The sequence below is a fragment of the Parabacteroides sp. AF14-59 genome, assembly GCF_003479515.1.
In the GTDB taxonomy this organism is placed as follows: Bacteria; Bacteroidota; Bacteroidia; order Bacteroidales; family Tannerellaceae; genus Parabacteroides; species Parabacteroides faecis.
This window is the reverse complement of record NZ_QUHH01000005.1, coordinates 173,248-230,918: the sequence shown is the minus strand read 5'-3', so window position 1 is coordinate 230,918 and position 57,671 is coordinate 173,248. Positions and strand designations below refer to the sequence as shown.

Sequence of the window (57,671 nt, the reverse complement as noted above, 5' to 3'; positions counted from 1 at the left end):
TTTGAACGCGCTCCCAACAGAAATACAGGTTCAAAACCGGCATTCTTCAGGGCAGATCCCAAACATAACATCGGAGCCGTACCGACACCACCGCCAATAAGCAGGAATTTCTGATTTTTATCTCCGGCAGCAGGAATTGTGAAACTGTTCCCAAGCGGCAACATAATATTTACAATATCTCCGGGACGGTATTCTGCCATACGACGTGTTCCGTCGCCAATCAACTGGATAAGCAACCACAATTCATTGGTTGTTCTATCTACAAAGTTAATTGAAATAGGTCGGCGTAGAAATGTTGTAGGAGAGTTATCCACCAGCACCTGAACGAACTGTCCGGGAAGCATTTCCGGTAAAGTATCGTCGCTGGTTAACTTCAGCAGGCAATAATTTTTATGAAGGCGGTTGTTTTCTGTGACCTTCATATCTAACATGTACTTCTTCATATAATATGATTACTCAATTTCTATACAAAGATACATGAATAAGATGTATATAACAATGTTGGCCTAGTCTTTCTTGTTTTTTTCAGACGTAAAAGTCTCAAATGTATTATCAGAATAAAATATCATTATTTTGCTCACATTTCTGACAGGTTGTTCCGGAAGCACAATTTGTTCAATTACAGGCTGTTTAGGTGTGTTTACAGGTGTCTCAACCCTAATTTCCTTGCGATATTCGGGAGAATCCGATAGGTTGGGCGGATTTATCGTTGTATTTGTAAACAAATTGGGTTCAGTTAACACATGTTCGCGCATCATATTGCCTTTACCGAATAAAAGCCAGTCGGAATCTACATATGTGAATCGTTCCAGAATTTTTATCAGCACATCCAGGCTGGGATTATTCCTGCCGGATATAATATGCGACATAGCCGAACGCTGGATACCGATTGCTTCAGCAAATTTAGAAGGAGTCAGTCCTTCATGTTCCATTACTGCTAAAATACGATCTTTCATACTAAAATACGATTTATATATCAAAAATCACTGCCAATATGACTGTTTACAAGCATATGATACAAAAATAAATACAGGCACAAAGATAAATCATTATTTCCAATTGTGCAATTTATAGTTATAACAATAAACCAAAACATTTGTAACCGTCGTTGCACTTTTGTGTAGAACACTTTTGTAAACCGATATCCAGGACCATAAAACAGGCTTAAAGTAGTGTTAACGATTTTATATAATAAATATCTGTTACATAATACATTAGGCTATTATTATTTGCATAGATTCAAGCATATTTCACATTTATATACGGAATAATAGGAGAAAATTAATGTATACAATTAATATATTTAGATAATGTGCTGGTTTTTGATCTTTTATCATATACATTTACAATAACAGTATTTAAACCTATTTTTATTGATTTATATTAGTAATGTATATTGTTACTTTTGTATCACGGATGACGTCTTTACAAAAGTGACATTTGTTCTGATTCGTCAGTACACAAGTGTATCCGATTACAAAAGTAACATTCATTTTAAATCACACTTTTGTAAACTAGCCTTCTTTAATTGAAAAGAGCTACTGCCAATATGTCCTATTTTGTATTCCTGGTCTTCTATTATCTGATATACTTTTGTATCCAAGACTCTAAAACCTGATTTTTCAGTGATATTTGTAAACAACTATACGGGCGGAAATAAATATTGAATTCTCAGAGGGGTAAAATATAGTCTTAATCATTGAAAAACAAAACGAACACCTACTTTTTTGTCGTTCTGCATTTAGACTGTTCTAGAAAAAGAAGAGTAAAAAAACGATTGAAAGAGCTCCAACCGGTAGTTTCATAAAAAAACTGCATATGTCGATAATTTAGATTTATCACACATGCAGTTTTCACTACTGATCCAATTTTTAATGAAGTATTTTATATAATAATTCTTTGAGTAAATCTGCATCCGATACAGAAGAATTGTCTACTCCTTTTGACCGCGCATCAGTTGTCCGGATATCACTGATCAGATTAAAAACTTTCATGGCCGGATAGTTTCTTAGTCCGGTCATATAATCTTTTACCTGAAAAGTTCCTCTTAAACCTAATGCCGTCATTAATCCAGTCTCCGACCTGTCCTTTGTATAATAGCAGATCAGCAGGTTTGAGAAATAATTAAAAATTACAGGAAGGGTCATCTGTATCGGGTTACTTTTCGGATTCTTTTCAAAATACTGAATGATCCGGTTTGCTTTTAATACATCCTTTACCGCAATGGCTTTTATCAATTCGAAGTTATTGTATTCTTTACTTATTCCGATATTCTGTTCTATCAATTCCGGTGTGACGCGTTTTGGGGCTTTTTCAGGCAAGATCAATGTCAACTTGTCCAATTCCTTACTAAGACGGCTTAAATCGTTTCCCAGGAAGTCTGAGAGCATCTGAGCGGCCTTTGGATCGATCCCGATAGAACGCTGTTGCATGAACGAAACGATAAACCCCGGCATTTTATAATCCGGAATCTTTTTCGATTCGAACAGAACGCCTGTTTTTTCAGTAGCTGCAGCCAAAGACTTCCTTCTATCCAGATTCTTATACTTGTAATTGACAACCAGCACTGTCGATTTAAGCGGATTCTTGACATAATTGGTCAACAATTCTATGTCACGGACCAGTTGGGCCTCACGTACCACGACCAGTTGATATTCAGACATCATTGGGAACCGCCAGGCTGCATTGATGATCATGGCTGCATCCGTATCTGCACCATACATGATCATCTGGTTAAAATCCCGTTCGGATTCTGACAGCACGTTCTCAATAAGCAGATCGGTTATCTTGTCCATGAAAAAGGGCTCTTCGCCCATTAAAATATAAACGGGTTGAAATTTCTTTGCTACGATATCCCGGCATATTTCCTCAAACGTATTTTCTTTTTTTGCCATAATATAGCTTTAATTATTACCAACTGAACCGGATATGGCGAACTGTTTTTTTATCGTCTATAATTTGACGAAGGGCTTCGATCCCCAGTTTTACATGCTCCGGAGCAAAGTTACGGGTAACCACCCGGTCACTCGCTTCTGTTTTAACTCCATCTTCTTCCAAAGGCTTATCCGAGATCATCAGCAAGGCTCCTGTTGGAATTTTATTGGCAAAGCCCGCAGTAAGCAACGTCGCGGTTTCCATATCGATACCGGTAGCATGAGTGCGTTTCAGATACTCCTTGAAAGATGTATCATACTCCCAAACACGGCGGTTCGTAGTATAAATCGTTCCGGTCCAATAATCTTTTCCCTGGTCACGAACGGCAGAAGAAATAGCGCGCAACATCGAAAATGCCGGGAGAGACGGAACTTCGGCAGGCAGATATTCGTTAGAAGTTCCTTCACCACGGATTGCAGCAATCGGCAAAACATAATCGCCCAGATTATTGGCTTTCTTTAATCCGCCGCATTTACCTAGAAACAGGACGGCGGTCGGACTGACAGCCGACAACAAATCCATGATCGTTGCAGCATTTGCACTTCCCATACCGAAGTTGATGATGGTGATGCCTTCTGCCGAAGCGTTCGGCATGGAACTTTTCAGTCCGAGTATCGGAACATTAAATTTTTCAGCAAACAGCTCGACGTATTTGGTAAAGTTCGTGAGTAATATATACTTATCAAAATCTTCCAACTTGCGATCGGTATAACGAGGCAGCCAATTTTCAACGATTTCTTGTTTTGTTTTCATAAATCATTACCTTTGAGGGTACAATTATAGTGTATAATATAAACGACAAATATAATAAATGCTGTCATTAAACTTACCAACATTCGCTGCGAAAGTAAAGGAAAAAGATGGGAAGCACATCATATTCGATCCGGTACGCCGCAAATTTGTTGCCCTGACTCCTGAAGAATGGGTTCGCCAACATTTTGTGAATTATCTGATCACGAATAAAGGATACCCTAAAGAACTTCTGGCAAATGAAGTTCCTTTAAAACTGAACGGCACCTCCAAACGATGCGACACGGTTGCGTATAACCGCTTTTTAACCCCTTTAATGATCGTAGAATATAAAGCTCCCCACATCGAGATCACAAGCTCGGTATTTGACCAGATAGTACGCTATAACATGGTATTACACGTTCGTTATCTCGCCGTCAGCAACGGCATCAGCCATTTCTGCTGCAAAATAGACTATGAAAATCTGACTTATTCTTTTTTGGAAGGAATCCCGGAATATAATGTGCTGGAGTAGATAAAACCGATAAGAAAAGACAACAACTTCGTTCTTATTTATCTGAAAACAGTACAGATAATAAGTATTAGATTTTTTACACAAAGCCTCTCCCCTTATCCTTCAACGCTTAGTTGCCGGATAAGGGTTCGTCAGCCCAACCGGTGACGGTTATTCCTTATCTGTGATTTATCCGGGATCGTATGATGCATGAAACCCTTCTTGGATTCAGTTATTCTATCCTGTTCCCCCGCAAAAACAGAATCAGAGATAACCGGAATTAATCGGGTTACATTATTTATAATAAAAGACTTGCTTACTTCTATGAAAAAAACAGGCAGACACATAAAAAACAACACTCCAAAGAGCATTGTCATCAAAAATTCAGAAGTATATATAGTAATAAACTGGTGTAGCATTTCCGCATATTCATAATTATACGGAACAAACATAGCAATATTTATTTAATAAACAAACATTTACAGAATAAATATTGCTATTTGGAGTATTTTTTATAAAACAGATGCTGTTCTGTTATAATAAATGGCAACAGAATCGACCCTCGGTGTATCGGATTTATGGATATACACAGAATTATCAATCACATGAATCGGCTGACTGATTTCTTCTTTTTCATTAAAAAGAAGAGAATAACCTAGTATAACTGCGAAAAAAGATAAAATCAACGGCTTCATAATCTTGCTCAATTTTTATGTCTCTATTAGCTAAGATGTAATAAGAACGAAAAATGCTGCATGATATTACATGAAAAGTACATTTTATGTATTTTTCTTTAGAAATTTACTTGAAATTCAGGATTTAAGAGCATATAATAAATTATACTTATATATCTTATACGGCTTTTTATAAATAAAACAGAAAAGAAAAAGGGAAGAAAAATTCAATTTTTCTTCCCTTTCGTTATTTGGATCTGAATATGGATCACTCCATTTTATGCACCGAAGTCATCGAAATGTAACATTTCACGAGGTACACCCAGATTGTCAAGCATATTTTCTACTGCTTTCGACATCGGGCCCGGACCACACATGTAATATTCGATATCTTCCGGAGCTTCGTGATCCTTCAGATAAGTATCGTAAATTACCTGGTGTACAAAACCCGGGGTATACTTCACGCCGGCTGCATCAGCTGCAGGATCCGGACGGTCAAGTGCCAGACGGAATTCAAAATTCGGGAATTCTTTTTCTATTGCGAGGAAGTCTTCCAGATAGAATACTTCATTCAATGCACGAGCACCATAGAAATAAGTCATCTTACGATCTGTTGTCTTCAATGTCTTAGTCATGTGCATGATCTGAGCACGCAACGGAGCCATACCGGCACCACCGCCGACCCACATCATTTCTCTCTTAGAGTCGAAGATCGGATGGAAATCACCGTAAGGACCGCTCATGATTACCTTATCACCCGGTTTCAGGGTAAAGATATAAGAAGAAGCGATACCCGGCATCACATCCTGGAATCCCGGACCCTGTTCTTTCGGTTTGAAAGGAGGAGTTGCGATACGTACAGTCAACATGATACGGTCTCCTTCTGCAGGATAGTTGGCCATTGAGTAAGCACGGATAGTCGGTTCAGTGTTCTGACATTTCAGACTGAACAAACCGAAGTTCTTCCATGCCGGCAGATAACCTTCACCGATCAGGTCTTTATCGATATCCTTGTCATAATCCATAGTGTATGCAGGGATCTTGATCTGTGCATAAGAACCCGGAACGAAGTCCATGTGTTCACCCTTAGGCAGCGCAACGATAAATTCTTTGATAAAGGTAGCCACGTTCTTGTTGCTGATCACTTCGCATTCCCATTCTTTTACACCGAACACTTCATCAGGAACTTTGATCTTGATATCTTCTTTTATCTTGGTCTGGCAACCCAGTCTCCAATGATCTTTAATTTGTTTACGAGAGAAGAAACCAACTTCCGTAGGAAGAATGTTTCCGCCACCTTCCGGCACCTGACAACGGCACTGTCCACAGCTACCGCTACCACCACAAGCAGACGACAGGAAAATACCTTCACTCTGAAGCGTATTCAATACTGTTCCACCAATGGGAACATCGTATTCCTTTTCTCCGTTAACAACCATCCTCACATTGCCCGATGGTATTAATTTTGCTTTCGCAAATAAAAGCGCACCTACAAGGATCAGTGTAATCACAAGGAAAACGACTGCTCCGACTGCAATGGTAAGTCCGCCCGACATTAATATAATCATCTTTATTCTTGTTTAATGCGTTAATACTTAGATCTTAAGTCCTGAGAAGCACATAAATGCCATACCCATCAGACCGGTAATGATAAAGGTAATACCCAGACCTTTCAAAGGCTTCGGTATATCCGAATAAGCCAGTTTTTCACGGATAGCAGCCATACCAACGATAGCCAGCATCCAACCGATACCAGAACCTAAGCCGTATACAGTAGCAACTCCTACATTAGGAAATGCCTTTTGTTGCATAAACAGAGAACCACCCAGGATCGCACAGTTCACAGCGATAAGCGGCAAAAAGATACCCAGAGATGCATACAGTGCCGGAGCAAATTTTTCTACGATCATTTCAACCAACTGCGTAAATGAAGCAATGATGGCGATGAAGATGATCAGAGAAAGGAAACTCAGGTTTACACCTGCATATTCAGCGCCTAACCAGCTCATGGCGCCTTCTTTCAATATATAATTTTCGAGCATATAGTTGATCGGCAACGTACATACCAGGATGAACGTTACAGCCATACCCAATCCTAAAGCAGTCTTTACGTTCTTGGAAACAGCCAGGAAAGAACACATACCCAGATAGTATGCGAAAATCATGTTGTCTACGAAGATCGAGCGGACAAACGTGCTTAAATATTCTTCCATTCTATTATTCGTTTAATAGTTTGTATTAATTTTCTTGAAGCTCTTTGTTCTTAGAACGGTGAACCCATATAATCACGGCAATCACGATCAATGCCATCGGAGGCAGAATCATCAAACCGTTGTTTACATAGCCGAAGTCGTAGAATGCCTGCGGAATCACCTGGAATCCAAGTAATGTGCCAGAACCCAGCAATTCACGGAAGAAACCTACGATCACCAGAATCAAACCATATCCCAGACCATTACCGATACCGTCCAGGAAAGATTCCCACGGACCGTTACCCAGAGCGAACGCCTCCAGACGTCCCATCAGGATACAGTTGGTAATGATCAGACCAACGAACACAGAAAGCTGCTTATTTACGTCATAGGCAAATGCTTTCAATACTTCACTTACAATAGTTACCAATGCGGCAACAACTACCAACTGTACGATAATACGGATACGGTTAGGAATTGTATTACGCAGTAACGAAATAATCACGTTAGCAAAAGCCACAACAGCCGTTACGGAAATTCCCATTACGATAGACGGCTCAAGCTTGGATGTTACAGCCAGTGCAGAGCAAATACCCAACATCTGTACGATGACAGGGTTGTTTGTACTCAACGGGCCTAACAGTACTTCTTTATTTTTACTTGACATTAATCCCATCTCTTACTGATTTTGTGAGGTTAAAAACTTAACATAACCGTTCAGGCTATTAAATAACATGTGATCTACCCCCTGGCTGGTAATTGTACCACCGGAAATACCGTCTACATAATCCTGACCGGCAACACTCTTACCCGGCTTAACAATCGCTACGGATTTGAATTCGCCGTTTACAAACAATTTCTTACCCTTAAATTCATTACTGAAAGCAGGTTTTGCAATTTCAGCACCCAGACCCGGAGTTTCACCGGCATGGCTGAAGTCTGCACCAAAAATTGTATTTTTGTCATCATCAACGGAAAGATATCCCCACAGAGGTCCCCACAAACCAGCACCTGACAAAGCCATGATGTATTTGTTTTTACCATCTACACTGGCTACGAATACCGGATGTTGTTCAGGTGTTGCAGTAAATGCGTCACCTTCTACCTTTTCTCCATTTTCATTCACAAGGAAAGATTCTTTGATCAATTCGTTGTATTTTGCTTCAGCTTCATTAGCTTGAACAGCAACGTTGATTGAACGTAGGATCTGTTGTCTCTTGTCGTTATCTTCATTCTTTTTCTGGAAACTTCTCAGCGACTGCGAAGTGAAAGCTAACACAACAGCAACCAGAAGAACCATTACAGAAGCGTATACTACGGTATATACATTACTATCTCTATTCATAATTCTACTTCTTATTATAATGTTACTTCACTGCTCTTTTCAAACGACGTGTGATGTTGCTTTCTACCACATAGTAGTCGATCAGCGGAGCAAATACATTCATTAACAGGATAGCAAGCATCATACCTTCAGGATAACCCGGGTTCAATGCACGGATAATGATAGCCATTGCTCCTACCAGGAAGCCATAGATATATTTACCTGTTTCAGTACGTGCAGATGTCACAGGGTCGGTTGCCATAAATACGGCACCAAAAGCAAAACCACCCAGGAACAAATGATCGATCGGAGATACACACATAGCCACCGTTGTGCCGATCATATTGAAGATAGCTGCCATTAAAGCACCACCTACAAATACAGACAGCATGGTCTTCCAGCTTGCGATCTGAGTATACAGAAGGATAACAGCACCGATCAGGATAGCCAATACGGATGTTTCACCGATTGAACCCGGAATCAATCCCAGGAACATATCCCAGGTAGTCATCGGGTTACCCAGAACGTCGACTGTCTGGAATGAACCGATCATATCTTTACCGGCAATAGCAACCTGTCCCAGCGGAGTAGCTCCGGAGAAACCATCTACTACTGTTCCTGCACCCAGTCCGAATGTATCGGCTGTGCGAACGAATACCTGATCGCCAGACATGGCAGCCGGATAAGCAAAGAACAGGAATGCACGTGTTACCAATGCTACGTTAAATACGTTATAACCTGTACCACCGAATACTTCCTTGGCAAAAACGACTGCAAAAGCAGTAGCTACAGCGATCATCCACAGCGGAGTATCGATAGGAACGATCATCGGGATCAATATACCGGAAACCAGGAAACCTTCCTGAATTTCTTCTTTCTTCACCTGGGCAACAGCAAATTCGATACCCAGACCTACTACATACGAAACAATAATTTTAGGCAGTACAGCCAGGAAACCGAAGATGAAGGTCATCAAAAATCCGGGATCAGCACCAACAGCCAGATTGTGTTGATAGCCGACATTGTACATACCAAAAAGCAAAGCAGGCAACAAAGCGATAATAACCACTGTCATGGTACGCTTAGAATCGATATAGTCGTGAATATGCACGCCTGATTTCGAAGTGGTGCTCGGAACAAATAAGAATGTTTCAACACCTTCGAATACAGAACGGAACATCGCCAGCTTTCCGCCTTCCTCAAAGTTAGGCTTAATCTTGTCGAGGTAATTCCTTAACGCTTTCAATGTATTCTAATTTTTTATGTTATTAATTCATTTCCTTGTATAACAGATCCAATCCCTGACGTACGATCTTTTGGATCTCGATCTTGGAAGTGTCAACAAATTCGCAAAGTGCAAAATCTTCCGGAGCAACTTCATAGATACCCAGATTTTCCATTTTATCGATATCGAAAGCGATAATGGCTTTCAGCAGGTATTCGGGATAGATGCTCATCGGGAATACTTTTTCGTATTCGTTCGACATGATCATGGCACGTTTACCTCCTTTGATACGTGCATCGATTACATATTCTTTGCTCTTCGGAGCCAACCAGGTAAAGAAAGAGTGGCTTACGCTGTATTTTCCGAATCCCGGAGTCGCCCAGCCGAAGAAATCATACGTTTTGTCTCCTTCCGGAATCACAGTGATCTGATTGTCATAAGCACCCAGATAATCATCTTTACGAACTTTCGTTCCGGTCAGTACATTGCCGCTGATGATACGAAGATCTTCCTTGCCTTCCAGTATCTTTCCGGCAACCAAGCTGTTGATCGTACAACCTGAAATTGTTTTGATATATCCTCTTTCTGTTGTTTCTGAACCCGTGATGGCTACCAGGCGACTGAAATCAGCGACACCTTTATTGAACAGACGACCGATAACGATCACGTCTGCCGGATTTACCACCCAAACAACTTCCAGTTTGTTAACCGGTTTGATATGGTTGATCTGCACACCCACATTACCTGCAGGATGCGGTCCTTCAAACTCAACGGTTTCAACTCCCTTCACATTCACGGAAGAACCTTTTCTGACGCCGACATAAACTTTACCTTTCGTAAGTTTTGCCAGTGCATCCAACCCGGTCTGGAAATCAGCTTCCTGTCCTTTCAGGATGAAATCGAAATTCGGAGCTAACGGTGCAGAATAGAATGCTGACACAAAAATGTCACGCGGTTCATCTGTCGGCGTTGCTACGATGTCGTACGGACGCTGTTTGATAAAAGGCCACATACCACCATTGAGCAGGGCTTCCTTTATCTCTTCACTCTTCAGCGAAGACACATTTTTCTTACCGAAATCCTCATACTCGATCTGCGTGTCCGGCTTAACAACGATGCTAAGCACTTTACGCTTCTCTCCTCGGTTTACGGCAGTTACTTCACCGCTAACGGGTGAAACGAACTTGATCTCCGGGCGGTTCTTATCGATCATCAATACAGAACCGGCTTTGACTTTTTCTCCTACTTTGGCAACAACTTTGGGGGTAATACCGTTATAATAATCGGGGACGATAGCATAACTGTCGCTTTTCCCGGTGTTTAACAGTACGTCCGAAGCTTTACCCTTCAGATTAATGTCTAAACCCTTTTTAATCTTAATCACATTTGCCATGATACAACTAAAATTGTTTATATGTAATTTTCCCGCAAAAGTACATAAATTTTTATGCTTTAAAGCAGGATTAAAGAAATAATTAGAGAAATAATTCCATAATTTTGTACCGTCAAAGAAAGATACATGAAAATGAGAGTACATTGTTTACTATTTTTGTTGTTTTGTGCCGCTATAATGCCGGCCAATGCTCAGCAAACGTACTTTACCGACGTTAACAGCAAGCTGATAAAAACCCTTCAGGTGAAGGTGGCCGGAGAGTTTATTTCCGAGCCTTATATCGAGTTGAACGGCGATCAACAGATCCAGATCAACTTCGATGCGTTGGAACAAGGCGGCGTCCGCTATTCTTATTCCATCATCCATTGTGATGCAAACTGGCAGAAGTCTATCCTCTCTCCCATTCAATATATGAGTGGTTTTCAAGGATTAACGATAGATGACTTCGCGAATTCCATTAACACCACAACACAGTACACAAACTACAATCTGCTGTTGCCGAATGAAGACATACAATTCAAAGTTTCGGGAAATTATGCCGTACAGATTTATAATGAAGACATTCCTGACCAGATAGTTCTTACCGCCTGCTTCTCTGTTGTGGAGCCGATGGTCGGCATTTCTGCTTCCGTTAGCGGAAATACGGACATCGATACAAACCAGACTCACCAGCAGGTTAGTTTCACGATCAATAATAAAAACTTTCCGATACCTTATCCGCAAACAGACCTGAAAATACATGTCTATCAGGATAACCGACGCGATAATGCCGTATCAGGACTTCAACCGACAACCATTCTTGAGAATCAGATCGGCTACACAAACAACCGTAGTCTGATCTTCTCGGCCGGAAATGAATACCGCCGTATGGAATTCCTGAGTACCAAATATAATGGAATGCACATAGAAAATATTTCGTACCACAATCCTTATTATAATGTGGAACTAATGACCGACCATAAACGCAGCGACCAGACCTATCAGTACGATCAGGATCAGGACGGCCGTTTCTTTATTCGTTGCAGCAGCTGCAACGATCCGGATACGGAGGCGGATTACTGCATTGTTCATTTCGCTTTGGCCTGCGACCCGTTACTTGACGGCAATGTTTATCTGAACGGCGAACTCTTCCACAATGTACTCGATGAAAAGAGCAAGATGGGTTACAATTTTGAAACTCACCAGTATGAAAAAGCAGTGCTTTTAAAACAAGGAAGTTATAATTATCAATATCTGTTTGTACCCAACGGTAACACGGTCGGAGAAACTGGTCCGATAGAAGGCAATTATTATCAGGCAGAAAACGAATATACCATTTACGTCTATTACCGCCCGATGGGCATACAATACGACCGATTAATCGGAGTCACAAGCGTTAAGAACGCAATGCAGGTATTTTAACCTGCATTGCGTTTTATAGATTCTTCTTCCGTTCATAATTTATCCCAGCTTTCCTTGCCTGTGAGTGTTGAAACTGACGGGCAATTTTATATTCGCAACCTTCTTTCAGCAGATAAGAACCGGTTTGCTTAAACCAGAAACCGACATCCGCCTCCATGCATTGCCGACGGATATCCAGCACCCAGTCATAATTGCATCTACGGGCCTCCTTGCCGGATTCCCCTCCGGCTACCACCTGTTCCACCCAATCGCCCAGTTCACCTCTGAAGTCTATCGGTCCGAGAAGCGGTTCGCAAATAATAATTTTATGCTTTATCGGAGCAGCTTTATAGATAGGCAGGCGATAATCTATCCGGTCCTGATTTTCCATTGTGCAACAGATGGTTACATGATCATATCCATCTCCCCAGTCAGCCGGAAGACATTCATGCAACCGGTCGATCCGTTTGGTAATGAACAGAAAATCAAGATCCTGCCGCGTCCGTATCATTTTCCATGCTTCGGCACGCCATTCATCCGCATCTTCAACCAGGAAGTCGGAAGTAAAGCAGGTATAAACAAGGTTTCCCGAAGGTATTTTATAAGTCTTATTCTTTTTCAGCTGCAAAGGCAGATCAAACTTTTCCGTTTTTGCAACAACAGAACTGTCTTTGCCATATTTACCGTCCGTACGATAAACATAGCAATGCCGGCATCCCTCACTTAACTTATGACAGCCATGCCAGGGATTCCATATAGATGCTTTTTGCCCCATTCTATTCTTTTTATAGCGGTAGAACTTCAGTAAAATCAGCACGAAAGTACAATAATTTTATTCCTTTTACCTACAGGAAAGAAATAATCCGGTGAACTTCTGATATATCTCTCCCTTCTTTCCTTGTTTTTCCTCCTATCTTTCAATATATTTGTTCCTTTACTCTTGTATTTTCGACCTGGGTGACAAACGTTTTCGACCTAGGTACTAAACGTTTTTGACCAAGGTAGTAAACGTTTGCGACCTGGGTCAAAAATATAGAAGATACGGACGTTTGAATTTGAAAGTAGTAACCTTATAATTAAAAAACACTGGTATTATGACTGCACAGTACGGACTTTTCAAAAATCCTCCGCATAAAGGAGAGAAAGAAAGTGATATTCTTCATGCCCGCATCATTCCGGGAAGAACGATACGGATCGACCGGATTACACGAGAGATATCCGAATGCACATCTTTTAGCCCGGGAGATGTGAAAGGACTATTGCAGGCTTTTGCAGATGTGCTCGTATCATATTTGGAAGACGGCGATGAAGTCGAACTGGAAGGTCTCGGGCATTTTTCCATCTCACTGAAATGTCCTAAAATAACAAATCCCCGGCAAGTGCGTGCCGAAGACATCAGTTTCAAGTCGGTAAACTTCCGTTGTTCGAAAGAAATAACAGACCGCCTTTGCTGTATGAAAGTGGAAAGAAAGCCGGGATCATCGAAACCTGTAAAATACAGCAGTAAGGAACGAAAGGCAAGGATCATGCAATACCTTGAAAAACAAGAAACTATTATGAGCTCCGATTGTATGGGGATAAACGAGTGTACGCGTTATCTGGCATTGAAGGATATCAAGGAACTTCTCGCAGAAAAGAAAATAACCCAACAGGGATACCGGAAAGTCGTCGTCTATACTCTGTCAAAAGCCGGACAGGTTTAATTTTCCGGAGAAGACTCCGCCACCCGGATGGATATAAAACAACAGTGGCCGCCAAAATCACTTTTGGACGGCCACTTTCATTGTTTACCAAACGCCTACTTATTAAAACCACCAATAATAAGTTTCCAAATCTTCTTCGTCTTTCCATCGGCTGCAACAACTTCATATTGCATATCACTTTTGGAGAAATCCCCTATTTTACCTAATACAGGAGTATCGCCGACAGGTGTAATTGTAGCCGCAGTAGAGATCGTGCAATATGCATTCAGATTGCTCAATGCTACTTTATCGCGTACTTCCCGGGTAAAAGCTCCGTTCACAGCCGGTACCGTAATAGTACAGGTAACAGTCATATTGTCTACGTCGATCTTTACATCCGTATCCATTTTCTGGACTCTCAGTTTCTCACTTTCGCCCTCTTTGATCATCCAGCGATATTCAAAAGTAAACGCTTTAACGTCAGCATCTTCATAGCTGGGCAGATCTTCCAAACCTGATGTCAGGCAGGAAGAGAATGACAAGCAAACGAAGAACAGCAATATATATTTCAGATATTTCATATTCATTCTATTTATAGTTATTGTTCATACTATTTTGTTGTTACCACCCGGGATTCTGGTCGTTAGCCAGATTCGGATTCTCATTGCGTTCACTTCTCGGAACAGGAAGCAGATATCGGCGCTTAGTAAAGACACGCGCATTGGCAGCTTCAACAGCCTGGACAGTTCCAATGGAGAAAGACCTACCGTCTTCAGAAATCGTAATAGCGGTCGGAGTTGAATTTAATTCGGGGATCACATCGAGTCCCTCTTCTTTTCCCCAGCGAAGTAGAGACCAGTAACGATCGTTTTCCTGTACCAGTTCGACACGGCGTTCTATCTTGTAATATTTCCAGGTATCTTCCAGGCTGGTGCCTGCCGGTAATTCAGGTAAGCCACCGTGAACACTTCTCGTCTTGTTTATATATTCGATCGCCGTATTCTTGTCACCTAAACGAAGCATAGCTTCTGCATAATTCAGGTAAGAACGCCCCAGGCGGAGTACTACATAATGATAGTCGGTCGGGTCGGAATACCATACCCATTTACTTTCATAAACGTTTTTGCGATAGATATATCCGCTCTTCGATACATGGCGTGTCTGTTCCTTATTAGACAGATAATGAATATTTCCTTTCAGGCGGGTAGAAACAATCGAAGTGAAATAATGACAGGAATCATAGACGATAGTCGCATCGAAACGTTTGTCACGATGTCCGTAAAGGGCATCACGCACCCACAGTTTTCCTTGTTTGAAATCTTCCGTATAATAAGATGCTTCATCCCAACGTTTGGCTTTTCCATCCTTGTCGATCACCAGGAAGGCATCGGTCACTTCCTGGGAAGGAGTCCGTTCCATCCAACCTTCCATATTGGCATCCAACGGCCATTTTTCCCATACACCGTCGATCGCCTTATCCATATTCATATTAGGAACCAATTCCTGCATCCAGGTACCCTGAAATGTTGTATTCTCGGAAATCTTATATACTCCGAGAATTATTTCGCTGGAATTTGTTCCGACCGAATAGTCGTTAAACAACCCCTTAAAGTCAGAATCGAGCGAATACTTATTCAAATTGAACAATTCTTCGCTTGCCTGTTTGGCTTGTGTATAGTAATCTTTCTTTTCTGAGGCATTATCCATATAAGCAGCTCCTTGCAGACAGACTTCAGCTTTCAGCGCATAAGCCGCTCCACGGCTGATACGTCCGGATTTCACATCTACAGGAAGGCGTTTGGCCGCTTCATCCAGGTCTTTGAGAATGAAATCGTAGGTTTCCTTGATAGTTTTAGTTCTCGATAACTCCATATCATCATCGGGCGTCAGCACCTTATCCACGATCATCAACCGGCCAAATTTACGGGCCATATTGAAATAAACCGAGGCGCGGAGGAAATACCCTTCTCCCATCAACAGGTCCTGATCAGCCTGTGTGAAGTTGGTAGCGGCTGCCACTTTTTCAAGGATAATGTTACAACGGCGGATATCGCCATATTTATACCAGCCGTAATCATTGTCTTCGGTTATCTGTTCCCGAATCAGGGCATCCGCTTTCTCTGCATTGATGACCGTATTATCGCTCCAGTCATCGTTCCCCACCAGAAAATCATTGATAATATAATAAGTCCCGTTGACAAATAGCTGTGCCGACGCAGGTTCGCTCCAAACAGTTTCTTCAGGAAACTTATCCAAAGGGAGATTATCCAGATAGTCATTACAGGAAGTCATTCCTGTCAATGCCGTAATGCAGATGAATAATTTATAAATTTTATCTCGTTTCATATTTCTGTACTTTTTAGAATCCGACATTTAATACAATAGAATAAGTCTTTTGTGTCGGGTATGCATACCCGTTATTAGCATTCAGTTCCGGGTCATAGAAGTCTTTCACATCTGAGATGGTGAATATATTCGTTCCCAATAAAGACAGCCGCAAAGAAGATATCAGCTTATAATCTTTCAAGATAACCTTTTTGAAGTCGTATCCGACCTGCAAGCTTTTCAGGCGGAAATAAGCCGCATTATGGTACCAGAAGTCAGAACTTACTCCATAATTGTTATTTCCGTTCAGACCTGTCATAGTTGACAAACGCGGAAACATTGCATCTGTATTATCGGGACGCCAGTAATCGAGCTGGAATTTATACGTTAAAGCCTCCGCATAGGTTCCCCTCATAAATTCATCCAGAGCACGGTAACGTTCTCCTGTTCCCTGGAATAAACCGTTGACAAAGAAACCTTTATAATCCAGACTAAAATCAATACCGTAGCTTACTGCCGGGAAGGTCGGCTTACCGATACGTACCTGATCTTCACCATCTATTTTACCGTCACCATTGATATCCTGATAAGCTATATCTCCAGGTTTCAGTTCGTTGGAGGCTTCACGACGAGGGCTGTTCAGGATTTGTTCTCCGCTCTGATACAATCCGTTACTCTGATAAGCCGTACCATAAAAGTTCTTTATATGAGTCACACGCTTTTTAGGGTTCATCAGACTGGATAAAGACTCGTCTTCTTTCTTTTCCCATAACTCATTGTAACCGGTGACATTGAAGCCGACTTCATAATGGAAATCATTATAGGAATCTTTCCAGCGCAAATTCAACTCAAAACCGGCACGGCGATGCACGCTTTCCGATTTTACCTGCGGCAAGTCTTTACCCAGAGGTGTTGTATATCTGTTCTGAGGAGAGATCAGATATCCCTTGGTACGATAGTAGAAATAGTCGAATGAAGCCGACAGCCGATTCTGCAAGGTAGACAAGTCGACACCAATATCCCACACATCTTTAGTATACCAACTTAAATCGTTTGAAACCAACGGTCCTTCCGAGAAACTGGAGACAAACTTACCATCGACAACATATCCTTTTGAGTTAAAACTATAAGCAGGAACATACCTGAAACGCATGTTCCGGTAATCGTCACCGGACAATCCTTCCAGTCCTTCCAAACCTACCTGACCAAAAGAAGCCCTGATCTTAAAGAAATTAAGTATATTCCTCTCATTCAGTTCCTTCATAAACCCTTCTTCTGAAACAACCCAGGCCAATGCGGCTGACGGGAAAAATCCGTAACGGGAACCTTTGGCGAAATTGTCGGAACCGTCTACACGGAAATTACCTTCAAACAGGTATTTACCCGCATAATCATATTTCACACGGCCAACATAACCGACACGGGCACTCTTTTCTGCAAAGCCTGAGTTTTGCTGGGTAGAGGCATCACCGGCGAATAACTGGTCAAAGTCAGAAGAAATAAAGCCTTCACGGTATCCCCAGAAGTTCTCATCGAATGTTTGCTGGAAAGAATAAACACCCTGTACCTCAAAGTTATGTTTACCGAATGTTTTACCGTATTGCACATTCACATCAAACGAGTTACGCCATCCCCATGAATTAGACATCTGAAGCGAGCGGAAATCTTTAGGGACCAGCGTTCCGTCACTGGTATATTGGGGTGCATTGGCATTGAACGATTTCGAGTTATAATCCGATATACGGAAGTTACCAATGAATCCGGCCTTTAATCCTTTTACGAACGGAACCGCCCAATTGGCATAAACTTGTACGTTTGCATATTTATCATCATTATTATTGTAACCCGAACGTTTATCGAGGTAAGCCAGCGGATGTAATGACAAAGCACTTAAAGTACCATCAGGATTGTAAGCCTCAATAGTCGGTTTTGCCGCATTGATATCACGCCATACAGCATAACTTCCTTTGATGGTCGGATGCTTTCTTTCCCAGGCACCATCGATATTCACTCCAACCTCCAACCCGATCGGATCGAATGTCGTCGATACGTTACTGCGCAGATTATAGCGGGTATAAGTATCATTATGACTTTCTCTGAACAAGGAACCCTGATCCAGGATACCCATAGCCGTATAATAGTTGACGCCATTCTTCACTCCAGAGAAGGATAAGGTATGACGTTGCTGGATCGCATTGTTTTTCAATGCCAGTTTTTGCCAATCGGTATCCGGTAGGGTCGCAATAACATCTGCCGGATATACCGGATCAATGCCATCGTAAGCCGCAGCCTGGTTGGTAGCCCCTGTATATTCCGCTGTATTTACCCTCGACGGCAAAACGGTAGGTGAACTGAAGTCTATACCTCCCGTATATTCGATCTTAGTTTGTCCTTCTTTACCTCTTTTAGTTTGTACCATGATGATACCATTACCGGCACGGGCCCCATATACAGCTGTTGCACTAGCATCTTTCAATATACTGATCTTTTCAATATCAGAAGAGTTTAAACTGTTAAAATCCTGTGCTTCACGTATTACACCGTCAATAACATAGAGAGGCGTGCCACCGCCACGGATAGAAATAGTCGGAGTAGATCCGGGTTCGGCTCCTCCCTGCTGAACGATCACACCAGGCGTACGCCCCTGCAATGCTGAAGCTGTATTAGTGAAAGGTAACTGGTCGATTTTATCTGTCTTCATAGCTGTAACAGCTCCTACCATTTTGCGGGTAGAGGTCGTACCATAACCAACGACAATCACTTCATCCAATGCCTGTGAGTCTTCTTTCAATTTCAGTTTGACCGGTGCTTCTCCTACAGTGACTATTTGGGTTTTATAGCCTATGTAGGAAATTTCCAATTGACTGCCCACAGGGGCATTAATAGTAAATTTACCATCGGCATCGGTTATTGTCCCAACTGTAGAATCTTTGATCTTCACATTCACTCCGATAAGAGGTTCACCCACATCATCTGTAATCGTACCTGTTACAAGATGTTCTTTTTGTTGGGTGATAGTTACAGCTGCATTGTCATTGGCTTCAGCCATGATGAATTGCGGCGACATACATAATAGCAGGGCACTGACTCCTCCTACTTTCAGATAATTCATTTCATGAGGCTTTATCAGACCCCGAAATAGGTTAATTCTGTTTGTCATACTTTTAATTTTTCTGTTAAACACCGTAAAACTCATCTCTATTCACTTAGAATAAGGTTACATTCACTCTTTGTTTTTTGTTCTTTCTCCATGATTTTTCTTGCGTATTAACGTGATTAATAATATTTTGTAAACTCTCACCAATGCTTTTTGAACATTGTGTATAAAATCAGAATGACTAGAAAAAACGATCGTTTTTTCTAGTCATTCTGGCCTTATAAGATGTTTTTAGATATATTCAACCTTAAAGTATGAAATATAAGCCCTAAATAATATTCATAAAATTTGTTTATATAAGAAAAATAGTCTAGTTTTGTAGACTAAAATAAACGATCGTTTTTTCTAGTCATATTAATATTCAAAGACTCTTACAATCAATAATTTAGAATAGAACAAGTTACATAAATGATGATTTTCTGATACAGTCATTCATAATTCAGAATCTACTTATCTATTATTACATTCTTACAATATGTATTTAGAGGATAAAAAAGTATCTTTGTGGAAATAGTAATACATAACTCAATATTATGGAAACGATTATTTGATCAACGACAAATAATAATTTTCAGACCAGCACTGCTACAAAGTACGTTAAGAGATGAATAAACAGTTTCTCTATATTTCAGCTATAACGGCAATACTAATTGCTGTTATATTGACGATTGTTCAGGTCGTTCCAAACAAACCATTACTGCTATTGGATAGATTTGTGCCATCCGCAGGATGGATACAGGTCGGCATTGCTGTCATTTACGGGGCACTGCTCAGTTATAAAATGCAGGACCGGAAAGAACGTCCCAAATGGCGACTCCGGGCCTGGTTACTTTTTTCCATTGTTTTTTTCGGTCAGTTACTCTTAGGCATAACTGTCGATTCCGTCTTCCTGATGACCGGAAAGCTGCATTTACCCGTCCCGGCAATTATACTGGCCGGTCCGCTTTTCCGGTTGGAAGGTTTGTTTATGCCTATACTTTTCCTGAGTACATTGCTGCTTTCGGGACCAGCCTGGTGCAGCCAGCTTTGTTATTTCGGGGCATTTGATGCGTGGAACGCAAAAGGGAAGACAGAAAAGAATGTTTTCCATTATCATAAGCAATTGCGCTACAGTGTATTTTTTATAGTAATAGCAGGGGCTATTGCATTACGGTTATTCGGGGCAACTGGATGGCTGGCTACGATTGCCGGACTGATTGTCGGGATCATCGGATTGGGAATCATGCTGACACTTTCACGGAAGAAGAAAAAAATGATCCATTGCAGCAGCTATTGTCCGATAGGAACATTGGTTTCTTTTATGAAGAAGCTCTCTCCTTTCCGGGTCAGGCTCAATATGAACTGTACACATTGCATGGCTTGCCTGAAAGCCTGTAAATATGATGCATTACATAAAGAAAATATCGAAAAGGGAAAGATAGGCTACACCTGTACTTATTGCGGCGATTGTCTTTCAGCCTGTAAGCACGGTGGGTTGGAATATCGTTTTTTAAGATTGCGTCCGGCTACAGCCGAACGCCTCTGGATTGTCATTACAGTTGTTTTACATACCTGTTTCCTGATGATTGCCCGAATCTGACAGGTAAACCCTATTTCCCGCCACATAAGTGGCCAGAATATTGCGGTCATCTCCCAAAGTCTGGATACCGAACAGTTTGTTTTCCAGGTCCCACTTGCCATTACGTTCCAGATATTCTTTTCGTATTTGCTGAGAAGGTGTAACCGCATAGTCTACAACAATAAAATCGGCCTCTCTTCCTTGCTCAAAACTACCGATCTTATCATCCAGTTTCAATGCTTTAGCCGTACCGCGCGTACATTTATATAATGATTCGAAAACGGGCATGGAATAACCATTCAGTTGTTGTACTTTATAGGCTTCCCCCATAGTGCGGAATAGGGAGAAAGAAGTACCGCCACCTACATCTGTAGCCAATGTTGTCCGGATATTGATCCGGTTAGCCTGTTGCATATCAAACAAACCGCTTCCCAGAAACAAGTTTGAGGTCGGACAATGAGCTATTATCGCTCCGGCTTCAGCCATCCGCCGGCATTCCGAATCGGAAAGATGGATGCAATGACCGAACACAGTACGTTCGGTTACCAGTCCGGCACGTTCATACACCTCTAAATAATCAGTACATTCCGGAGATAAAGAAAGTGTCGAATCTATCTCATTCTTATTTTCAGAAAGATGGGTCTGGACATAAGTATCCGGATATTCTTCATGTAAACGGGCGGCACTGATCAATTGACCATGAGTAGAAGTAATAGAAAAACGGGGAGTGATCACGTACAAATTACGTCCTCTCTTATGCCAGGCCTCGATTAGTTTCCGGCTATCCGATTCTCCGCTTTCTTCCGTATCCATCAATTCCTGAGGTGCATTGCGGTTCATCAATACTTTACCGGTTAGCATTTGCATATTATAACCGGAAGCCACGGAAAAAAGTGCATCGACAGACTCTTTATGTACAGTAGCATAAGCCATACAAGTAGTCGTACCATTGCGGAAAAGTTCATTTACAAAAAAACGAGCGACTCGTTCTGCATATTCAGGATTGCTGAAAGCCTCTTCCGTAGGATAAGTATATTCGTTCAGCCAGTCGAGCAACTGCCTGCCATACATGCCAATCATTTCCGACTGCGGATAATGGACATGCGAATCAATCAGCCCCGGCATCAATAGTTTACCGGAATAATCCGTAATAGAGGTTTCCGGATAACGGTCTTTTATATCTTGATATGTACCAGTCTCTATGATCTTTCCCTGAGAAACTACCAGAAGTCCATCGGGAAAATAACAATAAAAATCATCTGTATCCAAAGGAGAAGCCTTAAAGTAAAAGACTTCTCCCCTATATAAATATACCGGATCGTTCATTCTCTTTCCTTATTTATTGGTTCAACAGACCAAAGGTAAGAAAATTCACCTATAATTGACCAACAGTGCTGCAGCAACCTCCTGGGCAATTTCTTCGTCACGAAGCTCCCGGAGAATAGTCAAACCAAAATCAAACACAAATCCCGGACCTTTGCAGGTAATGATATTTCCATCTTGCTCCACTCCGTTCTCTGTAGGGATTGCTCCGATCATTGTCGGTTCAAAATAAGGGAAACAGGTTGCTTTACGTCCTTTCAATAACCCAAGTCCCCCGAGAACCATAGGACCGGCACATATTGCTGCCAGTATTTTATCCTCTTTATACTTCTCCATTACCAATTCTTTCAATCGGGTACAAGTATTCAGATGGTTACTTCCCGGTATTCCCCCCGGAAGGATCAAGGCATCCGCCGTACTGTAATCGGCATCTTCAAACACATAATCGGCAATTACCGGAATATTATGTGCTCCCATAACTCGCATATTTCCATCGATAGAGACAGTAGTAGTCCTGACACCACCTCTGCGTAATATATCGGCTGTGCCTAGTGCCTCAATTTCTTCAAATCCTGTTGCCAGGAATATAAATGCTTCTTTCATAACGCTTATTTTTTATTTTTATTCAGATAATATTTGATCTTATACTTCAATAATGGAATATCGACCGGTTTTACAAGATAGTCATTGAAATGACATTCTTTCGCTTTCTCTTTTTCCTTATCATAGGCAAAAGCAGAAAGAGCCATTACGGGGACATCCGAAGATAGTTCCCTGATCTCACGAGTCGCTGCAAACCCATCCATGACAGGCATTTTTATATCCATTAAAATCAAATCCGGTTCATACTTTTTAAACATTTGTACAGCTTGTCGTCCATTCGTAGCATAGATCAAACGATATTGTTGCTTTAAAACGGCTTGTAACAAAAGGTAATTTTCCAATACATCTTCTGCAACCAACAGTGTATATTGCCCGGGTAATGCTTCCGGAATATTATCGGATATATTATCATCTTCTTCATTCGGAAATACCAACGGAACACTCAACGGCAGGGTAAACCAAAAACAAGAACCTTTCCCTTGTTCTGATTCCACTCCTATTTCTCCTCCTAACTTTTCTATGATCATTTTACAAATAGATAATCCCAAGCCTGTTCCTTGCCTGAATTCATCCAGTTTCACAAAACGGTCAAAAATAGCATTTTGCTTTTCTCTGGCGATACCTATTCCGGTATCTGTCACAGAAACACGTACAAAGCCGTCTTCCAATTTATAAGACAATGAGATAAAACCCTGATTCGTACATTTTATCGCATTCGACAGAAGATTCAGAAGCACCTGTTCGACACGCTGTGCATCAGTCTGCAACCGAACCGAAGGTAACATATCTCCATTATACAGCAGAGCGACATCTGAAGTCATCTTCAGCGACTGGGATACATATACCTCATGGCAAATATCTTTCAGGTCGACATACGAAATATTATAATTCAATGTTCCTGATTCTATTTTCGCAAAATCCAGAATATCATTGATCAACTGGAGTAACAGACTGCTGTTGTTATCAATAATAGTAAGATATTCCTGCTGTTCACTGTCATTATCGGTTTCTGTGATCAATCTGGAGAAGCCAACGATCGCATTCAACGGGGTACGTATCTCATGGCTCATATTAGCAATGAAAGCATTTTTCATTTTGTCGGCTTCACGTGCTTTAATCAGGTCGAGTTCATTCTGGCGTTGTTCGGTAACGTCCCATAACATCACTAACAGCAACGGAGAAGCCCCCGGGTCCGGATTGGTTATCAACAAACGAATTGTATTTACAATCCGGATGTCGCCATTCGGTTTCTCATATTCTACCATTATCTTATGAGTTCTTCCATTTTTTATCGTGGAATAATCCTCCGTCCTGATTTCATGGGCTCTCCGCGGGTCCGGATAAAGTTCAAAATCCGTTTTACCTAACACGTCAGAAGCATTTACCCCGGTAAAATCCTCTGCTGCCTGGTTAAAATAGATGTATTTGAATCCATCGAAAATATCTTTTACACTAATCGCAACAAAAACATTCGACAGAATTGTATTCATTAATATATTCAGGAAATTAATCTTACGCTGATTGGCAAGATTTTCACTCATTTCTTCCATATCCGCATTATTCATTGCAGATTGAGATAGATTTGTTTCGAGTTCCTTTATTCGTTGAATCAATTCTTCCCTTGAAAAATTTTCATATACATCCATTTCTTAGATTTTAAGGCTTGTGTATAAATTTGATTTGATTGTATCGAATAGCAAATGTAAATATATTTTTCAATGATCCTTGAAAAACATCTATTTAATTACTCTATCCTTATAATTTTAATATAAAATGCTGCTCTAATCCAAAATAAAAGATACATTTGCAGTCTAATTTCATGAATTAAACACAATATAATACGAAAAAGCTATGATGTATTGGCAGAAAGATATTGAGACGATGAGTCGTGACGAACTGAATAAACTACAGTTAGAGCGACTGAAACAAACAATAGAATTAGCCGGACACTCCCCTTTCTACAGTAAAGTACTCAAAGACAACGGTATAACGGCAGACAGTATCCAGTCATTGGATGACCTGCAAAAAATTCCTTTCACAACGAAAGATGACTTGCGTAATAATTACCCGTTTGGAATGGCAGCCATTCCCCTCAAGGATTGTGTAAGAGTGCATTCCTCGAGCGGTACAACCGGTAATCCTACCGTTGTTTTACATTCGGCAAAAGACCTGGACCAATGGGCCAATCAGGTAGCACGCTGCATGTACATGGTCGGTTTACGCGATACGGATGTTTTTCAGAACACTTCCGGATACGGTATGTTCACCGGTGGTCTGGGATTTCAATACGGTGCTGAAAGACTTGGGGCATTGACCGTTCCCGCTGCTGCCGGTAATTCGAAACGACAGATCAAATTCATTACCGACTTCGGAACAACCTGCCTGCATATTATACCGAGCTATGCAACCCGTTTAGCTGAAGTTATGTATGAGATCGGGCTTGATCCGCGAAAAGACACCAAACTACATACCGTTTGCATCGGTGCCGAACCTCACTCTGAAGAACAGCGCAAACGCATCGAACAATTGTTAGGCGTAAAGGCATATAACTGTTTCGGTATGTCAGAAATGAATGGTCCCGGAGTTGCATTTGAATGTACGGAACAAAATGGTCTGCACATTTGGGAAGATTATACGATTGTCGAAATAGTCGATCCCCAGACATTGCAACCTGTACCCGAAGGAGAAGTCGGCGAACTGGTATTGACAACGATCAATCGTGAAGCCATGCCATTGCTGCGCTATCGTACCCGTGACCTGACCTGCATTATACCCGGTGAATGTGCCTGCGGAAGAACTCATAAACGTCTGGCTCGTTTCAAAGGACGCAGCGACGATATGATCATCCTGAAAGGTGTCAACCTCTTCCCGATCCAGATCGAAAAGATATTGATGCAGTTCAAAGAATTAGGTAGTAATTACTTGATCACCCTTGAGACTGTAAATAATAGCGACGAAATGTTGATCGAAGTGGAATTAAGCGACCTGTTCACAGACGATTACAGCGTACTTCAACGTCTTGCAAAAGATATCACAAGACAGTTGAAAGATGAGTTGCTATTGACCCCCCGTCTGAAGCTGGTAGCCAAAGGCTCATTACCGACACAGGAAGGTAAGGCCGTAAGGGTAAAAGACTTACGTAAGTTCTGTTAAAACGATTGTTCAACAAATAAAAAGATACAGCTATGACAGTAAATCAAATTTCTATTTTCCTGGAGAATAAATACGGAAAACTTAGTGAAATCCTGGCTTTGCTCGCTGAAGAAAAGATACGGATCATTGCTGCTACAGTTGCGGATACGTCTGAATATGGTATTCTACGCATTATTGTAAGCGATCCGCAAAAAGCATATAAGATACTGAAAAATAATAATGTAAGTGCAAATCTTACAGATGTACTGGCAATTGTCACAAACTCCTGTGCCGGAAGTTTTGCTGAGACACTGACACACTTTACAAAAGCCGGTTTAAGTATCGAATATATGTATTGCTTCTCTATAAACGACAAATCCATCCTGATTCTGCGAACAAATAACCGGGAAGCAGCCCGTGAAGTGATCCGCCGTCAGAATCTGGAATATATTTGCGAAAGTGACTTGATGAAACTATAATATTATTTATCGTGGAGAGGCCTATACAGCCTCTCTACCCTAAAACAAATAACAAATGTTCGGAATAGAAGACCCCGGTATCTGGTTAGCCTACCTGTTAGCCTTCGTGTGTTTAATTTTTTCTTTATGGTTCGGAATTGCCTATTGGAATAAAGGAGATAAAGAAAGTGATAACCCTAAACAATCTGATAAATGAGTACCCTTACCCTTGGAATTATTGTTATCGTTTACATGTTCGTTATTGCCTGGTTAGGCTATATAGGATATAAACAGACAAAAAATGCCAGTGATTACTTATTAGGGGGAAGAAAAGTCAACCCCATCGTCATGGCTCTCTCTTATGGGGCTACATTTATTTCCGCTTCCGCCATTGTTGGTTTTGGCGGTGTTGCTGCTACTTTCGGTATGGGTATTCAATGGTTATGCCTGTTGAATATGTTTATGGGAGTAGTCGTAGCCTTCATATTCTTTGGCAGAAAAACACGAAAGCTGGGAGAAGAACATAATGCACGTACATTTCCGCAATTATTAGGGATGCATTATAATTCACGTAGTATTCAGATATTTATTGCTACGGTCATATTTATCGGAATGCCATTATATGCAGCTGTCGTAATGAAAGGTGGAGCTGTCTTTATTGAGCAGATGTTTCATATCGACCTGCATCTGGCACTATTAATATTCACACTGATCGTTGCGGCTTATGTAATTACCGGAGGTATCAAAGGTGTTTTGTATACAGATGCTTTACAAGCAGTTATCATGTTCGGTTGCATGTTATTCCTTTTATTTTGGTTTTACCATGTAATGGATATTGGATTCATCGAAGCAAATCATAAACTGACAGAGATTGCACCTCTCGTTCCCGACCGATTCAAGGAACTGGGACATCAGGGATGGACGGCTATGCCCGTTACCGGTTCTCCCCAATGGTATACCTTGGTCACTTCACTTATTTTAGGGGTTGGGATCGGTTGTTTGGCACAGCCTCAATTGGTTGTACGTTTTATGATGGTGGAAAGCACCAAACAACTGAATCGCGGGGTGCTTATCGGCTGTGTATTCTTGATCGTGACTGTAGGAGCAATCTACCATGTCGGAGCATTATCCAATTTATTTTTTATGAAGACTGAGGGCGTCGTTGCTTCCGAAGCTATAAAGGATATGGATAAAATTATTCCATTATTTATAGACCGTGCAATGCCGGAATGGTTCGGGGCAGTTTTCATGTTGTGCATCTTGTCAGCCAGTATGTCTACATTAAGTGCACAATTCCATACCATGGGAGCTGCGTTCGGAGCAGATGCATTTCCGAACCTGGGACGTCGTAAAAATACAAATTCAACATTAGGAGTCCGTATCGGTGTATTATGTTCCATATTGTTGAGTTATATCATTTGTTATACATTGAGTGCAGGTATAATCGCCAGAGGTACGGCCTTATTTATGGGAGTTTGTGCAGTCACATTCCTTCCTGCCTATTTCTGTGCTTTGTATTGGAAAAAAGCGACTAAACAAGGAGCTATAGCAAGTCTATGGACTGGAGCATTGGCAAGTATGTTTGCTATGTTGTTCCTCCATAAAGCTGAAGCAGGTGCTGTTGGTTTGTGCAAAACATTGACAGGAAAAGATGTACTGATCGATGTGTACCCTTGGTTTGCAATAGACCCTATTCTGTTTGCGCTTCCGTTATCGGTTATGGCTATTGTTATAGTCAGTTTGATGACACAGGAGAAAGCTAATAACATATAATATGGAATAGATTAGTATTTATTACATGTTAGAAAACACATATTAGCATTTTAACTATTGCTACTTATGGAAAGATCCGTACATTTGTACCGTGGTTTTTTCATAATAGTATTAGATTTAAGGTTAACAAAGTTGGTTAGGGCTTGTCGTGAGACAGGCTTTAATTTTTTATAGACCGCCAGGATGGAATAGTTCAGATATTTATCTATCCAAAGAAGTTTATTCATATCTTTGTTTCTCTAAAACAAACTATATGAGAAAGTATTTGATTACCGGCTTCTCTCTGCTGGCATTGTTATTTCAAGCATGTGACAAAAATGAAGAATCCATTACAGAAGAATATGAAACAGTCGGATTGACTACAGAGATCAATATATCCGATGTCGATAACGCGCCTTATAAAGAGGCTATTTCGGAGGTGGCTTTCGTAGCGAGATTCCATGGTTTCGGCGGAATCGGTTCCCCTATCGATCCTCAGGGTAATGACACGCGTATCATGCTGAAAGTACCGTTCGATGAAAACGGAACAAAACTGATCCTGCCAGAAAATCCTCCCCAAGAACTTATGAGCAACATCGCATCCGACATTCCGTCAGGATTCGTGATAAGTGACACTAATGCAAAGACTATTTCGTTCGTTGAGATCGCCACTGACATGCCCGATTCGACGCGTGTTTTCGGATTTCTGTATATGAGTTATGAGGCAGCAAATATCGAGTACCAGCTGCAATATATATATTGTGACCGCGCAGTAACAATAACAGGGTCAGGCAAAGACTGGTGGGATCATGCCATGACATATGACCTTAACCTAAAGAAAGGATGGAATATGGTGGTTGAAAAGACCATATATGAAAAGGATCTACAGATCAGAAGCACAACTCATTTAATGCCGGTCGATATGAAATGGAAACGCAGCAGATGGATAGGCGGCAAATGAAAAAGATGATCAAATACTTTTGTCTGTTCCTGCTGATATTATGCAGTTGTAATAGAGGAAAAAAGGAGAATAATGTATTCCATGTAGCTGTTCTTCGAGGTCCCTCTGTTATAGCATTTGCAAAGATGATTGAAGATTCTCCGGAGATAGATAGTAAACGGTTATCAGTCGATATAGTGGATTCTCCGGAACAAATGCAGGCTTTATTGATAAAGGGTGAAGCGGATCTGGCTGCACTTCCCATGATAAATGCAGCAAACCTGTATAATAAAGGTTTGAAGTATTCCCTGCTTGGATGTCCGGTTTGGGGTAACTTGTATATTGTCGAAAAGAAAGGATATAATGCTCCATCCCAGGGAACAAACACTTTGCATATTTTTGGTGCAGGTACTACTCCTGATATATTAACCCGTTATTATCTCGAACAAAAAGGACTCACTTATTCTTTGAACTATTCTTTTTCCACTCCCCAGGAAATAAGCCAGGGATTACTTAGCGGACAAATCCGAACAGCTGTAATGGCCGAACCATTTTTAAGTTTGATTCTCCGCAAAGACAGTACATTATATATAAAATCAAGCCTGAACAATCCGGATAGAACTTCTCCCGGATTCGCTCAAACCGCCATTGTATATGCTCCTTCTTTGCAAGGGAAAAGTACAATACTTGACAGTTTACTAGATGAATCCTGCCAGTTTGCTGTCAACCAACCGGAGCAGGCAATAAAGATTCTTGAAAACCGGAATATATTTGTGCCTGGATCACTGACCCCGGAAAGCATAGAGAGATGCCAGATTAAATATCTATCGACAAAAGAAGCTAAAAGAAGTATTCTCGATTTTCTTCGTCTGATAGAAAAATATGAACCGAAAGCCATAGGCGGAAAAGTTCCGAATGATGGTTTCATGCCTGAAAAACAATGAAAAAAGGACTTATCTCATTTATATCCATATGTTTGTTATTGCTACTCTGGCAACTGACTGCTTCCTACATGAATCAGCCGGAATTGATACCGTCCGTTCCTGATCTTATAAAAGCCTTATTTCAGTTGTTTGCCACCGATACTTTTTATAAAAGTATCTTTGCGACGGTTTTACGTGGAATATCCGGTATATTGCTGTCGTTAGCTGCTGCAATACTAGCTGCATTTTTGTTTGCCCGCTACGAATTACTTTATGAATTATTCCGGCCGCTACTGACGATCATGAGGTCTGTTCCTGTTATTTCATTCATATTATTAGCTTTGATCTTTCTTGATCCGGAAGGAATCCCATTGATGATCGCTTTTTTGACTATGTTTCCTCTGTTGGCGGAAAACCTGACAAAAGGTATTATCAATCTGAAGCCCGGACTTTCCTTAATGGCAAGTCAATTCAGGATTAGTCGCAAAAACAAACTGATACATATTTATTATCCCCAACTCAAACCATTCCTATTCAGCGGACTTGTCTCTGCTATCGGATTCGGTTGGCGTGCAATCATTATGGGTGAAGTCCTTTCTCAATGTGCCTTCGGTATCGGCGGCGAAATGAAACGTGCCCAGCTATTTATATCGGTTCCGGAATTGATTGCCTGGACTATTATAGCCATTCTGATAAGCTTCCTTTTCGATAGGGGGATCAACCGGTTATCACATATTAAATGGAATATACGATTTAGTAATACAACGTCAGAGAAAAATTATACCTCCGTCATTTATCCGATAAAAATGACAGACGTTACTTTTCAATATACCGATATAAAAGTATTATCCCATTTCTCATATACTTTTGAACCCGGTATCATTTATGGAATAAAAGCTCCTTCCGGCAGTGGCAAGACTACTTTACTGAATCTACTGGACGGTTCATTGAAACCGACCAAGGGAGAAATATCATCCAATAAAGAGCAAATATTCTCCGTTGTTTTCCAGGAACCTGAACTTTTATCCCATTTGACAGTGATGCAAAATATATGTCTACCGTTAGCTTCTGCCTACAACCATTCCTATTCAGAAGAGAAAGCCCGGAAAACATTAGAAATCGTTGAAATGGAAGCATTTCGCGACCGTTATCCAAATGAACTCAGTTACGGACAACAACAACGTGTCGCTCTTGCCCGCGCCCTGGCATATCCTTCTGCAATCATGCTTCTCGATGAGCCATTTAAAGGATTGGATAAAGCCCTAACTATTCGTATTATCGATCGGATGATCGCACGACAAACAGATCAAAAGCAGACCATTATTTTCACCTCCCATGATCAGGAAGAAATAGACCGCCTTGCTTCCGTAATTATCCGGTTACAAACTGTCAATTGATCTTTGCAGGGTCGCAGGGTATTGTAAACCAGAATGTAGCTCCGGCATCTTCCTCCGAATCTACTCCGATCTCACCATTCAACATCGTTATAATAGTTTTGCAGATAGACAAACCGAGACCTGTCCCTTGCTTAAAACGATCCAGTTTAACAAACCGATCGAAAATAGTGTCTTGGTCTTCCTTTTTTATTCCTGTTCCCGTATCACTGACATAACCATAAATACCATTATCCGTCAGACGATAACCGAATCTGATAGTACCTGTCGATGTAAATTTTATGGCATTAGACAAAAAATTCGTCAGAACTTGTGTCAGTCTTGTCTTTTCAGAAATAATACTATAATTGGTTCCGTCATTTTCAAAAATAACCTCTACTCCAGGATTCACCCGGCGCAAAAAAGCCTGTTCCTGTGGCTTAAAGATCTCATTCAGGCTAAAGCCTGTATAAATGAACTCCAGTTTTCCCGATTCGATTTTGGAAATATCCAGAATATCATCGATCAACTGTAACAGAAATTCATTACTCGTTTCGATGATCTTAAGGTATTCCTGTTTGTCTTCTTCTGTTTCCGCCTGTGCCATCAAGGTCGAAAAACCTACGATTGCATTTAAAGGTGTCCGTATTTCATGGCTCATGTTGGCTATGAAAGCCGATTTCATCCGGTTGCTTTCTTCTGCCAATCGTTTAGCCTGTATATCTGCTTCATGGCGTTTATCTATCGTAATATCCCTCAAAATACCGATCGCTTTCAATGGTTTTCCGTCTTTTCCATATTCGTAAACTTCTCCGATCTTTTCCAGCCAAATATATTCTTCGGAAAAATACCGGCAACGAAAGCTTAGGCGCAAAGACTCTATTTTCCCCTGGGCAAATGCATTTACAACATCCCGGTACATTTGTTGATCGTCCGGATGTATCTTTTCCGTAAAACTTTCATGGGATATATAGGCATGAATCATTTCTCCGTTCTCCACATGAGACAACTCGGCCGTTTCATTCACCACATCCCATATCCAGGGATAAATACGACCGGCCATGCAAGACAAAGCCAATCTTTTATTATTTTCATGTAATTCTTCTTCTATTTGCCGCTGTTTGGTGATATCCCACGACATACCTAATAAATAAGGAGATTTGCCTTCGCGGGGAACAAGTAGTTTCATAGTATCCAAAGACCGCAATACACCTCTCGGATCGAGTATTTGTTCTACAAAACGTTGCATTTCACCTGTCTGAAGGACTTTCTCGTCCATATCCCTGAAAGACTGTGCAGCTACAGGATCCATAAACAGATCAAAGTCCGTTTTTCCAACAACATCATTGTGAAAACGGCCATATATCTGATTCATCATCGGGCTGGAATAAACATAACGGAAATCATCACCGGTATCCTTGACAAAGAAATACATTGGCACTGAATTCACTATATTCGATAATAACCCGGATAAATCCTTATATTTCTGCTCCAATGCATTTTCATCCAAATAAGAAAGTTCCATAGCCACTAATTTATTATTCCACAAAAGTGTTGAAAATAAACGAGAGTGACAAATAATAAAAGAAAGAACTTCCCGCAAAAAGTAAAATAGACAGCAAAAGATTATCTTTGTAGAATAGAAATTGAAATGAAAGAAATATGATGACATTATTCCATTCACTTATCTCCCGTTCCCTAAATATTTCGGCCGGGCAGGTTGAAAGAACGATAGGTTTACTTAACGAAGGGGCTACAATACCGTTTATCAGCCGTTACAGAAAGGAAGTTACCGGAGGGCTGGACGAAGTTCAGATCGGGAACATCAAAGATCAACTGGATAAATTAACAGAGATCCAAAAGAGAAAAAATTCCATATTAAGCTCTATAGAAGAACAGGGAAAGTTAACTCCCGAACTTAAAAAACGTATCGAAGAATCCTGGGATAGTACAGAAATAGAAGATCTTTACCTGCCTTACAAACCGAAGCGAGTGACTAAAGCAGAGATTGCACGCAAGAAAGGTTTAGAGCCTCTTGCCAAGATTATCATGATACAAAATGAGTCTAACCTATTGGATCGGGTTAAAAACTTTATCAAGGGAGAAGTTAAAAATGCGGCTGAAGCCTTACAGGGTGCACGTGATATTATCGCCGAATGGGTGAATGAGAATGAAGGGGCACGTAATGCCGTACGTAATTCTTTTGCCCATACAGGGATCATTTCTTCCAAAGTAATCAAAGGGAAAGAGGAAGAAGGAGCTAAATACCGGGATTATTTCGATTTCAGCGAACCGTTGAATCGATGTAGTTCCCACCGCTTGCTGGCTCTCCGCCGCGGAGAAGCCGAAGGTATTCTCAGAGTCAGCATCTCTCCGGACGTCGATACGACCCTCGACCGGTTAAAAAGACGGTTCGTAAAAGGGAACAACGAAGTCTCAGACCAGGTTGCCAATGCTGTCGATGATTCTTTCAAACGTCTTTTGAAACCTTCCATTGAAACGGAATATGCTAATTTGAGTAAAACAAAAGCGGATGAAGAAGCTATCCGTGTTTTTGCAGAAAATCTACGCCAACTGTTATTAGCTCCACCATTAGGGCAAAAGCGAGTACTGGGAGTCGATCCGGGATATCGCACCGGATGTAAGTTAGTATGCCTGGATGCGCAAGGTAATTTATTACATAACGAAGCGATCTATCCCCACCCGCCACAGAATGAAAAAAGCAAAGCTGCAGCCAAGGTATCTCAATTGGTATCAACCTATGCAATCGATGCTATTGCTATCGGTAACGGGACAGCCAGCCGTGAAACAGAACAATTCATTACAAATATTCGCTATGAGCGAAAAGTACAGGTGTTTGTTGTCAGCGAAAACGGAGCATCCATCTATTCTGCATCGAAAGTTGCCCGGGACGAGTTCCCTGAATACGATGTAACGGTCCGGGGAGCAGTCAGCATCGGACGCCGGCTGATGGATCCGTTGGCCGAACTGGTAAAGATCGATCCTAAGAGTATCGGTGTCGGCCAGTATCAACACGATGTGGATCAGACAGCTCTAAAGAAAAGTCTGGATCAAACGGTAGAAAGTTGCGTGAATATGGTTGGTGTCAATGTAAATACAGCCAGTAAGCATTTGCTTACCTATATTTCCGGTCTGGGTCCGACACTGGCACAGAACATTGTCGATTACCGGGCAGAACACGGTCCTTTCCAATCCAGACGTGAATTACTGAAAGTTCCCCGTATGGGTGAAAAAGCATTCGAACAAAGTGCCGGATTTCTCCGTATACAGGGAGGAAAAACTCCACTCGACAATTCGGCCGTGCATCCGGAAAGCTATCCGATTGTAGAAAAAATGGCCAAGGATTTGAAATGTACAGTAGAGGAACTAATCACAAATAAAGAATTAAAGAAAAAGCTGGATCTGAAACTGTATATCACGGATAAAGTCGGTATGCCGACCCTGCTCGATATTATGGAGGAGTTGGATAAGCCAGGCCGTGACCCGCGTCAGGCCATTCAGGTATTTTCTTTCGATCCGACAGTGAAAACAATAGAGGACCTGAAAGAAGGACTTGTCTTACCGGGAATCGTAACCAATATTACGAACTTTGGATGTTTTGTCGATGTCGGTATAAAAGAAAACGGATTAGTTCATATCTCAGAACTGGCAGACCGGTTTATCAGTGATCCGACACAGGTCGTATCTATTCACCAACATGTTAAGGTAAAGGTTCTGAGCGTAGATTTAGTTCGCAAACGGGTTCAGTTATCTATGAAAGGATTATGATATGAAAGTAAATAAAACGAATGTAGCCAGACTGTTGGATAAAGTCAAAATATCTTATCAGTTGGTTCCTTATGAAGTGGATGAGAATGATTTAAGCGCTATCCATGTGGCAGAGCAATTAGGTGAGAATGTTGAACAGGTATTCAAAACTCTGATCCTTCATGGAGATAAAAGCGGATATTTTGTCTGTGTAATTCCCGGGGCTGATGAAGTAGATCTGAAAAAGGCGGCAAAAGTCTCCGGAAATAAGAAATGCGAAATGATTCCGGTAAAAGAACTGTTACCTTTGACAGGTTACATCCGGGGAGGATGCTCTCCTATCGGAATGAAGAAACATTTTCCTACTTATATTCATCAAACGGCAGAAGAATATGACAATATATATATTAGTGCCGGACAGCGGGGATTACAGGTTCAAATCGCACCAAAAGATCTAATTCGCGAAGTGAAAGCTGAAATATCCGATCTGATTATTGATAAATAAGATTCTAATAATAGCATAAAAAAACAGGACTGCTTATTTCTACATTGTGTATAGAATAATAAATAGTCCTGTTTTTTTATGCTATTATTAGAATTTCCTGAATATATATCTTTTACCTTCACTATTCAAAATCAACTGCTTTCCACTTAACTTTTCAATAGTAAATGTACGTATTTTTGAACTCCAATCGGTACGAGGCAAATAATTTACTGCTGGTCCTGGATCATCCGCCAACTCCAACGTCAACGTTGTCTCATCTTCCAGTTTATTAAAACCATATTGACCATAAACGGAGTCAATATCAGCAAGATATACCTGATACATAAACAATATATTCTGAAAATTATAAAATACCGTATCAGCCTGTATCACCTCTCCATTCGCTTCCACTTGCTGTAATTGCCATTTGCCTTCCAACTTATGTTCCGTATCATTACTACATGCTGCCAGTATGATTACGACAGCGGCTATCATCCAGTATTTCATTCCCTTCATTTTATAACAATCCTTTTGTGCTTGGTAGCTCATATTTATAAATATCACGGCGTATCGCCATTTTTACAGATCGCGCCAAAGCTTTGAAAATGCCTTCTATCTTATGATGTTCATTCGCTCCTTCCGCTTTAATGTTCAGATTCATGCGAGCCGCATCACTCAAGCTCTTAAAGAAATGAAGGAACATTTCCGTAGGCATATCCCCCACCTTTTCACGATGGAACTCAGCATCCCAGACTAACCACGGACGGCCACCGAAATCAAGAGCCACACTGCATAAGCAATCATCCATAGGTAGGCAGTAACCGTAACGTTCGATGCCACGCTTGTCACCAAGGGCTTTAAGCAAGGCTTCACCAAGGGCAATCGCCGTATCTTCTATTGTATGATGCTCATCAACATTCAGATCGCCCTTTACACGTATAACCAAATCCATCCCGGAATGTTTTCCTATCTGATCCAACATGTGGTCAAAAAATCCTAATCCGGTCGAAATTTCGGTCTTGCCAGTGCCGTCAAGATTAACTTCTACATAAATATCCGTCTCTTTAGTAGTGCGCTGTACAATGGCACGACGCTCACCGGCAAAAAGATATTCAGTCACCTTGTCCCAGTCTTCCGTTATCAGGACCGGCGATATGGAAGGATTCTCTGCCAGTAACCGGGAAGCTTCTTCATCGGAAGGACGTAACCAAATACCTTTGGCTCCCAGATTTACAGCCAGTTGCATATCCGTCAGACGATCCCCGATCACATAACTGTTTGCCAAATCGTATTCACCACCGAGATAGTTACCCAGCATTCCGGTCCGCGGTTTGCGGTTGGGAGAATTATCTTCCGGAAAAGAACGATCGATCAGAATATCATCAAAGACAATCCCCTCGCCTTCCAGGGCTTTCAACATCTTGTTATGAGCTGGCCAGAAAGTGTCTTCCGGAAAAGAGGACGTACCCAATCCATCCTGGTTGGTCACCATGACCAATTCAAAGTCCAATTGTTTACGTATGAAATATAAGTTACGGAATACTTTTGGGTAGAACTCCAGTTTTTCCAGGCTATCCAGCTGGTAATCAACAGGAGGCTCTATCACTAATGTCCCGTCTCTATCGATAAAGAGCGCTCTTTTCATGTTTACATATTTTTTAAAGCCTTCAATAATGCATCGTTTTCTTCCGGTGTACCGACAGTGATACGCAGACAACCGTTACACAAAGTTACATTATTCCGGTTACGTACAATAACGCCTTTCTTTACCAATTTATTATATACTGAATCAGCTTTACCGACATTTACCAGGATAAAGTTGGCATCGGTCGGATACATTTTCTGCACAATCGGCAGCTCCGGCAAAGCAGCCTGCAAACGGATACGCTCAGACATGATACGGCGCAATTGCTCCAGCATCTGTCCCTCATTGTTCAATAATTCCAGAGCCTGCTTCTGTGTCAGCATATTGACATTGTAAGGATATTTGATTTTGTTCAATATCGCTATAATTTCAGGTGAGGCAAATGCCATTCCCAAACGGAGACCAGCCGCTCCCCACGCTTTGGAAAGTGTCTGTAGCACGATTAGATTCGGGAATTTCTTTAATTCCGGGAGAAAAGAAGGCTCTGCCGAGAAATCAATGTAAGCTTCATCCAGTACAACGATTCCTTCAAAATCAGTCAATATCTTATAAATTTCATCCCGGTTCAAGCTATTTCCCGTCGGATTGTTCGGCGAACAAAGGAAAATTACTTTCACCCACTCGTCCACTTCTTCCAGTAACTTGTCTGCATCCAGTTCAAAGTCAGCCGTTAATTCGACTTTTCTAAATTCCACATTATTTACATTTGCTGCCACTTCATACATACCGTAAGAAGGAGCTATGCTAACGATGGTATCGATTCCCGGATCACAAAATGCACGGATCACGAGATCGATCGGTTCATCACTGCCATTTCCCAGGAAGATAGAATTACGGTCCACATCTTTTAATTCGGCAATCCGGTCTTTCAACTCCCACTGCAACGGGTCCGGATAACGGTTATACGGTTCGTTATAAGGATTCTCATTCGCATCCAGAAAAACAGACGCACTGCCGTGAAACTCGTCCCTTGCAGAAGAATATGGCTTCAAGTCCCAGATATTAGGTCTTACAAGTTTTTTTAAATCCATCATATTGTTTTTAATCTTATTGTTACTGCATTGCGGTGAGCATCCAGCTGTTCGTTTCCGGCCATGACCTGAATGGTTCCACCTAAACTCTTAATACCTTCGGCAGTGATCTCCTGGAAGGTTATTTTTTTGATAAAACTATCCAGGTTCACACCGCTGTATGCTTTAGCATATCCATTGGTAGGAAGTGTATGGTTCGTACCAGAAGCATAATCACCGGCACTTTCGGGTGTATAAGGGCCCATAAACACACTTCCTGCATTTTCAATCTGTTCTGCAATATAGGCATAATTTCCGGTCTGTATGATCAGATGTTCCGGAGCATACATATTTGTGAAATCGATCACTTCCTGTTCATCCTTCAATACGATTATACGGCTGTGTTCTAATGCCTTCTCCGTAATTTCCTGACGGGATAGTGCAGACAATTGACGACGGATGGCTTCGGCAACAGGAGAAACCATGTTTTCGGCCGATGTAACCAGAATGGCCTGGCTATCCGCTCCATGTTCAGCCTGTGAGAGAAAATCAGCAGCAATAAAGTCCGGATTAGCTGTTTCATCTGCAATTACTTCCACTTCAGAAGGGCCAGCCGGCATATCGATAGCTACATCTTTCAGGCTGACAAGCTGTTTGGCAGCCGTTACATACTGGTTGCCGGGACCAAAGATCTTATATACTTTAGGTATGGACTCCGTTCCGTAAGCCATCGCAGCAATAGCCTGTATTCCACCGGCTTTAAATATTTTGCTGACACCAGCTGTACGGGCGGCGAAAAGAATTGCCGGATGTACCTTGCCTTCCCGGTTCGGAGGAGTACATAAAACGATCTCTTTACAACCTGCGATGTGTGCCGGTACAGCCAACATTAAAACAGTAGAAAACAGAGGTGCCGTTCCTCCCGGAATATACAGGCCGACTTTCTCTATTGCAACTGCTTTTTGCCAGCAGGTTACACCGGGAGTCGTTTCTACCTTATGTCCGGTGAAACGTTGGGAAGCATGAAACTTCTCTATATTGTCTTTAGCTGTACGAATAGCCTGCTTCAATTCTTCGGAGACAAGTTCACAAGCTTCTTCTATCTCGGCTTCCGATACCTGAAGATCCGTTAATGTTACTTTGTCGAACTTTTCTTCATATCGCTTTACGGCAACATCACCTTCCTGGCGCACTTCATCCAATACGGTACGGACCGTGTCAAACAAAGTCGTCACATCCAAAGCAGGCCGTTTGACCAACGAAACCCACTCTTCTTTTGACGGATATTTTATTATTTCCATAATTGCACTCTATATCTATATTCTAAAAACTCCTATCATAATTTATCATATCTATTACTTAATTCCCCGCACTATTTGCACCCCCATCTCAACGATGCTGACACCGGGTGTAAAGGGCATTGAGCCCCGGGTGTCACCGGACGTATGATAGTTGTTTACATTTTATTAAAGTATCATCTTCTCAATAGGAATGACCAAAATACCTTCTGCTCCCAACGATTTAAGCTTTCCGATAATTTCCCAGAAATGTTTCTCTGCAATAACAGACTGAACAGAAACCCAGTCGCCATTTGCCAGCGGCGTCACCGTCGGACTTTTCATACCCGGCAACACTTCTATGATCTCATCCAATTTGTCTTTCGGAGCATTCAGCAATACATATTTCTTTCCTTCGGCTACCTGGATTGCTTCAAAGCGGAACAACAATTCATCCAGGATCGCCAGCTTTTCTTCCGACAGATTATTATTGGCGATCAAAAGCGCTTCGCTTTGCATGATCACTTCAACCTCCTTCAATTGGTTGCTGACCAATGTACTGCCTGAGCTGACAATATCAAAAATGGCATCAGCCAAACCGATACCCGGAGCAATCTCTACTGAACCGCTGATTACATGCAAATCGGCCTTTACGCCTTTTTCTTTCAGATAAGCCTTCAGGATCTCCGGATATGAAGTAGCGATAGTCTTTCCTTCAAACCATTCTATTCCCTGATAATCTTCATCTTTAGGAATAGCCAAAGATACACGGCATTTACTGAATCCCAGTCGTTTAACCAAGCGGGCTTCCCCTCCTTTTTCTACATATTCGTTCTCTCCAACAATACCTATGTCAGAGACTCCATTCGCTACCGATTGAGGTATATCATCATCACGCAGGAACAACACTTCCACCGGAAAACCTTTTGCCGATAAAAGCAAAATACGCTTTCCCCTGTTCAGTTTGATACCTGCTTCTTCCAACAATAGCATTGTTTCATCGTATAAACGACCTTTTGATTGTACTGCAATTCGTAACATGTTTGTTTTTATTTTAATAATTATATTCTTTCCAAAAACAAAATAAGGCTTACCGAATAACGGCAAGCCTTACTTAATTATATTATGCGTATCTACACACCTCACAGCCCACCGAACTATTGCCCGTTGTAATGATGATGATGGTGATGTGATACTTTTCTTCTCATTTGTTATTTTATTGATGCCACAAAGTTACAATAATAATTGAAAATGCAAATAAAACTATCAAAAGATTAGCGATCAGGCTCACTTTTTTTCTAGGATGCCAGTTTTATGCCGATAATTCCGCATATGACCAGCATAGCGGAAAGGATACGCCATATGCCTGCCGAATCACCGAAAATAAAGATGCCGATCAATAAAGTTCCGACAGCTCCTATGCCGGTCCATACCACATAAGCCGTTCCGATCGGGATTGTCCGTTGTGCCAGATATAAAAAGTATCCGCTCAAAGCCATTGAGATAACAGCAACCGAAAGATAAAGAAAACGTGATCCCGTCGTTTGTGCCAGTTTCATACCGACAGGCCAGCCTATCTCAAAAAGGCCGCCTAACAATAAATAAATCCATCCCATAATTTCATCTGTGTTTTAATCTATATAAATGATCGGCTTGCTGCCGTATTTTATTAGCCAGCATTGGCGGATAATCCGGATGATCGGTAAAAAAAGCATCGACCTCTGCCCTCGCCTCCGGAGATGTATGTCCGGACAACAACGCTCGTACCCAGGCTGTCGGGAAGAATATATCGCCGGTCCGCTGCACCTCCTGCATCGCCTCCAAAGCCGGACGAATATATTTTATCGCCTCTTCTTGCCTCAACCGGTGATTCAGATTTGCTAATGCGGCAGACGCCCAGGGTTCTATCCGACGGTTCTCTGCAACCAGCAAAGAAGCGAAGACACTGTCACGCACCTCTTTATGGGGAGAAACAGACGGCGAGATAAACTGATACTCCCGTTTCCGGTCCGGATTTGTTATACGCGAAAGTTGGGTGTTAATAATTTCGTCTGCCTGTTCCGGCAGATAGAGGGCCAATGTATAAGATAATCCGATATAATCATTCTCACTTAACGAACACCCGGCAGGAGCCTGCTCTTTCTTCCACAAATCATATAATGAAGCGACCGCTTCAGGTGACTGAACGATTGAACGATACGAACGGAAAGCCTGCAAACGGTGTTGTGGGACAGAAGAAGCCGTAACGATCTGCCATAACGTTTTTTCCAATAAAGCAGTATCTGCCGGATAGAGACGTTGACTATTGCCTATATATCCCAAAGCGGCAGAGAACAACAATGAATTATTCTCCTTCGGCAAATAATCCAGCATAGCCTCCATATAAGAAGTCGGTGAAATAGTTCCGTTCAGCAGATTTTCATATAAAGTAACCAGCATGGAACCTCTCAGCAACTCATCTTTACAGGCCGGAAGATATGACGCACAAGCCTCGGCATCCGCTTTATTCAACCGGAAAAAGCCATATCCTTTTCCATCTGTATTCGGAATAATGAAACACTCCTCTTTCGGAAGCTTTTTTAATTCCTTTCGGATGGAATTTGAATTTCTCCCGAGAGAAACTGAAATTTCTTCCGGATCCCCGTTTTTAGGAACTATCAGAAAAGATAAATCCTGCGGCCAGTTCAGTCCCCGGTTGAAAGGATCGTTTTGTGAGACAACCAAGCTATCTCCGACAACGGAGGCTGTGATTTCCGGCATCCCTTTTTCATTCACCCAGATATGGCTCCAGGTTGCCAGATCATCATCCGTATATTTATCCAAAATAGTGATCAATCCTTCCCAGGTTGCATTTCCGTAAGCATATGTTTTCAAATATTCCTGTATCCCCTTTCTAAATGCCTCTTTTCCCATCTTCTTGATCAACATTTCCAATACGACAGGAGACTTATCATAGATAATATTACCATAAACCAAACCGGCATTACGCAAATTATCCAGATCCTGTTTGATCGGATTGGCACCGGCTGTACGATCTTCCGAATAAGCAGGCGGAATATAATCCTGCATAAAATTCAAGGCATGATTGATATTCGGGTATAATGGCTCGACAATCTGGGAAGCAAAATAGTTGGCAAATACTTCTTTTGTCCAGACATCGTCAAACCATTTCATCGTCACATAATCGCCAAACCACATATGTGCCGTTTCATGGGCAATCAGGGCACTCCGACTCAGCTGTTCGTTCAGTGTCGGATTTTCATTCAGGAACATCCGTCGGTCTGTATAGAATGTGGCTCCGGTATGTTCCATTCCACCAAACTGAAAACCGGGAAGGATGATCAGATCGTATTTAGCAAAAGGATACGGTACAGCCGTATAATCTTCCAACCAGGCCAATGCGTCAAAAACTTCGGATGCGATATCCGGACATTGGGCTATTTTCTTAGGCTCTGTCTCCCGGTGATATATAGAGATTTCTCTGCCATCCCGAGTATAGGTCTCACGAATAAACTTTCCGGCAGTAAATGCAAACAGATAAGTACTCAATGGCTCCGTTTCCTTAAAAGATATGATTTTCCGTTCGGGAACAGAGATCGTGTCGGTCTTTCCGATCGCACCATTCGTAACTGCCTGCCATTCAACCGGCACTTCCAACGTCAATGTAAACAGTGACTTCATATCCGGTTGGTCAAAACAAGGGAATGCGGTACGCGCCCTGTCAGGCACCAACAATGTATAAAGAAACTCATCCCGCCTGTTCAGAGACTGGTCAGCCGGGGTGAAAGCTATATTGACTTCATTCTCTCCTACTTTACTCCGATCTGCCGGAATAATAATATGTTCATTCCTGACTTCATATGGAACTTGCTCCCCATTCAGTGCAACAGAAGCAATCTGCGAGGCTTCTCCCCTGAAGTCAATAATGACCGGAAGCTTCTCTTTCAGGGATAACCGGATTGCCGCCCTACCCTTTACCGGTTCCTGTTTAGATTCCGGAATAGAGAAAAACAGATCATATTTTACCTGCCCGAAATGTTCTTTTCTGAACTGAGCCAGTTCGTGACAGACTCCCGCTTCCTGCAAAACAATATCTTTCTGCTGTGTTGCACAAGCAGAAAGCAGACCTACAGTTACTGCTCCTGCCACCTGAAAAATAATATGATTTGTATGTGTCATTCTTTTTTACTCTCTCAAATATTCAGCGATTGACATAAAGTTACGCTCCAGTAAATACATTTGCGACGCCATAAAAGTAAAAAATTCTCCCCAATCTTGTTTGCGGTGAAAATCTATTCCCTCTTTGGCAATGTAAATACGTGCAACTTCTTTTCCGGTTTCCCGGACAAAACAAATATCCCAGATCAACCCTTCGGGAAAATCCATTTCCAACGTTTCCTTATACCAGGTGAGACGTTCATACATCTCCAAACGAAGTTCTTCACTCCGGTGATTCACTTCCAGGATCACATAAGCTCCGTTACGGCTGACGTCAAATTTCAATTCGACACCTTTCACTTTGGTATCGTATAAAGTCCATATTTTCTTTCGGCCCCGCAGATAAGGCTGTACTTCACAATAAGCGGCGAAACTTTCCCAAAATTCCAGTTTCAGGTTCTTTAATTCGTCTTTACTATACATCTTTTTTAGTTGACAATTGACAGTTAACAGATGACAGTTAAAAAGAGGGGACTAAAACCTCCTGTCAACCGTCATCTGTCAACTGTCAACTATTTATAAATATCTTTCTTCCTTAATCTGATAACTTCTCCATACCCAGCCAGTTCCTTCATGTCGATACGTCTTGAATCACCAACTACCACATAAACAAACGGTTTCAAACGGACATTATGCCGGTAAAAACGGACAATATCTTTCATATCCATCTCTGAAATACCTGACAACAATGCTTCATTCGGGTCGTTATCGAAACCTGCCCTTCTGAAAGATGCCACTTTCTCTGATAAGTCCCTGAAAGGAGGAAAATCATTATTCACCTGATTTACGATAGATTGCTTGACTGTAGAAACCCGCTCCGGCTTCTCCGGCATTTCGCGGATCAGCGAACACATAACCTCCATCGCATCCAACGTCTTGTCACTCTGTGTAGAAAGCATTGTAACAAACTCTCCGGCTTTCCCCGATAATTGGTGGGGAGGTAATATATAACGCCCACTCACCCGATAAGCCAAAGAACGGAACTCTCTGATCTCCTGAAACATCAAAGAAGACATATCTCCGCCGAAATAAACCGAGAATAACCGGGAAGCATGACGTGACCAGGCATCATCGGTAGCCTCTCCTTTTGTATAAGCGTAAATGATACTTTGCGATGCCGTTGGCATATCCATAAAGTAAACGAGCGGTTTATCATATAATTTTGCATCCCGGTAATAAGGTTCTTTTACAGCAACAGTCATTTCCTGCAACGGAAGTGTCGCCTTTATTTGCCCCGTAACCTGATCGGCAGACAACGTCCCGCAATAATGCAAATCACATTCCATCCGGCGAACATCGGCAAAGACATCCAGTAAATCCCTCCCTTTCAACTTCTTGACCTCTGAAAGCGACAATTTATTCAGAAATCTCGATTGTTCCCCATATTTCACCTTCTCCAACATGGCACCCGCAATATTATCACTCGATTCAAAGAAGGCTTTCTCCATTATTTTGGCATCATTTATAACCTGCCGTATTTGTTTATCATCAGCTTTGACATGCGTGATAAAATCACCGGCCAACTGAACGGTCTCCTCAAAATGATTATCAAAACCGGTAACACGGACAATGAACTGCTTATCGTTCGCATCGAAAGACATCGTGCTGCCCAACACCTGCAACCGTGTCCGGAATTCCTGGAACGATAAAGAATCTGTGCCCAGGAACTGGAGATAATTTGCCAGATACTTCAATTTGGGTTGCTCCAACGTACCTATCTGATACACCATATTCAGTGTAAACACATCCGTAACCGGATTTATCGTTGTATATAAGGTTGCCAAAGGCGTTAGTTGAGTGATCTGAACATCTTTACTGAAATTGATAAAACGCGGTGATACTGTTTGTACAGGTAATCGTTCCAGCTGTTTGGCATACTCGGATGATGCTTCCGAGTTTTTAGGAACAACCGGATTGAAGTCTGGTTTTGGCAGATTGTCCTTTGGGTATTTCCCCGTCGTTTTAGTGACACACAGATAGTTTTCACTAAAATACTTGCGGGCAACGCGGATAACATCCTCCCGCGTTAACGCCTCGATCTTGGATACATCCTGCAAATAATCCTCCCAGCTTTTACCCTGCGAATAGATTGTCATCATAATGCGGGTACGCGAATCAATACTTTCCAGATCGGTAGCATACTGGCGACGTTGTTCCTCTTTCAGGCTATTGAATATCTCATCACTGAAATCTCCCTCTTTTATCCGGTTTATTTCTTTCCAAACCAACTTTTCCGCCCCACTGTATGTCTGGAACATCAGTTTCGGAATAACAGCCACTGCCAATATCCCGGATTCATTCAAATTCTCATTCATTGCCATCGAGGCCATTATTTTCCGGTCGACCATCAGTTTATCCAGAAAACCTGTTCCATTGGCATTGTTCAGCATATTAACAGCAACGGCAAGTGCGACCTGGTCTTCATGGTTGGCGGGAAGTCCACGGAATCCCAATCCCATCGCTTTTACTAAAGGAACAGGAAATTTTACCTTCATTCTCTCTTTACCTTTAAAAGGAGGCAAAGCGACAGTCTCTTTTTTAGGTGCTTCACCCGGACGAATACGTGAGAAAGTCCTTTCGAGGATGGGTAATACAGTCTCCGTATCAAAATCGCCGCTCAACATCAAAGCCATATTGGACGCTACATAATATTCCTCAAAGAACTTCCGCATCTCTGTCAAGCGCGGATTCTTCAGGTTCTTTGTACTCCCGATAATCGGATAGGCATAAGGATGCGGTGCAAAATAGCGCTCAAGCAAACGATCCATAACCTGGCCGCCAATAAAATCACCATACATATTCTTTTCTTCATACACAGTCTCCAGTTCGCTTTGGAACATACGAAAAACCGGATTCAACAGGCGTTCGCTGTTTATTTCGGCCCATTGCTCCATGTATTGCGGAGAAAAAGTATTGAAATAGAACGTAACATCATAAGATGTCGCAGCGTTCAATCCCGAACCGCCATATTTGGAGATCAGGCGATTGAACTCATTCGGAATAACATAATCGGAAGAGCGGATGCTCAACTCATTGATATCTTTCTGGATTTCTGCACGGGCAAGTTCATCTTCTGTCGCGGCAAGTTCGTCATATTTCATAGCTATAGAATCCAGCAGGACCCTCTCCGCTTCATAATCCACCGTACCAATTTTATCGGTTCCCTTGAACATCATATGTTCAAAATAATGAGCGATCCCTGTATCCGGACAGTCTTTCGATCCTGCCTTCACAACTACGGCTCCGAAAACTTTCGGCTGACTATGGTCTTCATTCAGCCAGACGGTTAATCCATTATCCAGTTTATGTTCTTTTACTTCAAGCGCTTTTGTATTCTGAGCGGTTAACAGATTTGTACCAGTTGCAAATAACATCATCGTCAAGAATGCTTTCATGGATTTTTTCCACACATTTATATTATAGATGACAAAGATACCTGATTCCTTTTTGTTATCGGAGTTTGATTAGATATTTTTATTATTTAAACCAAATGCAATGATAAATGTTATCTTTATAACGAAATAACAGATATAAACAAAATGATAAATTTAGGTAGCTGGATGAACAAAATCCTCGTCGGTTGGGGCGTGGATCCAAAAATTGCAAACACTTTCGATGAATTCATTATTGCTGTGTTACTGATTGTTTTAGCAGTCGGTATTGATTATCTATGTCAGTTCATTTTTGTGGGTAGTGTACGGAAGCTGTCGGAGAAGAGTCATTATTTCTGGGATACATTACTGATCAAGCGAAGAGTAATACATAATCTGGTACATGCCATTCCCGGCATTCTGGTGTATGCATTACTTCCGATGGCTTTTATCCGGGGAAAAGAGTTATTGCTACTCTCCCAAAAAGTGTGTGCCGTCTATATTGTATTTGTATTATTATTGGCTATCAACGGATTTATCCTTGTGATAATGGATATATACAACCACAAGGAAGTAAATAAGAACCGGTCGATCAAAGGTTTTATACAGGTCTTCCAAGTGTTGGCATTCTTTATAGGCGGGATTGTTATTATTGCTATTCTGGTCGGAAAATCACCGGCAACCTTGTTTGCCGGACTGGGTGCTTCGGCTGCTATCCTGATGTTGGTATTTAAGGATACGATATTAGGATTTGTGGCAGGCATACAGCTTTCAGCCAACGATATGCTGCGGCCGGGCGACTGGATAACGGTACCGGGCTCGAATGCAAACGGTGTTGTACAGGAAATTACACTAAATACAGTCAAGATACAAAACTTTGATAATACAATTTCCACAATTCCCCCTTATACGCTGGTCAATAACTCTTTCCAGAACTGGCGGGGCATGGTCGAATCCGGGGGGCGGCGTGTGATGAAGTCTATCTTTCTCGATCTGAATACAATCAAATTCTGTACACCGGACATGCTGGACACTTTTCGTAAAGAAATTCCCCTGCTTGCCGATTATCAGCCGGACAAAGGTGTGACGCCCACTAACTCGCAAATGTTCCGCATCTATGTGGAACGTTATCTGACCAGCCTGCCGGTTGTCAATACGGATCTGGATCTGATTATCAGCCAGCTTCAGGCTACCGAATACGGGGTGCCGGTTCAGATCTACTTCTTCTCACGCAACAAGGTATGGAAAGAGTATGAACGCATCCAGTCGGATATCTTCGACCATTTCTTTGCGATGGTTCCCCAGTTCGAACTGAAAGTGTATCAGTATTCAGAATAGTCTCCCCCTTCCCAAACGTAACAAGAGGCTTCCGCTCGCCCGGCGAAAACCTCTTGTTCATGATTATTGATCTCGGGAGATCATTCTATTTCCGGACGGTCGCCACCACCACCATCCACTGTGAGCAACTTTTCATACTCGATGGTGCGGGGTTCCTTCAGCAAGGTTGTGCCGGAGGAGAAGGAGGTGACGATGCGCAGAGTGTACTGAGCCCCTTTCGTCAACGAATCGGGAACTTTCACTTCGACACACTTCGGATCGTTACGACGGATACGGTCAGCCACCTTCACCGGGTTGGCCCCGGTACTGTCGACAAAGAAAACACCGATCGCTTCGCCTTCGCCTGCCACACGCAGTTTGTCGCCTTCGATGGTGATCACGTCACCTGCCGTGATCGTGCCGTCGATAAAGCCTGTTGCACCGTCGGTCACCTTGTTGATAGAGGCACCGCTGTCTTTCACGCCGAGTATTTCGAGACCTACCTTCGCCAATGCTTCGCGCATTTTGGCCGAAAGGGTGATGTCGAGCGTCACTTTATGACGGGCCGGGTCGAACTGGTCTTTGGCAGTGATCCAGGACCCGGAGACACGGGGCGTGAACTGACAGTTGTCCGTCAGTACGCTGTATCCCTGCAGCACGGCTTCGCTGATGATGCGGTCGTGCTGCTTGATGATCGACAGCATGGTGTCGTACTTGATTTCGCTGCCTTCCACAACGATACGGCGGGCGATGTCTTCGTTGCGCAAGGTGTTCTTCATGGTAGACACTTCGGCTGTATAGTCGTTGTCTACGTCTTTGGTCAGGAGGTTGAGCCGCAGCCAAACCTTCCAGAAAAATTCATAAACTGCCATAATGTTTGCTGTTTATTTAGATGAATAATTGCAGTGACCGCCCTCACTCAGGAGGGCGGGTTAACTGTATTTCGGTTGTTTAGAGGATCACTTTAAAGGTCTTCCCTCCTACCTTTACAATATAGGCTCCCTCAGACAAAGGGATTTGAACATTGCCGGAGGAAACGCGGAGGCTTTTCACCAGCTGGCCATTAAAGCGGACGATCTGTACGTCTTCCGGGCCGGAGGTGCTGATCCGGATCACGCCGTCGCGGGCACTGACCGTTACACCGGCCTGCAGCTCTTCGTTGCCGACAGGAGAAGCGTTCTTCACAATGCCGCTGATCGAGATCGTGAGGTCGGTGCTAACATACTTCACGATATAAGCTCCGTCGCTGCTGCGCGGTTCGAGGGTCTCGCCCCGGCTGGTGGTGACGACGGGTTGCGACTGGTTGTAGTCGGCATCGAGCGTGAGGTAGAAGCGGAAGCTGGTCCACTCCTCTACGGCATGATCACCGGCCGAGGGGTCGAGGGTAGCACCTTCTACGGCAGGCAGGCTGACGTTGTAGTAGACGGGATCAGGCTCGGGGTCAGGAGCAACGGCCTTAGTGACGGTGATGGGCTTGGTGAAAAGCGTCGTGGTGCCCACCGTGATGCCTACACGGTAAGTACCGGCGGCAGAAATGGTGACGGTGGAGGTAGTCGAACGCAATCCCTGCGCGGCGGCCTTCGACTGCGGCACGTCCTGCCAAACGCCGACGGCATCCTTCTTTTGCAGGGTCAGGACAGGAGCGTTTCCTTCCGGAATGACGATCTGAATATTGACCGCAGAGGCGTTTGCCGGAATCTCGGCGATCGGCGTGGGCGGGTTATAACAGAGGATTGGTGTACCGCTGTTATCTACCACCTTGGTCACAGTACCTGTCTGGTCAGTGAAGGTGCCGTTGTTGTTCACGTAGATGCCGGTAACGGTCAGTTCTTTGGCGATCTCTTCGGTCAGGGTAAAGTCGACGCCACTGTCGATGGTGAGCTTATCGGTCACTACTTTGTCGAAGAATACGTCGGCGGTTTCGAGAGTGATGTTACCGGCGGCGGTATGGCCATCCCCCTTGATCGTGGTATTGGGCCTGGAGATAGTCACCTCCTCGTCCTGAGTTGTGATCGTCACAGTGATGTCGGACATGGAGTAGATGTCGTGCGTCTTCCCGCCTTCGAACAGGTCGGTCGCGGCGTTCTGTAGCCGTGTCTCATCCATCCACGCCTGGTAGAACTTTCCCTGAGGGGCAAAAAGGGCATACGCCTTGCTGGTCCCGTCGGCGGCGAAGTCGAGGGAGACGACGGGCGTTACATCCTCGTAGACCCGCACCGTCTTGCCGGCCTCCGGAGCGACATCAAACAGCAGCGTGAGCAGTTCGGGGGCCGTACCCTCGTTGTTGAACTTCTCCGTGCCGACAGCCATGAACCGGACGTTGGGCGTCGGGCCCGGGGTTATCGTGCCCTGAGTTATGTTCCAGAAACCACCCTTGACAGTGATATCCCCGTCGAGGGTCAGGGCGCCACTGTTATACAGACCCCAATTACACCCTTCGATGGTGAGGGGTTGCTCGGCACGGATGGTCAGCGTGCTGTTGTTAGAGAAGGCGGCGCTCACGTCCGGATTCTCTGTCACGATCCGCGATCCGCCCGCCCCGGATACCAGCAGGGTAAAGCTCGCGTTGGAGTATGTGTTAAGCATCGCGTTAACGGTTGCTTCCCGCAGGGTAAGTACCGGGGGGATGATACCTTGCGGGGTCTCGTCGATCTGGATACCTGTCCCGTTAAATACGCCGGTCAGGGTTCCGGTAAAAGGGGTTGTAGGGGTTCCCGGATAGTTCGAAGTGGCGTACATCCATCCATCGGCCTCAGTGTAAGAGAGGAAGAGGTTGCTGCCGGACTGGAACGCGGACAAGTCGAGGTCGGAATAGGTGTAGCTGCCCGTCACCAAGGCTTTCAAGGCGGAATCGGTGAGTTTGCTCTTGTAGGCCTCCACGCTCCTCCCGTCCACGAGGATACTTGTCAGCGCGGGGCAGTTACTGAAGGTCCCGTTGGCGAAGTCGTCAGGCGGGGTCTTGCTCTCGATCGCGACGGTCTCCAGCAGGGGGCAGTCGCTGAACATCCCAGCCATGGAGGATACGTCTCCCTGGATCGTCGCCTTCTTCAGCTTCCGGGCAGAACTGAAGATATTGCTGCCAAGCGTGACGACATGAGCCGGGAGGATCACCTCCTCCACAGTGAGGTTCGAGAAGAAGGCCTGGTCCAGGATATCCGTCACCCCTTCCGGTACGGTATACCGGCCTTCGTAGACAACCCGGTTTTCTGGATAATACAGCAAGGTGGTCTTGTCTTTGTTGAAGAGGACGCTCTGATCCTCGGCGAAGTAGGGATTATCGAGTGCCACCGCGAGGCTTTTGATAGAGGAACCCCTGAAGGCCTCGATATAGGTGACGTTATCGCTCTTGAGGCTCTTTACGCTTGCCGGGAGCATTAGTATTTTCAGCTCGACGCAACCGTCGAAGGCACTGGCTCCGATGCTTTCCAGCCCCTCGTTCAGTTGCGCCAGATCAAGTTTGGTACAGCCTTTGAACGCGTATTGGCCCAGTTGTTTCAAGGTGGCCGGAAGGAGCGCTTGTTCCAAGCCGGTGCAACCCTCAAAGGCATTCGACCCGATGGTTTGGGTATTATTGCCCCATTCGATTGTGGTCAGGTTGACGCAACCTTTGAAGGTATTGGAACCGATACCGGTTACGTCGTTCATGATAACTACCATCTCCACCTGCAGCAGGGTTTCCGGGTTATCCTGCAGGCTGGTCGCATCGTTTCCCTGGATGTATAGAATCTTACCGACCAGCGACCATCCGGTTCCGCTGGTTGCCTGAGCCGCGGTCCGTGCGGGCAGGAGCATGAGTAGCATCATCAGGATGCTGAGGCCTACGCCAAGTAAGCGGTGTAGGCGGGTTGTTGTCTTGTCTTTCATACGCTTTAAAATGTTAGTTATTATTCTTTTATATATGGTTGTTATTATTCTTGATTCATGTTCTTTATAAGTATTGCATCAGCTGTTGCGAGATATCTGCATCAGTTGTTGCGACGTCTTTGCATCAGCTGCTGCGAGATATCTGCATCAGTTGTTGCGACGTCTTTGCATCAGCTGATGCGAGGGTATCGCAACGGGTGATGCAATGTTGCTATTCTTCTGCTCTCAGATTTCCGAGGCTGCAAATCTCGCGGCATTCGTTGAGAGTTACGCCTCCCGACCCGGTGTAGCGTGTGCGGATAATCGCCGTGTAGCTTCCCGGAGGCAGGTCGGCAGGGACGCGGGCAACGACCTCGGAGGGCATGTTGCGGGTCAGGCGGCGGCTGACGCGGTATTCGGCCTGCGTGGAAGTGTTGCGGAAGAAAACGCCTGCGTCGGCATCGTCGGTGGTCACTTTCAGTTTTTCGCCTTCCAACACCACGTCGTCGCCGCGAGTGATGAAGCCGTCGGTGCGTCCGGTGGCGGCATCGGTGATGCGGGTGATGCTGAGGGAGTCTGTCCGGTAGCGGTTGTCGACGATCTCGACGCCTATCTGCCGGAGCATTCTGCGCATGAGGGGCGTGAGGCGGAGGGCGACGGAACAGGTGTGCGTCTGGGGGTCGAAGGGCTCGGTGGTGGTATTCCAGAGGCCTTGTATGCTGGGAGTGAACTGGCAGTTTTCGGTCAGCACGCGGTTGCCGAGTGTCAGTTCGTGGCGGATACGTTGTTCGTAGCGTGCTATAATGTCGCTGATGGTTTCTGCTTTGATCTCACATCCGTCGGAAAGGATGCCGCGAACGATGTCATCGTTGCGCAGTGTGTTTTTGCCGGACAGGACTTGCGCAATGTAACCCGTTTTGCCTTCTTTGCCGAAGGGGGTGGGACGAAAATGCATTTTCCAATAGTGAATGAAGTTTGTCATATGATCGTTCTTGTTGTCGTTGTTCACGTACCACCGTTCAATGCTGGGGTGATAACCGTATCAAAAATAGGGAAGTGGACGCGACGGCAAGTTGTCAAAACGTAAAACACCATGAATTTTGATGTTTAGACAACAATAATGATAGGAATGCCATGGGTTTTGATTAGTTTTGCGGCAAACATAAAACAGATGCCTCTACAGATTTCACATTATTTGTTGTTAACGCTTCTCTCGTCGGTTGTAATCATGGCCTACGGCTTTCAGCTGTTGCTGAATGTTCCGGGAGAAAAAGGCCTCACGGTCTACCGCTTTTCACGGCGTGTACTGGCGGCTGCCTATCTGAGTCTGGCGTCGTTGGGCATCCTCGAAATATTCCTTCAGAACGAGACGTCCGAAGGGGCGATGGTCAGTTCCTTTACACTGGTGATCGCTGGTTTTCAGGCGTTTCTTTTCACCTTTGCACTGATGGCGCTGATACGTCCCGATTATATTACCCGCCACCTGCTGGGGGTGCATTTCGGGGTGATAACGTTGGTTTCTGCCGTATTGCTTATCAGTTTGTTCGGTTTCGGGGGGATGGTTCATACCGTGATATTCCGGCTGTGTCTGGTGGGATACGTGGGGCAGTTGGTTTGGTATGTGCGTAAATTCCGGCAGATTTATGGGGAAGGTATCCGCCGGTTGTCAGACTTCTATGCCGAAGACGAGGACAGACGGCTCCACTGGATCAACCGGTGTTTCTACATGGCATTGACAATCGGTATCCTGGCGCTTGTCGGGGCTTTTATGCGTTCGTTCTACTATCATTTTTTTATACCTTTATATACGGTGTTTTATGTCTACTTTGCAGTGAAGTACTGTAATTACGTGCCGGTTTTCCATTATGTGCTGCGTGGTATAGCGTTGCCCTCTCCTGCTCTATCGGTGGAGATGGGTGATACGGAAGACATCGGCATCATGCCGGAAGTGGTTATGGATACGGCAGAGAAAGATCCTTCGAATGTGGTGGCTGCATTCAATAATAAGCAGTTTACAGAAAGGCTTCAACAATGGATCGAAGACAAGAAATATCTCGAAACGGGCAAGAACCTGAGTGATGTGGCGGAAGAGCTGGGCACCAACCGCAGTTATTTCTCCCGTTACCTGAATACGCATGAGGAATGCGATTTCCGCAACTGGCGTAGTAGACTCAGGATAGAAGAAGCCAGTCGGCTTCTTCTGATTTATCCGGATAAATCAGTATCGGGTATCGCTGAAATGGTGGGCTTTTCAGACCGCAGTAATTTTCATAGGCAGTTCACCACCATCATCGGGATGTCGCCGCAAAACTATCGCAAAAACAGGGAGTAAAACAACATTACCATTTTCATATTGAACTTTTATTCATTAGTTTTGTATTGTATTTATAGGAAATATCTAAACGAAACATGTATGAGTGAATTACAACAATGGATTAACAGTTACTTGATTAAATGGGGTTTAGTACGCGACTCGGCTAATATCTGGGATAACCTGATCGTATTACTTCTCGTTATAGCAGTAACTGTCGGTATCGATTATACCTGCCGGTATATTTTTCTGGGATTATTCAAACGCTTCGCCAAAAGAACCAGAAACCAGTGGGACGATCTGATCGTGGAACGGAAGATCATCAACAAGCTGATGCACCTGATTCCGGCCATTCTGGTTTATATCATGCTCCCGCTGGCACTTCCAAGGGCTGAAATGCCAACATTACTTGGCATTCTTCAAATGGTCTGCAGTATCTATATTGTAGCTGTCATATTGCGTTTTATCAATGCGGCATTAAATCTGCTCCTCGAAATATACAACCGGAAAGAAGCCTTCAAGAATAAACCGCTGAAAGGATTTGTACAAATCATTCAGGTGCTTGTATTCTTTGTCGGGTTCATCATTATCATCAGTATCCTGATTGGAAAATCACCGGCTACACTATTTGCCGGATTGGGAGCTTCGGCTGCTATCCTGATGTTGGTTTTTAAAGATACGATACTTGGTTTTGTTGCCGGTATCCAGTTATCTGCCAATGACATGCTCCGTCCGGGGGACTGGATCACGATGACTAAATACGGGGCCGACGGAACCGTAATAGAAGTAACGCTGAATTCGATCAAAGTACGTAATTTCGATAATACGATCACTATGATACCACCCTATGCGCTCGTCAGCGACTCTTTCCAAAACTGGCGGGGCATGCAGGAATCAGGCGGGCGACGTGTCAAACGTTCGATCAATATCGATATGAACAGCGTACGTTTCTGTACACCGGAAATGCTTGATAAATTCCGTAAAATATCCTTACTGACCGAATATATCGATACTAAGCAACAAGAACTGGAAAGATATAACAAAGAACATAATATAGACGGCTCCATCAAAGTGAACGGACGCCGTCAAACCAATCTCGGTGTTTTCCGTGCTTATCTGGTAAATTATCTGAAAAGCAACCCTGATGTGAACAAGGATCTGACGTGTATGGTACGCCAATTGCAACCGACAGAAAAAGGAATACCGATGGAGTTATATTTCTTTGCAGCAACAACTGTCTGGATTCCTTACGAAGGCATTCAGTCTGATGTATTCGATCATATTCTGGCTGTTTTACCGGAATTCGATTTACAGGTTTTCCAGGAAGTGTCAGGTTCGGATCTGCGTCATTTGAGGATTGAAACTGCAAACTAAGCGTAAACAAAAAGGGACTTTTATGTAAGTCCCTTTTTTATATCAATCAATTTCTATAAAATTCTTTTGTACAATTTCGTAGTAAGCGAATGGAGGCTTAACATATTCCTCACCGCCTTCTGCCTCTTTCAAGGCTTCTGCTTCATAGTCTATTTTCCAATAACGATTATATTGGGTTGTGACATAGATCGGTTCAAAATCATTATCATCTTCTTTAAAGAATAACATCGCATGTTCACCGCCAGCCGGTTCGCATTCTTTCGGTAAAGTCAGCCACGCTCTGATCTGCGCTTTATGCTCACTATCATCAAAATAAACCAGATGATCCATCAACTCAATAAAAAGCTCCCAGCTGATATCATACGGGAAAGTCAATGCAAACACTTGTTTCCCCATCGGATGGATACGAATGATCGCATCATATCGACGGCTATTATATATGTCGGTAAATACCCGTAACAGCTGTTCCACATCAGCCTCCTCCAGTCCGGCAACGATCACTATTTTATCATTGCTGACAGATATATTAGGACGTAAAGCCGGATCTGGTTTTGCCTCTTTTTTCCGGAACTTATTCCGCAAATAAAGAATCAGTACGACAATTATAGCTAAAAAGAACAGGTACGTTTTGAGCGGCAACTTCTTACTGCTTTTTTTCGTATTTTGCACCACTTTTATTCCATCGTCATTCAGATTGAAAGTAACAGGAATAACTTTTTCATCAGCAATATTCTCTCCGTTACGTGTAGCCGGTATCCATTTTCCGCTTGTCAAACCTACCAAACGGATCGCTTCATCATTCAGCAACGGCTCCGAACCAAGAAAAATATGCGGATCGGTAACCGAACCGTCAGTCTCTACCGTACAAGCAATAAGGACAGTTCCACTCACCTCTTCCCTGACGGCCTTTTCCGGATATTCCATGTTCTGCCGGATAAACCAGAATTGTGCGGACGATCCACCGATATATTCAGGGAAAGTGCGGTCCGAACCCTCGGAACGGTCGATCGGGCTATAGACACCTTCATTTGTTTTTAACAAATAAGTAAGCATATATTGATCGTCATCCGCACGACTGAAACTCATGGAACGGTAACCCAATTTAGGTACATTATTTATCTGCTTCCCGTCATTATCCGGAGGCAACAATACGACATCCATCATTCCCACTTTTATTCTGGAGAAACGCAGACCGTTCAATACATGCAGATAAAGAGACTGGCAAGCCATTTCTTCTCCCGATTCACCAGTCTTCCGGACACTTTCAAACCGATACTCCCTGGCGATAGAGACCGTATTTTTATAATCATCAGCAAAAGAATAAATCAGACTGATCCTGGCACCGCCTAGCAAAGGAATAGGCTCGGTTATAAGCCCTTTCAGTTTGGGATTATCGGGTGTAAAAGCCGTAAGCTTTCCTTTATCCGTTCCAAAACGAGTCAGTTTATTGACCGGAAAAACA

Annotated in this window: 47 protein-coding genes (2 of these 47 only partly in view); 16 read left to right on the top strand and 31 right to left on the bottom strand. The window is 43.0% G+C overall.

The window, feature by feature from the left end; genetic code table 11:
- From DWW23_RS08140 to DWW23_RS08125, 4 genes are all read right to left on the bottom strand, one after another.
- Positions 1 to 443, bottom strand: the 5' portion of a protein-coding gene (locus tag DWW23_RS08140; RefSeq protein WP_122352779.1) for a dihydroorotate dehydrogenase electron transfer subunit. The gene continues 340 nt to the left of window position 1, outside the view; 443 of the gene's 783 nt are visible here — the first part of the coding sequence; its start codon is at positions 441 to 443; its stop codon lies off the left edge, out of view.
- Between the two features lie 63 nt (positions 444 to 506).
- Complete coding sequence (locus tag DWW23_RS08135) at positions 507 to 956, bottom strand: helix-turn-helix domain-containing protein (RefSeq protein WP_183669933.1); 450 nt, start codon at positions 954 to 956, stop codon at positions 507 to 509.
- Positions 957 to 1,871: 915 nt separating this feature from the next.
- Positions 1,872 to 2,894, bottom strand: a complete 1,023-nt coding sequence (gene holA, locus DWW23_RS08130; RefSeq protein ID WP_122352778.1) for a DNA polymerase III subunit delta — start codon at positions 2,892 to 2,894, stop codon at positions 1,872 to 1,874.
- 16 nt (positions 2,895 to 2,910) lie between these two features.
- The gene (locus DWW23_RS08125; RefSeq protein ID WP_122352777.1) at positions 2,911 to 3,687 is read right to left on the bottom strand and encodes an AMP nucleosidase; all 777 of its coding nucleotides are present in this window, start codon (positions 3,685 to 3,687) and stop codon (positions 2,911 to 2,913) included.
- A gap of 58 nt (positions 3,688 to 3,745) precedes the next feature.
- On the opposite strand from DWW23_RS08125, the gene DWW23_RS08120 reads away from it, so the two are divergent.
- Entirely contained in the window at positions 3,746 to 4,198 is a 453-nt protein-coding gene (locus DWW23_RS08120; RefSeq protein WP_122352776.1) for a type I restriction enzyme HsdR N-terminal domain-containing protein, read from the top strand.
- A 931-nt stretch (positions 4,199 to 5,129) separates the two neighbouring features.
- Here DWW23_RS08120 and nqrF read toward each other — a convergent pair.
- Genes nqrF through DWW23_RS08080 form a run of 6 tightly spaced genes read right to left on the bottom strand, consistent with a single transcriptional unit; the run spans position 5,130 to position 10,985 of the window.
- Positions 5,130 to 6,419, bottom strand: coding sequence for an NADH:ubiquinone reductase (Na(+)-transporting) subunit F (gene nqrF, locus DWW23_RS08105; RefSeq protein ID WP_122352773.1), 1,290 nt, complete (start codon positions 6,417 to 6,419; stop codon positions 5,130 to 5,132).
- Between the two features lie 27 nt (positions 6,420 to 6,446).
- Positions 6,447 to 7,064: an NADH:ubiquinone reductase (Na(+)-transporting) subunit E gene (gene nqrE / locus DWW23_RS08100; protein ID WP_122352772.1), complete on the bottom strand. Its 618-nt coding sequence runs from the start codon at positions 7,062 to 7,064 to the stop codon at positions 6,447 to 6,449.
- A 25-nt stretch (positions 7,065 to 7,089) separates the two neighbouring features.
- Entirely contained in the window at positions 7,090 to 7,719 is a 630-nt protein-coding gene (locus DWW23_RS08095; protein ID WP_122352771.1) for an NADH:ubiquinone reductase (Na(+)-transporting) subunit D, read from the bottom strand.
- Positions 7,720 to 7,722: 3 nt separating this feature from the next.
- A complete protein-coding gene (gene nqrC / locus DWW23_RS08090; RefSeq protein WP_122352770.1) occupies positions 7,723 to 8,388 on the bottom strand; it encodes an NADH:ubiquinone reductase (Na(+)-transporting) subunit C in 666 nt (221 codons plus the stop codon).
- Positions 8,389 to 8,410: 22 nt separating this feature from the next.
- Positions 8,411 to 9,613 carry an NADH:ubiquinone reductase (Na(+)-transporting) subunit B gene (locus DWW23_RS08085; RefSeq protein WP_122352769.1) on the bottom strand — a complete coding sequence of 401 codons (1,203 nt, stop codon included), beginning with the start codon at positions 9,611 to 9,613 and terminating at the stop codon, positions 8,411 to 8,413.
- A gap of 22 nt (positions 9,614 to 9,635) precedes the next feature.
- Positions 9,636 to 10,985 (bottom strand): Na(+)-translocating NADH-quinone reductase subunit A, encoded by a 1,350-nt coding sequence (locus DWW23_RS08080; protein WP_122352768.1) that lies wholly within the window; start codon positions 10,983 to 10,985, stop codon positions 9,636 to 9,638.
- 132 nt (positions 10,986 to 11,117) lie between these two features.
- Here DWW23_RS08080 and DWW23_RS08075 point away from each other — a divergent pair, with 132 nt between their 5' ends.
- Positions 11,118 to 12,386, top strand: coding sequence for a DUF5103 domain-containing protein (locus DWW23_RS08075; protein ID WP_122352866.1), 1,269 nt, complete (start codon positions 11,118 to 11,120; stop codon positions 12,384 to 12,386).
- 13 nt (positions 12,387 to 12,399) lie between these two features.
- Here the strand turns inward: DWW23_RS08075 and DWW23_RS08070 are convergent, their stop codons facing one another.
- Positions 12,400 to 13,140: a DUF5131 family protein gene (locus DWW23_RS08070; protein ID WP_122352767.1), complete on the bottom strand. Its 741-nt coding sequence runs from the start codon at positions 13,138 to 13,140 to the stop codon at positions 12,400 to 12,402.
- A gap of 319 nt (positions 13,141 to 13,459) precedes the next feature.
- On the opposite strand from DWW23_RS08070, the gene DWW23_RS08065 reads away from it, so the two are divergent.
- Positions 13,460 to 14,068: an HU family DNA-binding protein gene (locus DWW23_RS08065; RefSeq protein ID WP_122352766.1), complete on the top strand. Its 609-nt coding sequence runs from the start codon at positions 13,460 to 13,462 to the stop codon at positions 14,066 to 14,068.
- Positions 14,069 to 14,163: 95 nt separating this feature from the next.
- Here DWW23_RS08065 and DWW23_RS08060 read toward each other — a convergent pair whose 3' ends face one another.
- The 3 genes from DWW23_RS08060 to DWW23_RS08050 are packed head-to-tail and all read right to left on the bottom strand — an operon-like array spanning position 14,164 to position 19,532.
- On the bottom strand, positions 14,164 to 14,628 hold the full coding sequence (locus DWW23_RS08060; RefSeq protein ID WP_122352865.1) for a hypothetical protein: 465 nt from the start codon (positions 14,626 to 14,628) through the stop codon (positions 14,164 to 14,166).
- Between the two features lie 40 nt (positions 14,629 to 14,668).
- A complete protein-coding gene (locus DWW23_RS08055; protein WP_122352765.1) occupies positions 14,669 to 16,393 on the bottom strand; it encodes a RagB/SusD family nutrient uptake outer membrane protein in 1,725 nt (574 codons plus the stop codon).
- 13 nt (positions 16,394 to 16,406) lie between these two features.
- Positions 16,407 to 19,532: a TonB-dependent receptor gene (locus DWW23_RS08050; protein WP_122352864.1), complete on the bottom strand. Its 3,126-nt coding sequence runs from the start codon at positions 19,530 to 19,532 to the stop codon at positions 16,407 to 16,409.
- Positions 19,533 to 20,133: 601 nt separating this feature from the next.
- Here DWW23_RS08050 and DWW23_RS08045 point away from each other — a divergent pair.
- Entirely contained in the window at positions 20,134 to 21,108 is a 975-nt protein-coding gene (locus tag DWW23_RS08045; RefSeq protein WP_122352764.1) for a 4Fe-4S binding protein, read from the top strand.
- Here DWW23_RS08045 and guaD read toward each other — a convergent pair.
- From guaD to DWW23_RS08030, 3 genes are read right to left on the bottom strand one after another with little or no spacing between them, the layout of a single operon-like run.
- The gene (gene guaD / locus DWW23_RS08040) at positions 21,073 to 22,413 is read right to left on the bottom strand and encodes a guanine deaminase (RefSeq protein ID WP_122352763.1); all 1,341 of its coding nucleotides are present in this window, start codon (positions 22,411 to 22,413) and stop codon (positions 21,073 to 21,075) included. The two genes, DWW23_RS08045 and guaD, sit on opposite strands and share 36 nt — an antisense overlap.
- Positions 22,414 to 22,458: 45 nt before the next feature.
- Positions 22,459 to 23,013 carry a DJ-1 family glyoxalase III gene (locus DWW23_RS08035; RefSeq protein ID WP_122352762.1) on the bottom strand — a complete coding sequence of 185 codons (555 nt, stop codon included), beginning with the start codon at positions 23,011 to 23,013 and terminating at the stop codon, positions 22,459 to 22,461.
- A 5-nt stretch (positions 23,014 to 23,018) separates the two neighbouring features.
- Positions 23,019 to 24,659: an ATP-binding protein gene (locus tag DWW23_RS08030; RefSeq protein WP_122352761.1), complete on the bottom strand. Its 1,641-nt coding sequence runs from the start codon at positions 24,657 to 24,659 to the stop codon at positions 23,019 to 23,021.
- A 205-nt stretch (positions 24,660 to 24,864) separates the two neighbouring features.
- Between DWW23_RS08030 and DWW23_RS08025 the strand changes: the two genes are divergently transcribed.
- From DWW23_RS08025 to DWW23_RS08000, 7 genes are all read left to right on the top strand, one after another.
- Positions 24,865 to 26,166: a phenylacetate--CoA ligase family protein gene (locus tag DWW23_RS08025; protein ID WP_122352760.1), complete on the top strand. Its 1,302-nt coding sequence runs from the start codon at positions 24,865 to 24,867 to the stop codon at positions 26,164 to 26,166.
- Positions 26,167 to 26,198: 32 nt separating this feature from the next.
- Complete coding sequence (locus DWW23_RS08020) at positions 26,199 to 26,624, top strand: acetolactate synthase (RefSeq protein WP_122352759.1); 426 nt, start codon at positions 26,199 to 26,201, stop codon at positions 26,622 to 26,624.
- A 55-nt stretch (positions 26,625 to 26,679) separates the two neighbouring features.
- Entirely contained in the window at positions 26,680 to 26,820 is a 141-nt protein-coding gene (locus DWW23_RS27045) for a symporter small accessory protein (protein WP_370449246.1), read from the top strand.
- Positions 26,817 to 28,376, top strand: a complete 1,560-nt coding sequence (locus DWW23_RS08015; RefSeq protein WP_122352758.1) for a sodium:solute symporter — start codon at positions 26,817 to 26,819, stop codon at positions 28,374 to 28,376. The genes DWW23_RS27045 and DWW23_RS08015 overlap by 4 nt, the downstream gene beginning before the upstream one ends.
- 253 nt (positions 28,377 to 28,629) lie before the next feature.
- Positions 28,630 to 29,316 (top strand): hypothetical protein, encoded by a 687-nt coding sequence (locus tag DWW23_RS08010; protein WP_122352757.1) that lies wholly within the window; start codon positions 28,630 to 28,632, stop codon positions 29,314 to 29,316.
- Positions 29,317 to 29,321: 5 nt separating this feature from the next.
- A complete protein-coding gene (locus DWW23_RS08005; RefSeq protein ID WP_122352863.1) occupies positions 29,322 to 30,239 on the top strand; it encodes an ABC transporter substrate-binding protein in 918 nt (305 codons plus the stop codon).
- Positions 30,236 to 31,615 carry an ATP-binding cassette domain-containing protein gene (locus tag DWW23_RS08000; protein ID WP_122352756.1) on the top strand — a complete coding sequence of 460 codons (1,380 nt, stop codon included), beginning with the start codon at positions 30,236 to 30,238 and terminating at the stop codon, positions 31,613 to 31,615. Before DWW23_RS08005 ends, DWW23_RS08000 begins: the two co-directional genes overlap by 4 nt.
- Here DWW23_RS08000 and DWW23_RS07995 read toward each other — a convergent pair.
- The gene (locus DWW23_RS07995) at positions 31,608 to 33,116 is read right to left on the bottom strand and encodes a PAS domain-containing sensor histidine kinase (RefSeq protein WP_122352755.1); all 1,509 of its coding nucleotides are present in this window, start codon (positions 33,114 to 33,116) and stop codon (positions 31,608 to 31,610) included. The two genes, DWW23_RS08000 and DWW23_RS07995, sit on opposite strands and share 8 nt — an antisense overlap.
- Positions 33,117 to 33,253: 137 nt before the next feature.
- Here DWW23_RS07995 and DWW23_RS07990 point away from each other — a divergent pair, with 137 nt between their 5' ends.
- Positions 33,254 to 35,380 (top strand): Tex family protein, encoded by a 2,127-nt coding sequence (locus DWW23_RS07990; protein WP_122352754.1) that lies wholly within the window; start codon positions 33,254 to 33,256, stop codon positions 35,378 to 35,380.
- A 1-nt stretch (position 35,381) separates the two neighbouring features.
- On the top strand, positions 35,382 to 35,864 hold the full coding sequence (gene ybaK / locus DWW23_RS07985) for a Cys-tRNA(Pro) deacylase (RefSeq protein WP_122352753.1): 483 nt from the start codon (positions 35,382 to 35,384) through the stop codon (positions 35,862 to 35,864).
- An 87-nt stretch (positions 35,865 to 35,951) separates the two neighbouring features.
- On the opposite strand, the gene DWW23_RS07980 is transcribed toward ybaK, so the two are convergent.
- The 9 genes from DWW23_RS07980 to DWW23_RS07940 form a co-directional block, all read right to left on the bottom strand.
- On the bottom strand, positions 35,952 to 36,359 hold the full coding sequence (locus DWW23_RS07980) for a lipocalin-like domain-containing protein (protein WP_122352752.1): 408 nt from the start codon (positions 36,357 to 36,359) through the stop codon (positions 35,952 to 35,954).
- Position 36,360: 1 nt separating this feature from the next.
- Entirely contained in the window at positions 36,361 to 37,488 is a 1,128-nt protein-coding gene (gene hisB / locus DWW23_RS07975; protein WP_122352751.1) for a bifunctional histidinol-phosphatase/imidazoleglycerol-phosphate dehydratase HisB, read from the bottom strand.
- Positions 37,489 to 37,490: 2 nt separating this feature from the next.
- Complete coding sequence (hisC, locus tag DWW23_RS07970; protein ID WP_122352750.1) at positions 37,491 to 38,522, bottom strand: histidinol-phosphate transaminase; 1,032 nt, start codon at positions 38,520 to 38,522, stop codon at positions 37,491 to 37,493.
- Positions 38,519 to 39,799, bottom strand: a complete 1,281-nt coding sequence (gene hisD / locus DWW23_RS07965; protein WP_122352749.1) for a histidinol dehydrogenase — start codon at positions 39,797 to 39,799, stop codon at positions 38,519 to 38,521. The genes hisC and hisD overlap by 4 nt, the downstream gene beginning before the upstream one ends.
- Before the next feature lie 165 nt (positions 39,800 to 39,964).
- Entirely contained in the window at positions 39,965 to 40,816 is an 852-nt protein-coding gene (gene hisG / locus DWW23_RS07960; RefSeq protein ID WP_122352748.1) for an ATP phosphoribosyltransferase, read from the bottom strand.
- A gap of 257 nt (positions 40,817 to 41,073) precedes the next feature.
- A complete protein-coding gene (locus tag DWW23_RS07955; protein ID WP_122352747.1) occupies positions 41,074 to 41,391 on the bottom strand; it encodes a multidrug efflux SMR transporter in 318 nt (105 codons plus the stop codon).
- Between the two features lie 4 nt (positions 41,392 to 41,395).
- Positions 41,396 to 43,954 (bottom strand): M1 family aminopeptidase, encoded by a 2,559-nt coding sequence (locus DWW23_RS07950; protein WP_122352746.1) that lies wholly within the window; start codon positions 43,952 to 43,954, stop codon positions 41,396 to 41,398.
- Positions 43,955 to 43,960: 6 nt separating this feature from the next.
- The gene (locus DWW23_RS07945; protein ID WP_122352745.1) at positions 43,961 to 44,416 is read right to left on the bottom strand and encodes a DUF4268 domain-containing protein; all 456 of its coding nucleotides are present in this window, start codon (positions 44,414 to 44,416) and stop codon (positions 43,961 to 43,963) included.
- Between the two features lie 89 nt (positions 44,417 to 44,505).
- Positions 44,506 to 47,370: a pitrilysin family protein gene (locus DWW23_RS07940; RefSeq protein ID WP_122352862.1), complete on the bottom strand. Its 2,865-nt coding sequence runs from the start codon at positions 47,368 to 47,370 to the stop codon at positions 44,506 to 44,508.
- A 162-nt stretch (positions 47,371 to 47,532) separates the two neighbouring features.
- Here DWW23_RS07940 and DWW23_RS07935 point away from each other — a divergent pair, with 162 nt between their 5' ends.
- Complete coding sequence (locus DWW23_RS07935; RefSeq protein ID WP_122352744.1) at positions 47,533 to 48,702, top strand: mechanosensitive ion channel family protein; 1,170 nt, start codon at positions 47,533 to 47,535, stop codon at positions 48,700 to 48,702.
- Between the two features lie 80 nt (positions 48,703 to 48,782).
- Here the strand turns inward: DWW23_RS07935 and DWW23_RS07930 are convergent, their stop codons facing one another.
- From DWW23_RS07930 to DWW23_RS07920, 3 genes are all read right to left on the bottom strand, one after another.
- Complete coding sequence (locus DWW23_RS07930; protein WP_122352743.1) at positions 48,783 to 49,553, bottom strand: DNA-binding domain-containing protein; 771 nt, start codon at positions 49,551 to 49,553, stop codon at positions 48,783 to 48,785.
- Positions 49,554 to 49,632: 79 nt separating this feature from the next.
- Positions 49,633 to 52,545, bottom strand: coding sequence for a leucine-rich repeat protein (locus tag DWW23_RS07925; RefSeq protein ID WP_122352742.1), 2,913 nt, complete (start codon positions 52,543 to 52,545; stop codon positions 49,633 to 49,635).
- Between the two features lie 211 nt (positions 52,546 to 52,756).
- Positions 52,757 to 53,506, bottom strand: a complete 750-nt coding sequence (locus tag DWW23_RS07920) for a DUF4469 domain-containing protein (protein WP_122352741.1) — start codon at positions 53,504 to 53,506, stop codon at positions 52,757 to 52,759.
- Positions 53,507 to 53,695: 189 nt separating this feature from the next.
- Between DWW23_RS07920 and DWW23_RS07915 the strand changes: the two genes are divergently transcribed.
- Positions 53,696 to 54,856 carry an AraC family transcriptional regulator gene (locus DWW23_RS07915; protein WP_158583167.1) on the top strand — a complete coding sequence of 387 codons (1,161 nt, stop codon included), beginning with the start codon at positions 53,696 to 53,698 and terminating at the stop codon, positions 54,854 to 54,856.
- A gap of 81 nt (positions 54,857 to 54,937) precedes the next feature.
- Entirely contained in the window at positions 54,938 to 56,209 is a 1,272-nt protein-coding gene (locus DWW23_RS07910; RefSeq protein WP_122352739.1) for a mechanosensitive ion channel family protein, read from the top strand.
- A 42-nt stretch (positions 56,210 to 56,251) separates the two neighbouring features.
- Here the strand turns inward: DWW23_RS07910 and DWW23_RS07905 are convergent, their stop codons facing one another.
- On the bottom strand, positions 56,252 to 57,671 hold the 3' portion of the coding sequence (locus tag DWW23_RS07905; protein WP_122352738.1) for an energy transducer TonB. 194 nt of this gene lie beyond the right edge of the window; only the last 1,420 of its 1,614 coding nucleotides appear in the window; its start codon lies beyond the right edge, outside the window — the gene reads right to left on this strand; it ends in the stop codon at positions 56,252 to 56,254.

Coding starts and splice junctions, on each gene's coding strand:
- DWW23_RS07910 (WP_122352739.1), top strand. CDS start 54,938: ATGAGTGAATTACAACAATGGATTAACAGTTACTTGATTAAATGGGGT.
- DWW23_RS07995 (WP_122352755.1), bottom strand. CDS start 33,116: ATGGAACTTTCTTATTTGGATGAAAATGCATTGGAGCAGAAATATAAG.
- DWW23_RS08015 (WP_122352758.1), top strand. CDS start 26,817: ATGAGTACCCTTACCCTTGGAATTATTGTTATCGTTTACATGTTCGTT.
- hisC (WP_122352750.1), bottom strand. CDS start 38,522: ATGATGGATTTAAAAAAACTTGTAAGACCTAATATCTGGGACTTGAAG.
- DWW23_RS08010 (WP_122352757.1), top strand. CDS start 28,630: ATGAGAAAGTATTTGATTACCGGCTTCTCTCTGCTGGCATTGTTATTT.
- ybaK (WP_122352753.1), top strand. CDS start 35,382: ATGAAAGTAAATAAAACGAATGTAGCCAGACTGTTGGATAAAGTCAAA.
- DWW23_RS08060 (WP_122352865.1), bottom strand. CDS start 14,628: ATGAAATATCTGAAATATATATTGCTGTTCTTCGTTTGCTTGTCATTC.
- hisD (WP_122352749.1), bottom strand. CDS start 39,799: ATGGAAATAATAAAATATCCGTCAAAAGAAGAGTGGGTTTCGTTGGTC.
- DWW23_RS07955 (WP_122352747.1), bottom strand. CDS start 41,391: ATGGGATGGATTTATTTATTGTTAGGCGGCCTTTTTGAGATAGGCTGG.
- DWW23_RS08030 (WP_122352761.1), bottom strand. CDS start 24,659: ATGGATGTATATGAAAATTTTTCAAGGGAAGAATTGATTCAACGAATA.
- DWW23_RS08000 (WP_122352756.1), top strand. CDS start 30,236: ATGAAAAAAGGACTTATCTCATTTATATCCATATGTTTGTTATTGCTA.
- DWW23_RS07935 (WP_122352744.1), top strand. CDS start 47,533: ATGATAAATTTAGGTAGCTGGATGAACAAAATCCTCGTCGGTTGGGGC.
- guaD (WP_122352763.1), bottom strand. CDS start 22,413: ATGAACGATCCGGTATATTTATATAGGGGAGAAGTCTTTTACTTTAAG.
- DWW23_RS27045 (WP_370449246.1), top strand. CDS start 26,680: ATGTTCGGAATAGAAGACCCCGGTATCTGGTTAGCCTACCTGTTAGCC.
- DWW23_RS08075 (WP_122352866.1), top strand. CDS start 11,118: ATGAGAGTACATTGTTTACTATTTTTGTTGTTTTGTGCCGCTATAATG.
- nqrE (WP_122352772.1), bottom strand. CDS start 7,064: ATGGAAGAATATTTAAGCACGTTTGTCCGCTCGATCTTCGTAGACAAC.
- DWW23_RS08070 (WP_122352767.1), bottom strand. CDS start 13,140: ATGGGGCAAAAAGCATCTATATGGAATCCCTGGCATGGCTGTCATAAG.
- DWW23_RS08120 (WP_122352776.1), top strand. CDS start 3,746: ATGCTGTCATTAAACTTACCAACATTCGCTGCGAAAGTAAAGGAAAAA.
- DWW23_RS08135 (WP_183669933.1), bottom strand. CDS start 956: ATGAAAGATCGTATTTTAGCAGTAATGGAACATGAAGGACTGACTCCT.
- DWW23_RS07940 (WP_122352862.1), bottom strand. CDS start 47,370: ATGATGTTATTTGCAACTGGTACAAATCTGTTAACCGCTCAGAATACA.
- DWW23_RS07930 (WP_122352743.1), bottom strand. CDS start 49,553: ATGGCAGTTTATGAATTTTTCTGGAAGGTTTGGCTGCGGCTCAACCTC.
- DWW23_RS08125 (WP_122352777.1), bottom strand. CDS start 3,687: ATGAAAACAAAACAAGAAATCGTTGAAAATTGGCTGCCTCGTTATACC.
- DWW23_RS07920 (WP_122352741.1), bottom strand. CDS start 53,506: ATGACAAACTTCATTCACTATTGGAAAATGCATTTTCGTCCCACCCCC.
- DWW23_RS07915 (WP_158583167.1), top strand. CDS start 53,696: ATGCCTCTACAGATTTCACATTATTTGTTGTTAACGCTTCTCTCGTCG.
- DWW23_RS08055 (WP_122352765.1), bottom strand. CDS start 16,393: ATGAAACGAGATAAAATTTATAAATTATTCATCTGCATTACGGCATTG.
- DWW23_RS08095 (WP_122352771.1), bottom strand. CDS start 7,719: ATGGGATTAATGTCAAGTAAAAATAAAGAAGTACTGTTAGGCCCGTTG.
- DWW23_RS07925 (WP_122352742.1), bottom strand. CDS start 52,545: ATGAAAGACAAGACAACAACCCGCCTACACCGCTTACTTGGCGTAGGC.
- holA (WP_122352778.1), bottom strand. CDS start 2,894: ATGGCAAAAAAAGAAAATACGTTTGAGGAAATATGCCGGGATATCGTA.
- DWW23_RS08025 (WP_122352760.1), top strand. CDS start 24,865: ATGATGTATTGGCAGAAAGATATTGAGACGATGAGTCGTGACGAACTG.
- DWW23_RS07945 (WP_122352745.1), bottom strand. CDS start 44,416: ATGTATAGTAAAGACGAATTAAAGAACCTGAAACTGGAATTTTGGGAA.
- nqrF (WP_122352773.1), bottom strand. CDS start 6,419: ATGATTATATTAATGTCGGGCGGACTTACCATTGCAGTCGGAGCAGTC.
- DWW23_RS08065 (WP_122352766.1), top strand. CDS start 13,460: ATGACTGCACAGTACGGACTTTTCAAAAATCCTCCGCATAAAGGAGAG.
- hisB (WP_122352751.1), bottom strand. CDS start 37,488: ATGAAAAGAGCGCTCTTTATCGATAGAGACGGGACATTAGTGATAGAG.
- DWW23_RS08035 (WP_122352762.1), bottom strand. CDS start 23,013: ATGAAAGAAGCATTTATATTCCTGGCAACAGGATTTGAAGAAATTGAG.
- DWW23_RS08020 (WP_122352759.1), top strand. CDS start 26,199: ATGACAGTAAATCAAATTTCTATTTTCCTGGAGAATAAATACGGAAAA.
- DWW23_RS07990 (WP_122352754.1), top strand. CDS start 33,254: ATGATGACATTATTCCATTCACTTATCTCCCGTTCCCTAAATATTTCG.
- DWW23_RS08080 (WP_122352768.1), bottom strand. CDS start 10,985: ATGGCAAATGTGATTAAGATTAAAAAGGGTTTAGACATTAATCTGAAG.
- DWW23_RS08005 (WP_122352863.1), top strand. CDS start 29,322: ATGATCAAATACTTTTGTCTGTTCCTGCTGATATTATGCAGTTGTAAT.
- hisG (WP_122352748.1), bottom strand. CDS start 40,816: ATGTTACGAATTGCAGTACAATCAAAAGGTCGTTTATACGATGAAACA.
- DWW23_RS08045 (WP_122352764.1), top strand. CDS start 20,134: ATGAATAAACAGTTTCTCTATATTTCAGCTATAACGGCAATACTAATT.
- DWW23_RS07950 (WP_122352746.1), bottom strand. CDS start 43,954: ATGACACATACAAATCATATTATTTTTCAGGTGGCAGGAGCAGTAACT.
- nqrC (WP_122352770.1), bottom strand. CDS start 8,388: ATGAATAGAGATAGTAATGTATATACCGTAGTATACGCTTCTGTAATG.
- DWW23_RS07980 (WP_122352752.1), bottom strand. CDS start 36,359: ATGAAGGGAATGAAATACTGGATGATAGCCGCTGTCGTAATCATACTG.
- DWW23_RS08050 (WP_122352864.1), bottom strand. CDS start 19,532: ATGACAAACAGAATTAACCTATTTCGGGGTCTGATAAAGCCTCATGAA.